General features: G+C 56.2%; 50 protein-coding genes and 1 tRNA gene (2 of these 51 cut by a window edge). 23 read left to right on the top strand and 28 right to left on the bottom strand.

The features are described from left to right. Together WNY37_RS11735 and WNY37_RS11730 are read right to left on the bottom strand one after the other, a co-directional pair. Positions 1–137: the 5' end (the start) of a thioesterase family protein gene (locus WNY37_RS11735; RefSeq protein ID WP_342973578.1), read on the bottom strand. 409 nt of this gene lie to the left of the window's left edge; the window shows 137 of its 546 coding nt (coding positions 1–137); the start codon lies at positions 135–137; the stop codon falls past the left edge of the window. A gap of 20 nt (positions 138–157) precedes the next feature. Then, positions 158–1411, bottom strand: a complete 1254-nt coding sequence (locus WNY37_RS11730; protein ID WP_342973577.1) for an FAD-dependent oxidoreductase — start codon at positions 1409–1411, stop codon at positions 158–160. Positions 1412–1578: 167 nt separating this feature from the next. Here WNY37_RS11730 and WNY37_RS11725 point away from each other — a divergent pair, with 167 nt between their 5' ends. Further along, the gene (locus WNY37_RS11725; protein ID WP_342973576.1) at positions 1579–3294 is read left to right on the top strand and encodes an ATP-binding protein; all 1716 of its coding nucleotides are present in this window, start codon (positions 1579–1581) and stop codon (positions 3292–3294) included. Here WNY37_RS11725 and rlmJ read toward each other — a convergent pair whose 3' ends face one another. The 3 genes from rlmJ to WNY37_RS11710 form a co-directional block, all read right to left on the bottom strand. Continuing rightward, on the bottom strand, positions 3295–4032 hold the full coding sequence (rlmJ, locus tag WNY37_RS11720) for a 23S rRNA (adenine(2030)-N(6))-methyltransferase RlmJ (RefSeq protein WP_342973575.1): 738 nt from the start codon (positions 4030–4032) through the stop codon (positions 3295–3297). 48 nt (positions 4033–4080) lie between these two features. Next, complete coding sequence (locus WNY37_RS11715) at positions 4081–5868, bottom strand: M28 family metallopeptidase (RefSeq protein ID WP_342973574.1); 1788 nt, start codon at positions 5866–5868, stop codon at positions 4081–4083. An 87-nt stretch (positions 5869–5955) separates the two neighbouring features. Then, positions 5956–6864, bottom strand: coding sequence for a pirin family protein (locus WNY37_RS11710; protein ID WP_342973573.1), 909 nt, complete (start codon positions 6862–6864; stop codon positions 5956–5958). A gap of 108 nt (positions 6865–6972) precedes the next feature. Between WNY37_RS11710 and WNY37_RS11705 the strand changes: the two genes are divergently transcribed. From WNY37_RS11705 to WNY37_RS11695, 3 genes are all read left to right on the top strand, one after another. Next, positions 6973–7497 (top strand): uracil-DNA glycosylase family protein, encoded by a 525-nt coding sequence (locus WNY37_RS11705; protein ID WP_342973572.1) that lies wholly within the window; start codon positions 6973–6975, stop codon positions 7495–7497. Positions 7498–7571: 74 nt separating this feature from the next. Beyond that, on the top strand, positions 7572–8480 hold the full coding sequence (locus WNY37_RS11700; RefSeq protein ID WP_342973571.1) for a lysophospholipase: 909 nt from the start codon (positions 7572–7574) through the stop codon (positions 8478–8480). A gap of 63 nt (positions 8481–8543) precedes the next feature. After that, on the top strand, positions 8544–9590 hold the full coding sequence (locus WNY37_RS11695; protein ID WP_342973570.1) for a Glu/Leu/Phe/Val dehydrogenase: 1047 nt from the start codon (positions 8544–8546) through the stop codon (positions 9588–9590). Positions 9591–9611: 21 nt separating this feature from the next. Here the strand turns inward: WNY37_RS11695 and WNY37_RS11690 are convergent, their stop codons facing one another. Next, positions 9612–12137 carry an Rne/Rng family ribonuclease gene (locus WNY37_RS11690; RefSeq protein WP_342973569.1) on the bottom strand — a complete coding sequence of 842 codons (2526 nt, stop codon included), beginning with the start codon at positions 12135–12137 and terminating at the stop codon, positions 9612–9614. A gap of 400 nt (positions 12138–12537) precedes the next feature. Between WNY37_RS11690 and WNY37_RS11685 the strand changes: the two genes are divergently transcribed. The 3 genes from WNY37_RS11685 to prfB all read left to right on the top strand — a co-directional run bounded on the left by WNY37_RS11685 (position 12538) and on the right by prfB (position 17580). Then, positions 12538–13728 carry an N-acetylmuramoyl-L-alanine amidase gene (locus tag WNY37_RS11685; protein WP_342973568.1) on the top strand — a complete coding sequence of 397 codons (1191 nt, stop codon included), beginning with the start codon at positions 12538–12540 and terminating at the stop codon, positions 13726–13728. Positions 13729–13827: 99 nt separating this feature from the next. Then, positions 13828–16404, top strand: a complete 2577-nt coding sequence (locus tag WNY37_RS11680) for a penicillin-binding protein 1A (protein WP_342973567.1) — start codon at positions 13828–13830, stop codon at positions 16402–16404. 62 nt (positions 16405–16466) lie between these two features. Then, a protein-coding gene (gene prfB, locus WNY37_RS11675; RefSeq protein ID WP_342973566.1) for a peptide chain release factor 2 occupies positions 16467–17580 on the top strand; the annotation gives its coding sequence in 2 pieces (ribosomal slippage) (positions 16467–16535 and positions 16537–17580; 1113 coding nt in all). Positions 17581–17648: 68 nt separating this feature from the next. Here prfB and WNY37_RS11670 read toward each other — a convergent pair. From WNY37_RS11670 to WNY37_RS11660, 3 genes are all read right to left on the bottom strand, one after another. After that, entirely contained in the window at positions 17649–18197 is a 549-nt protein-coding gene (locus WNY37_RS11670; protein ID WP_342973565.1) for a polymer-forming cytoskeletal protein, read from the bottom strand. Beyond that, a complete protein-coding gene (locus WNY37_RS11665) occupies positions 18181–19398 on the bottom strand; it encodes a M23 family metallopeptidase (protein ID WP_342973564.1) in 1218 nt (405 codons plus the stop codon). The genes WNY37_RS11670 and WNY37_RS11665 overlap by 17 nt, the downstream gene beginning before the upstream one ends. A 191-nt stretch (positions 19399–19589) precedes the next feature. Then, positions 19590–20045 (bottom strand): peroxiredoxin, encoded by a 456-nt coding sequence (locus WNY37_RS11660; RefSeq protein ID WP_342973563.1) that lies wholly within the window; start codon positions 20043–20045, stop codon positions 19590–19592. A gap of 76 nt (positions 20046–20121) precedes the next feature. Here WNY37_RS11660 and WNY37_RS11655 point away from each other — a divergent pair, with 76 nt between their 5' ends. Then, positions 20122–23544: a DUF3971 domain-containing protein gene (locus WNY37_RS11655; RefSeq protein WP_342973562.1), complete on the top strand. Its 3423-nt coding sequence runs from the start codon at positions 20122–20124 to the stop codon at positions 23542–23544. 26 nt (positions 23545–23570) lie between these two features. Here the strand turns inward: WNY37_RS11655 and mazG are convergent, their stop codons facing one another. The 7 genes from mazG to WNY37_RS11620 form a co-directional block, all read right to left on the bottom strand. After that, positions 23571–24368 (bottom strand): nucleoside triphosphate pyrophosphohydrolase, encoded by a 798-nt coding sequence (gene mazG / locus WNY37_RS11650; RefSeq protein ID WP_342973561.1) that lies wholly within the window; start codon positions 24366–24368, stop codon positions 23571–23573. 212 nt (positions 24369–24580) lie between these two features. Further along, a complete protein-coding gene (locus WNY37_RS11645; protein WP_342973560.1) occupies positions 24581–25393 on the bottom strand; it encodes an MBL fold metallo-hydrolase in 813 nt (270 codons plus the stop codon). After that, complete coding sequence (locus WNY37_RS11640) at positions 25390–26166, bottom strand: TatD family hydrolase (RefSeq protein WP_342973559.1); 777 nt, start codon at positions 26164–26166, stop codon at positions 25390–25392. The genes WNY37_RS11645 and WNY37_RS11640 overlap by 4 nt, the downstream gene beginning before the upstream one ends. Before the next feature lie 10 nt (positions 26167–26176). After that, complete coding sequence (locus WNY37_RS11635) at positions 26177–27121, bottom strand: hypothetical protein (RefSeq protein WP_342973558.1); 945 nt, start codon at positions 27119–27121, stop codon at positions 26177–26179. Continuing rightward, positions 27122–27748, bottom strand: a complete 627-nt coding sequence (tmk, locus tag WNY37_RS11630) for a dTMP kinase (protein WP_342973557.1) — start codon at positions 27746–27748, stop codon at positions 27122–27124. After that, positions 27745–28908: a D-alanyl-D-alanine carboxypeptidase family protein gene (locus tag WNY37_RS11625; RefSeq protein WP_342973556.1), complete on the bottom strand. Its 1164-nt coding sequence runs from the start codon at positions 28906–28908 to the stop codon at positions 27745–27747. Before WNY37_RS11625 ends, tmk begins: the two co-directional genes overlap by 4 nt. A gap of 96 nt (positions 28909–29004) precedes the next feature. Next, positions 29005–30060 carry a septal ring lytic transglycosylase RlpA family protein gene (locus WNY37_RS11620; protein WP_342973555.1) on the bottom strand — a complete coding sequence of 352 codons (1056 nt, stop codon included), beginning with the start codon at positions 30058–30060 and terminating at the stop codon, positions 29005–29007. Between the two features lie 512 nt (positions 30061–30572). Between WNY37_RS11620 and WNY37_RS11615 the strand changes: the two genes are divergently transcribed. Next, positions 30573–30662, top strand: a tRNA-Ser gene (locus WNY37_RS11615). 42 nt (positions 30663–30704) lie between these two features. On the opposite strand, the gene WNY37_RS11610 is transcribed toward WNY37_RS11615, so the two are convergent. The 3 genes from WNY37_RS11610 to WNY37_RS11600 form a co-directional block, all read right to left on the bottom strand. After that, positions 30705–31325 (bottom strand): response regulator, encoded by a 621-nt coding sequence (locus WNY37_RS11610; RefSeq protein WP_342973554.1) that lies wholly within the window; start codon positions 31323–31325, stop codon positions 30705–30707. Beyond that, positions 31312–32445: an ATP-binding protein gene (locus WNY37_RS11605; protein WP_342973553.1), complete on the bottom strand. Its 1134-nt coding sequence runs from the start codon at positions 32443–32445 to the stop codon at positions 31312–31314. The genes WNY37_RS11610 and WNY37_RS11605 overlap by 14 nt, the downstream gene beginning before the upstream one ends. Positions 32446–32559: 114 nt before the next feature. Further along, positions 32560–32817 (bottom strand): hypothetical protein, encoded by a 258-nt coding sequence (locus tag WNY37_RS11600; RefSeq protein ID WP_342973552.1) that lies wholly within the window; start codon positions 32815–32817, stop codon positions 32560–32562. A 181-nt stretch (positions 32818–32998) separates the two neighbouring features. Here WNY37_RS11600 and ccoN point away from each other — a divergent pair, with 181 nt between their 5' ends. The 8 genes from ccoN to ccoS are packed head-to-tail and all read left to right on the top strand — an operon-like array spanning position 32999 to position 40887. Then, complete coding sequence (gene ccoN, locus WNY37_RS11595; protein ID WP_342973551.1) at positions 32999–34678, top strand: cytochrome-c oxidase, cbb3-type subunit I; 1680 nt, start codon at positions 32999–33001, stop codon at positions 34676–34678. 14 nt (positions 34679–34692) lie between these two features. Next, the gene (gene ccoO, locus WNY37_RS11590; protein WP_342973550.1) at positions 34693–35460 is read left to right on the top strand and encodes a cytochrome-c oxidase, cbb3-type subunit II; all 768 of its coding nucleotides are present in this window, start codon (positions 34693–34695) and stop codon (positions 35458–35460) included. 12 nt (positions 35461–35472) lie between these two features. Beyond that, on the top strand, positions 35473–35634 hold the full coding sequence (locus tag WNY37_RS11585; RefSeq protein WP_342973549.1) for a cbb3-type cytochrome c oxidase subunit 3: 162 nt from the start codon (positions 35473–35475) through the stop codon (positions 35632–35634). Then, entirely contained in the window at positions 35627–36514 is an 888-nt protein-coding gene (gene ccoP / locus WNY37_RS11580) for a cytochrome-c oxidase, cbb3-type subunit III (protein WP_342973548.1), read from the top strand. The genes WNY37_RS11585 and ccoP overlap by 8 nt, the downstream gene beginning before the upstream one ends. 11 nt (positions 36515–36525) lie before the next feature. Next, positions 36526–37983 carry a cytochrome c oxidase accessory protein CcoG gene (gene ccoG / locus WNY37_RS11575; RefSeq protein ID WP_342973547.1) on the top strand — a complete coding sequence of 486 codons (1458 nt, stop codon included), beginning with the start codon at positions 36526–36528 and terminating at the stop codon, positions 37981–37983. 20 nt (positions 37984–38003) lie between these two features. Then, entirely contained in the window at positions 38004–38519 is a 516-nt protein-coding gene (locus WNY37_RS11570; RefSeq protein ID WP_342973546.1) for a FixH family protein, read from the top strand. Beyond that, on the top strand, positions 38516–40732 hold the full coding sequence (locus WNY37_RS11565; protein ID WP_342973545.1) for a heavy metal translocating P-type ATPase: 2217 nt from the start codon (positions 38516–38518) through the stop codon (positions 40730–40732). Before WNY37_RS11570 ends, WNY37_RS11565 begins: the two co-directional genes overlap by 4 nt. Before the next feature lie 2 nt (positions 40733–40734). Continuing rightward, positions 40735–40887 carry a cbb3-type cytochrome oxidase assembly protein CcoS gene (ccoS, locus tag WNY37_RS11560; protein ID WP_342973544.1) on the top strand — a complete coding sequence of 51 codons (153 nt, stop codon included), beginning with the start codon at positions 40735–40737 and terminating at the stop codon, positions 40885–40887. 18 nt (positions 40888–40905) lie between these two features. Here ccoS and WNY37_RS11555 read toward each other — a convergent pair whose 3' ends face one another. From WNY37_RS11555 to WNY37_RS11545, 3 genes are all read right to left on the bottom strand, one after another. Then, a complete protein-coding gene (locus tag WNY37_RS11555) occupies positions 40906–42054 on the bottom strand; it encodes an acyl-CoA dehydrogenase family protein (protein WP_342973543.1) in 1149 nt (382 codons plus the stop codon). 123 nt (positions 42055–42177) lie between these two features. Further along, a complete protein-coding gene (locus WNY37_RS11550) occupies positions 42178–42717 on the bottom strand; it encodes a GNAT family N-acetyltransferase (RefSeq protein ID WP_342973542.1) in 540 nt (179 codons plus the stop codon). A gap of 94 nt (positions 42718–42811) precedes the next feature. Then, the gene (locus WNY37_RS11545; RefSeq protein ID WP_342973541.1) at positions 42812–43381 is read right to left on the bottom strand and encodes a hypothetical protein; all 570 of its coding nucleotides are present in this window, start codon (positions 43379–43381) and stop codon (positions 42812–42814) included. A 128-nt stretch (positions 43382–43509) separates the two neighbouring features. On the opposite strand from WNY37_RS11545, the gene WNY37_RS11540 reads away from it, so the two are divergent. Further along, positions 43510–44478 carry a LysR family transcriptional regulator gene (locus WNY37_RS11540; protein ID WP_342973540.1) on the top strand — a complete coding sequence of 323 codons (969 nt, stop codon included), beginning with the start codon at positions 43510–43512 and terminating at the stop codon, positions 44476–44478. Positions 44479–44506: 28 nt separating this feature from the next. Here WNY37_RS11540 and WNY37_RS11535 read toward each other — a convergent pair whose 3' ends face one another. The 4 genes from WNY37_RS11535 to WNY37_RS11520 all read right to left on the bottom strand — a co-directional run bounded on the left by WNY37_RS11535 (position 44507) and on the right by WNY37_RS11520 (position 50174). Beyond that, positions 44507–44881: a helix-turn-helix transcriptional regulator gene (locus WNY37_RS11535; RefSeq protein WP_342973539.1), complete on the bottom strand. Its 375-nt coding sequence runs from the start codon at positions 44879–44881 to the stop codon at positions 44507–44509. A 341-nt stretch (positions 44882–45222) separates the two neighbouring features. Next, positions 45223–46317, bottom strand: coding sequence for a CaiB/BaiF CoA-transferase family protein (locus WNY37_RS11530; protein WP_342973538.1), 1095 nt, complete (start codon positions 46315–46317; stop codon positions 45223–45225). A gap of 98 nt (positions 46318–46415) precedes the next feature. Further along, entirely contained in the window at positions 46416–49868 is a 3453-nt protein-coding gene (gene mfd, locus WNY37_RS11525; RefSeq protein ID WP_342973537.1) for a transcription-repair coupling factor, read from the bottom strand. A gap of 48 nt (positions 49869–49916) precedes the next feature. Continuing rightward, positions 49917–50174 carry a succinate dehydrogenase assembly factor 2 gene (locus tag WNY37_RS11520; RefSeq protein ID WP_342973536.1) on the bottom strand — a complete coding sequence of 86 codons (258 nt, stop codon included), beginning with the start codon at positions 50172–50174 and terminating at the stop codon, positions 49917–49919. Between the two features lie 77 nt (positions 50175–50251). Here WNY37_RS11520 and recG point away from each other — a divergent pair, with 77 nt between their 5' ends. Further along, a complete protein-coding gene (recG, locus tag WNY37_RS11515; RefSeq protein WP_342973535.1) occupies positions 50252–52318 on the top strand; it encodes an ATP-dependent DNA helicase RecG in 2067 nt (688 codons plus the stop codon). Here the strand turns inward: recG and WNY37_RS11510 are convergent. Then, positions 52274–53014: a DUF502 domain-containing protein gene (locus WNY37_RS11510; protein ID WP_342973534.1), complete on the bottom strand. Its 741-nt coding sequence runs from the start codon at positions 53012–53014 to the stop codon at positions 52274–52276. The two genes, recG and WNY37_RS11510, sit on opposite strands and share 45 nt — an antisense overlap. 14 nt (positions 53015–53028) lie before the next feature. Between WNY37_RS11510 and WNY37_RS11505 the strand changes: the two genes are divergently transcribed. The 3 genes from WNY37_RS11505 to WNY37_RS11495 are packed head-to-tail and all read left to right on the top strand — an operon-like array spanning position 53029 to position 55366. After that, the gene (locus WNY37_RS11505) at positions 53029–54090 is read left to right on the top strand and encodes a phosphotransferase family protein (RefSeq protein ID WP_342973533.1); all 1062 of its coding nucleotides are present in this window, start codon (positions 53029–53031) and stop codon (positions 54088–54090) included. Then, positions 54090–54470, top strand: coding sequence for a DUF6285 domain-containing protein (locus tag WNY37_RS11500; RefSeq protein ID WP_342973532.1), 381 nt, complete (start codon positions 54090–54092; stop codon positions 54468–54470). The genes WNY37_RS11505 and WNY37_RS11500 overlap by 1 nt, the downstream gene beginning before the upstream one ends. Continuing rightward, a complete protein-coding gene (locus WNY37_RS11495; protein WP_342973531.1) occupies positions 54470–55366 on the top strand; it encodes a hypothetical protein in 897 nt (298 codons plus the stop codon). The genes WNY37_RS11500 and WNY37_RS11495 overlap by 1 nt, the downstream gene beginning before the upstream one ends. Here WNY37_RS11495 and rfaE2 read toward each other — a convergent pair. After that, positions 55363–56820: a D-glycero-beta-D-manno-heptose 1-phosphate adenylyltransferase gene (gene rfaE2, locus WNY37_RS11490; RefSeq protein ID WP_342973530.1), complete on the bottom strand. Its 1458-nt coding sequence runs from the start codon at positions 56818–56820 to the stop codon at positions 55363–55365. The two genes, WNY37_RS11495 and rfaE2, sit on opposite strands and share 4 nt — an antisense overlap. 149 nt (positions 56821–56969) lie before the next feature. On the opposite strand from rfaE2, the gene WNY37_RS11485 reads away from it, so the two are divergent. After that, on the top strand, positions 56970–57671 hold the start of the coding sequence (locus tag WNY37_RS11485) for a deoxyribodipyrimidine photo-lyase (RefSeq protein ID WP_342973529.1). 771 nt of this gene lie beyond the right edge of the window; only the first 702 of its 1473 coding nucleotides appear in the window; it begins with the start codon at positions 56970–56972; its stop codon lies beyond the right edge, outside the window.

The following is a 57671-nucleotide window of genomic DNA, read 5'->3' as shown; positions in this document are numbered from 1 at the left end:
TTCGTCATATGGGCGAACATGTCCTGATCGGTCAGCATGACGCGTGATCTAATCTCAGTCTCGTCCAGGTAATGGGTATCTTTTTTCGAGAAGTACGCTTTGAAGAAAACGCAGAGCAGGCGGAAAAACAGATTCATCGGCTGGCGTTCCTGAACGGCTAGGCTGTGGCCTGAATTTTTGCTGCGAGTCCAGCATTGAAGTTCACAATGTTGGAAACGGCTTCATGCGAGAATGCAGCTCCGGTGTACCAGGTGTTACGATGACCCTGCATCGTCTTTAGCGTCGTCAGCAAACCGTTGCGAATGGCATCGCTGTCATAACGCGCAAAATACTTCCACGTACGTTGAAGAATGAAACTGTCGACGGCCCCGCCATGATCTGCGATGTCGGCACGCAGCATTTCTTCCAGTTCTGCGTCGCTATACGAACCCGCCAGCTGTCCTGTGAGATAGAGGTGTCCGCCAAGATCCGGCTCGTATCCCTCATATCGCGCAGACATCAGGCGCCCATAGGGTGCACCGGGAACCACAGCACGGCTGTAGGCCTCAACGCGGCTGTCTGCGTACTTCTCCTTCATGCCGATCAACGTCGTCGTGTACGCATTCCATGTGATGGCAGAGGCTGCTTCAGCTTCCATCGGGGTGCTGTCTGTCAGGGCTACAAAATCGTCGATCGGCATGGCGCACACGACATGGTCCGCTTCAAACATTTCGCCATTCTCAAAATGGATTGTCGCGCTTTGGGACGTTCGTTCAATTCGAGACGCGCGGTGTCCCAATCGGACATCAAGATCGGCGCTCAGTCTGGTCCAGAAAGCCGACCAACCCTCAATAGGCATTTTCAGCTGCCGGAAGAGTCCGGTAAGGATAAGGTCGAGGTCATTCCAACGCATGGCCTGGACTGTCGGGGTCTCATCCACAAACCCGTAGCCCAGATTGGTCAGAGAGCGATACATGAAGCGTTCGATCTTGTGCAGATTGCGTGCGCGTAGCCACTCTGACACTGGCTGTGCCGCTTGTTCGAGTGCCCATTGCGGGATCGGATTCTGTTGTACGGCGCGCATAAGATGCCAGCGTCCAAGGAGGAAGCTGATTATCTGCGCCGGCAATGGCGGACCTGCACCCCGCCTGACATATTTGAGGAAATCCTCGCCATCAAAGGACTGTTCATTCATCCGGGCGAGGTGAATGTCAGCATCATTCATCCAGGTCGTTACAATGCGATGGGCCCGGGTCAGATAACATGTGCCCATCTCAACGATGGATTCCCCACGGACGACCGAGAAGGACTTGCCGCCTGGAGCGTTCTCAGATTCAAAGACGGTGACCTGAAACGCATCTTTATCAGCGAGCATTTTCGCCAGACTAATCCCGGCCGGCCCACCTCCAATGATTGCAACACGCTTCGGCATGGCGGTCCTGAATTTACCCTACTTCACTAGCCAACAGGCTCCCGCAGTTATTTTGCAAGAATTCTTCCACTTTGCGACGGCATAGAAACATTGCGAGCTGTGATTAGCGAATTTGCCAGAACTGATTTTGCGTAAAGTTAATAAAATTAGCCTACGCAGGTTCTAAGATGAGCGTAAAACCAGAAGCTGCGACGTGGATGATGATGCTGTTCCACAAGCTGCCGGTTCCCCAAAAGGGGACCGAGGAACGGGTATACGCAGAGATGCAGCGCCTGCTTCTCAAGCTCCTGGTTCCGATGGCGCTGATAAGCGCGTTTAACGGTCTGATATATTGCGCTGCATTTGTTCAATACGTTGAGCTCTGGAAGCTAGTTGTCTGGTATATTCCAGTCGCATTCTTCTCGGCCATGCAGATTTTTGCATCGGTGCGATTGAAAAAGCGAGCCAATCCGGCGCGCGCCTCGGTGCGATTGCTGAGAAAAGCTGAGTTTTCGACTGTGGTGGTTGGCGTCGTTTGGGGCCTGTCCGCGCTGCTCTTCCGTTCAGAAAATGAGCTGGCGAACCTTTTTATCTGTGTTGTTATTGCTGGGATGGGCGCGGGGACCATGTCGATCCTTGGCCCCGTCTCACGTATCGGCGGGCGGTTCCTGATCAGCAGTACGCTAGTGATGATGGCCGTCATCATTGCCATGGATTCACCGTTTGCTCTGCAAGTGTCATTGCTCGCACTTTCATTCATGGCGGCCTTGCTCATCGGTGGTCTCCGGAATTATCGCCATGTTTTTGAAATGATGGACCAGAGCATCCAGAGTGAAAGTGCGCGCGAGAAGCTAACGGACGCGATCGACTCCTCGAATGACGCATTTGCATTTTATGATGATGAAAACCAGCTGCTGCTCGCCAACAAGCGGCACAAGGACTGGTTCGGTGTTGAGCGCCCCGACTTTGCTTCCGGGGAAGAATCTGTCCCTGTCCTTCTGAAAAGCGGCCGCTGGCTGATGCGGTCGACGCGCGAAACCGGGCAGGGCGGTGTCGTTGTGGTTCACACTGACATTACCGCCCTGAAAACCCGCGAACGCGAACTGATTGAAGCGCAGCGCGAAGCTGTTGAGGCGGACGCGGCGAAAAGCCGTTTCCTCTCGACCATGAGCCACGAATTACGCACGCCGATGAACATTATTCTCGGATTCTCCAAACTGATGACGGGCGATTCCAAGCTTCGTTTGTCAAACGAGGAAATCCGTGAGTATGCCGACAATATTCACGCAAGCGGTACGCATCTGTTGCGCCTCATCAACGACATCATCGACTACTCCAAAGTCGGACTCGATCGCATTGCCATCAATCCGAAACGGATCGAAACCAAGGCATTGCTTTCTGAAGCCATTACGCTCGCCGCGGGCTTTGAGAACAAGTCGACCCTCGATTCATTCGATGTGGCCGTATCAGCCAAGCTGTCTGACCTGATGGTTGATGAGACAGCGATTAAGCGCATTCTTATCAATCTGATGACCAATGCGATCCGGTTTAACCGCTCCGACAAGAAAGTGGTTGTACGCGCTGGCCTCGATTCGTCGGGCATCCCATTCATTGCAATTCGGGATTTTGGGCGCGGTATTCCGGAGAACAAGATGGAGCGCGTGTTCGAAGCGTTTTATCAGGGGGACAATGATCTCGACCGTAGTCACGGCGGAACAGGGCTTGGCCTCACGCTGTGTCGCCACCTTGCACGTCTGATGGCAGGCGATGTGATCCTCAAATCTCGAGTGGGCGTCGGAACCACCGCCGTTTTGACCTTGCCGAAGTCGGTTTTGCTTGAAAGCGGTAATGACGATGCCGGCGCCATCACCGATGACGTCGCCGCCGAGCGTAACGTCGCCTGATCAGGCCCAGAGCGCTTCGAGCGCTTCACCGATCTGATAGGCCGGGCGAGCCATGGCCGGGGTTGTTCTCAAGCCGATGATGGCTGAACCCTCCAGAGCTGATTCCTTGGTCGAGAATTCTGTCCAGCGCGTACCAGCGACAAATCCGTAGTCCAGGCTGGCTACATACTGGCCGAACTCAAGTTCCCTCTCATCACGAAACAGGGGTAGCCAGACGAGAAACGTCGCCTTCGGCCAGCGTTTCATGGCGCGTGGGAGCCAATTGCCCAGCGCGTCCATATCTCGTTCAGTCTCATAGCTCGGATCCAGAAAGACCAGCATGTTTTCGCCGCGGCGCGGCTGCAAGGTCAAAGCGCCTTGATAGCCATCTTCTTCGAGCGCTCGTGTGCGATTATCGCTGGCCAATGCGGCCTGCAATTTCTTGTATTCTGCAGGGTGGCGTTCAAAGAAGATCATCCGATCCTGCGGTCTGAAACAGTGCTGAGCGATTGCCGGTGAACCAGGATATGCTTCTGGTCCGCGAGATTGTACGAATGCCAACCAGTCCACCATCTCGGGGCAGGGGGCTTCGTGGTCCAGCATCGGAAGCACGCCTTGCGCGGCCTCATTCGTCTTTAGCGACTGCTTTCCAGTCAGGTCGTACGTCCCGGTCGCGGCATGGGTTTCGAGGTATAGCCATTTCTCCTGCGACCGAGCCGCAATCTGCAGGACTGAAAACAGGACCGAGTGCTTGAACACATCAGCCCTGTTTCCGGCGTGAAATCCATGTTGGTAGGAAAGCAATGTTTACTCGTCGTCGCCAGCAAGGGAGGCCTTGCGGATGGATTCAAATTCATTGCCTTCGTACCAGGTTGGCCATTCGTCAGAATTGATGATTTCAAGCCCGACTTCGTAAAGCGCCGTAATGTCTTCGACCATTCCTGAGAGATCCCAGGTGTCGGAATACTCGTCCATCGGCTTGTGATAGCGCTGAGCGGTGTAGGCTTCTGCTGCGGCCATACCTGCCGCTTCACCGCCATCTCGCTTGTCGGAGCCGCCGTCTGCGTAAAGCATCGGCACGCCTTTCTTTGCTAGTGAGATGTGGTCAGAGCGGTAGAAATAGCCCGCTTCGGGCTTGGTATCCGGTTTTACCACACGGTCTTGCGCCGCCAGCTTCTCGGCCAGAATATCCTCAAGTTCCGAGGCGCCGTAGCCAACAACAACCATGTCCTTGGTGCGCCCGACGGGCAACATGCCATCCATGTTGATTCCGGCAACGACCTGATTGAGCGGAACGGATGGATTTTCGGCGTAGAAAGCCGAGCCAAGCAGTCCGGACTCTTCAAGTGTAACCGAAACAAAGAGGCCGGAGCGCGCATGCGGCTCAGCCGCCATTGCTTCTGCGATTTCAAGAAGGGCGGCGGAGCCAGTGGCATTGTCGACCGCACCGTTGAAGATGTCGTCGCGGTAAAAGTCTTCTGTGGGAGCCCCTGTCTTCTCACCCGTTTTTTTGCCGAGATGATCCCAATGCGCAGTGAAGAGCATGTACTCATCTGGTGCTTCAGTGCCGGGCAAGACACCGATAACGTTTTTCGACTCAGTGGTGGTGACGCTTTGTACAATCTTGCCGGACGCGGTGAGGTCGCCCATGTCCACTGCAGTAAAGCCCGGCTCTTGAGCAGCGGCTTTCAAGTCGTCGAAATCCAGATTGGCTTCGGCGAAAAGTTTGCGCGCAACGTCCTGTGTGATCCACGATTCATAGACCGTGCGATCGTCTCCGCCGTTCGGACGCACAAGATCGGCTTGCGCGCCGGACCATGAGTTCGAAACAACATCCCAGCCATAGGACGCAGGCGCCGTTTCGTGGATCACGATCGCGCCCGTAGCGCCCTGTCGGGCAGCTTCTTCGTACTTGTAGGTCCAGCGGCCGTAATAGGTCATCGACTTGCCGTTGAAGAGATCGTCGGTTCCGCGCGCAAAGCCTGGATCATTGACGAGCATAACGACGGTCTTGCCTTCGGCATCGACGCCCTCATAGTCGTTCCAGTCATATTCCGGTGCGACCACGCCGTAGCCGACGAAGACGAGTTCGGAATCGTCAAAGTCGAGTTCCTGTGCGTTCTGGCGTTTGGTCCAGAGGACGGCGTCGGTGGGCAACGACATCGGGTAGGCTTCGCCTGAGCGGCCTCCTTCAAAGGTCAGGCTTGATGCCGTCGAGTCGAGCGTTTGCTCAACCATGCCAACCGTCTGAAACCAGCTTCCATTGTCGCCGCCAGGTGTGAGGCCGATGCGCTCCATTTCAGCAGCAATCCATTCAGGCGCGTTCTCGCCGGCTTCACTTCCTGGGCCGCGCCCCTCAAAAGCGTCATCGGCGAGCGTCTCGATGCGGATTGCGAGGTCGTCTGCGGTAATGTCCGTGCTGGTGGCATCCGGAAGCGGGAGGAGGAGATCGTTCGTTGCCGTTTCCGTTTCGGTTGCTTCCGCTTCTACGGCGTCGCCAGAGTCCGGTTCAACTGGATCAGCTGTCTCGGCGGTCTCTGCTGAACAGGCGGCCAGAGCCACAAGGGAAATGGCGGGCCAGAGCATGCGCTTCATGAATCGTCTCCATAGATGTCTATTTGCTCACTTTGTTGCATAGGCAATCATTGCCCACAAGCAACGGGTTTTGCAGCGAATGGAAGGCTACCGGTCTTCGGGAAGTGGGATGTATTCATCTTCGCCGTCTGGGAGTGAAAACCGCGTACCAGTCCAGCCGCCTTTCGCCGAAGCGCGCCATCCTTCCCGAGCTTCATCGATGAGTGCAGCATCGGATGCGACGAGGTTCCAGTCCATCTTGCGCGTCCCATCCATCTTCTGTCCGCCAGCCAGAAGTATTTTGGTGTTCGGCCGCATTTCGACATTTACCGGACAATCGGGCCTCAGCACTGCCATATTGCCTTCAGAGAAGTTGCGCCCGGATATGGTCGCTGCGCCGGAAGCGACATAAATCGCACGCTCTTCAGCGGCGTCTGCTGGAATATCAAAGCGGGCAACCGCCGCGGCATCCACTGCGAGGTACCAGATGCCCCATGGGAACTCGACGGGAGAACGATGCCCCCAGGCTTCGCCAGCGAGAAGCCTTGCTGTTGCGCCGCCAAGTTCGAAGACTGGTAACGATTCTGACGGGTGGTGAGTGAATGACGGATCGCAAGTTTCATAGTCCTTCGGGAGTGCAACCCAAGTCTGGATACCGTGAATCGTCATCCCGGCTGCGCGTTCCTCAGGCGGAGTACGTTCAGAGTGCACGATGCCATTACCGGCCACCATCCAGTTGACCGCGCCGGGGCGGATAATGATGTCGGATCCGACCGTATCCTTGTGGGCAATAGCCCCATCGAAGAGGTAGGTGACGGTGGCAAGGCCGATATGGGGATGAGGGCGAACATCCATTCCCTCGCCCGGCGCAAATTGAGCGGGACCGAAGTGGTCGAAGAAAATGAATGGGCCGACCATCCGCCGCTTGTGATACGGCAGAATGCGACGAACATGAAATCCATCTCCGAGGTCCCTCCGCCGACTCTCGATGACCAGATCAATGCTGTCGTCACTCATGTCTAATATCCTTGAATTGGAGCCGGGTGTCATCAAGTTGCTTTGGTGACATGTGAACTTCAACCGTTTCTCGACAAGGTCCGCGCTTGCACCCTTTGCAAGGACGACATGCAACGGGCGCCCAACCCGATCCTTCGGGCTCATCAAAATGCGCGAATTCTGGTCGCCAGCCAGGCACCCGGCAACCTGGCGGACGTGAAGTCCAAACCTTTCGCTGACCCCTCCGGCGTCAGACTGCGTGAGTGGATGGATGTGAGTGACGAGGAGTTTTATGACGAGACGCGCATATCGATCGTCCCGATGGGCTTCTGTTTTCCCGGTTATGACAAAAATGGCGGTGACTTGCCGCCGATGCGAGTGTGCGCCCCCACATGGCGCCCGGCATTGCTCGAACGGCTTCCAAATTTGAAATTGGTTTTGGCGATTGGAGGCTATGCGCAGCGTTGGCACCTGGGACCCGCCGCCGAAAAGACTCTGACGGAAACGGTGAAAAACTGGCGGACGCACCTTCAGAGTGGGGTGTTGCCGACGCCGCACCCAAGTTGGCGAAACAATGGCTGGCTAAAACGCAATCCCTGGTTCGAAAGTGAAGTCTTGCCGGAACTTCGCAGGCGTATCAGAACTCTACTGTAATGAGATCGCTATTCGCCTTCATTCTTCTAGCGCTCGCAGCCTGCGCAACGCCCCAGATTCAGACGCCCTCAAATATGACAACTCAAACTGATCCGCAATTCTATCCGGCTACAGACCGGTTCGTCAGCTTCGATGGGGCTGAACTCGGTCTCACAGTGTGGAGTGCGGCGGACGCCGACCCGGACTATATCATTGTCGGACTTCACGGCATGAATGATTACGCCAATGCGTTTCACATGTTGGCGCCATGGCTCGCTGAGCGCGGCGTCACAACGTACGCTTACGACCAGCGTGGATTTGGGCGTTCAGAGAACCGTGGTTTGTGGCCAGATCAGGCGCTGATGCAGCAGGACCTGCGGACCGCAATTGAAGTGGCGAAGCAGCGGCATCCCAATACGCCGATTGGGGTGGTGGGCATATCCATGGGCGGCGCTGTCGCAATGACGGTGTTTGGCTCTGATAACCCTCCAGAAGGGGTTGATCGACTGATCCTTTCGGGCCCCGGCGTTCGCGGCTGGGGTGCGCTTAACTGGCTTTATCGTAGCAGCCTGTGGCTTTCGGCGCATGTGCGCCCCGGCTGGGTGGTGCGGCCACCGAAAGGCGTGAAGATTGAGCCGTCGGATAATATCGAGATGCTTCGCGAGATGTGGTTTGATCCTTTGACGCTAAAGGACAATCGCATTGATCAGGTCTATGGAGTGGTCTCGCTTATGGAGGCGGCGCACAAAGCAGCGCCGAATCTATCCCCATCCGTCCCGGTCTTATTGACCTATGGCGGCAAGGACATCGTAATCCCCCAATCGGCCATGAAGCGAACGGCCGGCACATTGCCGGCACATGTGCGTACAGCTTATTATCCCGCTGGATACCATATGTTGCTCAGAGACCTGCAATCAGAGGTCGTTTTTGCGGATATTCTCGCATTTCTGCACGATCATTCTGCGGTGCTGCCTTCGGGCGTGTCTGATGTGCCCCTACGATGAAGATGCGGGTTGACCGTACCGGCAGGCACGTTATGGCGCAGCCAAGACCAAGCGGAGTGCTCCATGTTCGACCATCCTTCTTACGATCACCACGAAGGCGTCCATTTTTTCGAAGATGAGGCTTCCGGCCTTAGAGCTATCATTGCCATTCATTCGACAGCGAGAGGACCTGCCGCCGGTGGGTGCCGCATGTGGAATTACGAAACCGGCGAACAAGCGCTACGCGACGCGCTTCGCCTGTCACAGGGAATGAGCTTCAAGAATGCGATGGCCGACCTGCCATTGGGGGGCGGCAAAGCTGTTATCTGGGGCAATTCAAAAACTGATAAGTCGAAGGCGCTTTTCGAAGCTTTTGGCCGCGCGATCGAGACGCTGAACGGCGCATACTACACGGCCGAAGATGTCGGGATCGATACCAGTGATATCGGCATTGTCGCCAGCCAGACCCAATACGTCGCGGGCCTCGATACCGGGGCCGCCGCTAGCGGTGATCCCTCGCCGACGACTGCACTTGGCATTTACCGCGGCATCAAGGCATGCGCGGCCCGAGCGTTTGGTTCAGACGAGCTGAAAGATCGCAGAATTGCGGTTCAGGGCGTTGGGTCCGTTGGTGGCTATCTGTGCGATCATCTCGCCGAGGAGGGCGCAAAGCTGATCATCGCCGATATCGACCAGGCTGAACTGGAAGCAGTGCGTTCGCGCACCGGCGCTGAAATCGTTGCGCCCGCGGATATTTACGACGTCGAGGCGGATATCTTTTCGCCTAACGCGCTTGGGGCAATCATAAATTCGGAGACGCTTCCGCGTTTGAAAACGAAAGTGATCGCTGGCGGGGCTAACAATCAGCTTGCGACGCCTGAGATGGGATACGCCGTCAAGGAACGAGGCATTCTGTACGCGCCCGACTATGTCATTAACGGGGGCGGGATCATCAATGTCGCCGCAGAGATTTCTGGCGAGTACTCCCGCGAATGGGTCATCGGCAAACTCGACACACTCATCGACACGCTAGGTCGCGTCCTCGACGAGGCGCTCGCAGGTGATGAGCCAACGCATCTGGTGGCCGACCGGATGGCACGCGACCGTATCGCCGCGGCCAAGCCGACTTAGTTCTTCATAGGTCAGTTCCAGCTATCGACCGCGAGACCACCAACCGCGTTTCTTTGGCTGGCTTTCTTTCTTTTCACCGTCGCCGGTTGTGAGCACAGGTTCGCTAGCAACAGGTTTGTCGGCTTCATAGACCTGTGCGGTCATTGGCGGCTTTTGCGACTCTTCAGGTGCAGACTCAGCAGGATCGGGTGACTTTTCGTCGTCTTTTGGAGCTTCAACCACGCTGTCTTCCGCCGGTTTTGGGCCAGTGCTGGACTTGGACGGCGCTTTCGCAGGCGTCTCTTCCGGTTCAGAAGGCGCCGGCGCTGGTGCATCCTGCGAAGTTTCGGATTTGGTATTTGTATCCGGCGTTTTCGCTTCGGCCTTGTTGCTTGAGCGACGGCGGCGCGGACGGCGCTTTTTCGGTGCTTCCGACTTGGGTTCCGTCTGACCGTCGCCATTTGTCGTCGTGTTTGGATCGTCTGCCTTTTCAGCCTCCAGCGCGACCGTCTTGGCCAGTTGCGGCTGTGACGCGGTCGACTGGTTCATCTGATCTGGATCGGGAAGGGCAGGGGGCTCATCATCCAGCATAGCAGGCGCGCTAACGGCCAGACCATCTAACAGAGCGCCGCCATCTGCAGGAACGATCGGCTTGGTTTCCCGACGCCGACGACGCCCACCGCGGCGACCACGACGGCGCCGTTTTTTTGACGAACCACTGTCACTGGATTGAGGCGATGTGTCTTCATTATCGCCGTCGTCGGCACTCTCTGCAGCGACATCTTCTTCTTCGTCATCCGTGTCATTCGGAAGCTTGTCATCATCTTCATCGCCAACGATGTGCTTGGCTCGCTCAGCGTTCTTCGACTTGCGACGAGACTTCTGGTTCGGATCTTTCTCCGCATCGATCTTGAAATCGCCAGGGAGGAGCTCGTCCGAAGAGCGCACGGAAATGGCAAATCCGGCTGTATCTTCGATGTCTGTAACGGCCTCTCGCTTGCTGTTCAGCAGGTAGAGAGCAACATCGGTTGGGGCGTGAACCGTGATGGAAGCGAGGCCGCCGCTCGCCGCGCGCGCTTCGAGCGCCCGGAGCAATTGAAGAGCCGCCGAGGGCACCGAACGTCTGCGTCCGGTGCCCTTGCAGGCATCACATGGATCAGACGTTGCCTGAAGCACACCCGCGCGTCGACGCTGACGTGAAATTTCCATCAGGCCAAATTGCGAGATTTTGCCCATCTGCACGCGAGCGCGATCTATCTTGAGACACTCTTTCAGCTTCTTCTCTACGGCCCGGTTGTTCTTGTTCTCCTCCATGTCGATGAAGTCGATAACAACAAGGCCAGCGAGATCGCGCAGTCGCATCTGGCGGCAGGCTTCCTCGGCCGCTTCCAGATTGGTTCGTAGCGCTGTCTGTTCGATATTACGTTCGCGGGTCGATTTGCCGGAGTTAACGTCGATCGCGACGAGCGCTTCGGTCTGGTTGATAACGAGATAGCCGCCCGACTTCATCTGAACAGTGGGCGAGAAAATTGAATCCAGCTGCTCTTCTACGCCTTCGGAAACAAAGAGTGGCGACGTGGACTTCCACTGTTTCACCTTCCGCGCCTGTGTGGGCATGATCATCTTCGAGAGGTCTTTCGCCTCGCGATAGGCGTGTTGTCCGTGGATGACGACTTCTTCGATGTCCTTGTCGAACATGTCCCGCATGGCTCGGTGCACCAGTCCACCTTCCTCGTGGATCAGGCAAGGTGCGATCGATTCAAGCGTTTTTGAGCGTATATTGTCCCAGAGCTTCTGGAGATACTCATAGTCGCGGCGGATATCAGTTTTCGTGCGTTTCGCGCCCGCTGTACGCACGATGAGGCCCATGCCGGTTGGCACATCCAGGCTGCTCATGATGTCCTTTAGACGCTTACGGTCCGCGCCATTCGAAATCTTGCGTGAGATACCTCCGCCACGCGGCGTGTTCGGCATCAAAACGCTGTAGCGACCGGCGAGGGACAGGAAGGTCGTCAGCGCTGCGCCTTTGTTGCCGCGCTCTTCCTTGACCACCTGAACCAGCATGACCTGCCGGCGGCGGATAACTTCCTGAATCTTGTATCGCTTCAGATTTGTGCGCGGCTTTCGCTTCGGCGCAGCATCTTCGCTATCATTATTATCGTCATCGGCGTCTTCGGATCCCTCCGCGTCGTCATCGTCGGCGTCCATGAGCGACTTCTTATTGTCGTCATCATCGTCCGGATCGTCCGCCTCAAGATCATCATCAGCGGCTTCAGCCGCCGCCCGAGCCGCATCGGCGAGAAGGGCCTCGCGGTCTTCCTGCGGAAGTTGGTAATAGTCAGGATGGATTTCGCTAAAAGCGAGGAAGCCGTGACGGTTTCCACCGTATTCTACGAAACAGGCCTGCAGGGAGGGCTCTACGCGGGTAACTTTAGCCAGGTAAATATTGCCGCGGAGTTGTTCCTTGCCGGTTGTCTCAAAATCGAAGTCGTCAACCCGGCCGTTCGAAACGAGCGCTACCCGGGTCTCTTCCGGGTGAACGGCATCGATCAGCATCAATTTGCTCATATGTAATCGCCTTGTGAACTGGCGGCGCGTTCCACCTCCCGTAGAGGATGGATGTGCGGCAAACGCCAGGAATGTTTTTCAGGGTGCTCGAGGACACAAGGCATCGCGCGCCGAAAGGCGCTACTCTGAATGCTGATTGTATGGGTCCGAGAGCCATTGTTTGGTATCCGTTTCCAACCTGGCAGCCTGCGAGGGACTAAGCTCGATCACGCGCCTGTCGGGGATTTTGTTCGCCCGAATATCCGGGTTGGCATGAACATGCCCAAAGCCGACACAGATGAAAAGAAGAAAATGTCATAAAAAAGAAAAAACACAGTCGCCGAGTGATCGGTAAATGTCGGATTAATCATCAATGTGGCATCACGCTGAAATGGGTGAGCGAATGGATTAAGGTGTGTAAGTGATTCCCGGAATTCGATATCTTGTCTCAGCTTTGTTTGCCGCGCTTGTCGTGATGAGCGCCCATGCCGGAGAGATAAGCGCGATACAGGTTTCAGGGGACACCGAGCACACGCGAATCACACTCACGACCTCAGAACCTATTGAGCATGGCTCCTTTCTGGCTCAACCAGGCGGTGTCGCTCAGGTTGAGGTATTGCTTCCGGGATCTGTCGTGCTGTCAAATGCAGCGACGCCGCCGCCTGGGGGAGCGGTTGAGTCTTATGAAATTAGAGATGACGAGGTGGTGTTCAGTCTGATGACACCAATGATGGTGTCGCGGACGTTGAATCTGTCTCCAACAACGCTTGAACGCAACTACCGCCTTGTCATTGACCTGGTGCGGGTTGCGCCCGTCCGATTTGAGCGGGCGGTTACCGCACAGGCCGGTGCAAAACAAACTTACAGAGCGCAAATGGCGTCATTGGCGAGGCGTGCACCTGAGCCAGCGATCGGCGCTTCGCGCCCCGACAAATACGTCATCGTTATTGACCCTGGACACGGGGGCAAAGATCCCGGCGCGTCCAGTCACAATCAGAAGCGTGAGAAGAATATCGTTCTTTCCACATCCCTGAAATTAAAGGAATTGCTTGAGCGTAACGCTCGGTATGAAGTGTATATGACACGCGAGACTGATGTGTATGTCGATCACGAGGTGCGTGTTTCCAAAGCCAGAAATTGGGGCGCCGACCTATTTATCTCTGTGCATGCGGACGCAGCCGGTAATTCGGCGGTCTCGGGCGCTACGGTCTACACCCTGTCATCACGTGGAGAGCGGCGAATTGATGGAACCGCCAAGACGAATGGATGGGATCTGCCGATTGAAGACGGAACCACTGTCGAAGTTTCTGGCATCCTTGCTGATCTGATCCGACGCGAAACCAAATCAAACTCTTCGGTTTTTGCGGAGATGCTCATTCCAGAACTCGCGAAGGCAGGTCCGGTCGTTCGCAATAGTCACCGTAGAGAAAACTTTTTCGTTCTGCTGGCGCCGGACGTTCCTGCGGTTCTGGTGGAAGTTGGATTTCTGACCAATCGCAGCGATGTGGCTCGACTTGGTTCCGAATCCGGACAGCGCAAATCAGCCGCTGCAATCGCCTCTGCCATCGATACCTATTTTGAACAGCGTGATCTGCTCTATGCAGCAAATTAGGCCATTTTGGCTTTCACCTGACAGGCGAGCGCCTTAGTCTGGCCAGACTGTGTTGCGACATAGCGCATTCAGCAGGGTTTAGCGCAGACTGGAATTCAAATGACTGACGAGACAGCGAAGAAGCGGTTTCTGACCTGGAAGCTTGCACGGCGTGTGGCGATCGGGATTTTTATCCTGGTAGCGCTCTGTTTTATAGCGTTGTTTCTGTGGGTGGCGTCGCTAGCCCGTGACCTGCCATCGCACCAGCGACTGGCATCCTACGAGCCACCGATCACGTCCCGCGTCCATGCCGGTGACGGCACACTCATCGCCGAATTCGCTGAAGAACATCGGGTCTTCGTGCCGATCGAATCAATTCCAGATCATGTCGTTCAGGCTTTTGTTGCCGCGGAGGACAAGAAGTTCTTCTCGCATAGCGGCCTGGACTATGTCGGCATCCTGCGGGGCGCGATCAACTCGGCGAAGATCAAGCTGACCGGTGGAGGAAATCTGCAAGGTGGTTCGACGATTACCCAGCAGGTCGCCAAGAACATGCTGCTAACCCGTGACCAGACGATTCAGCGCAAGGTCAAGGAAGCCATAATCGCGCGGCGAATGGAAAAGGCATTCACAAAAGACGAGATCATCGAACTTTACCTGAATGAGATCTATCTCGGTGCCCGCTCCTATGGTGTGGGTTCGGCCGCGTTGCTCTATTTCAACAAGTCACTGCCAGAACTGAATCTTTCCGAAGCCGCGATCCTGGCATCTCTTGCCAAAGCGCCATCTGCAGTGAACCCATATCGTCGACCAGAGAGATTGCTCGCGCGGCGCAATTATGTGCTCTCGCGGATGGTCGAAGATGGATACATTTCGAACGAAGAGGCCGAAGCTGCAAAAGAACGCCCGCTTGAAGTAACCGAACGCCTGCGGGGACCCGAGTACGCGGCCGCGACTTATTTCGTGCAGGAACTGCGGAAGCAGCTTATCGAGCAATACGGAGAAGAAGCGCTACAACGGGGCGGATTGTCAATTCGCACGACGATTGACACGACACTGCAGCTGGAAGCGCAAGAAGCCCTGCAAAACGGCCTGGAATCCTATGACCGCCGCCACGGGTATCGCGGCCCATTCGCAACAGTCGATCCAGACGGAAATGTTGCCGAGCAGCTGCGTGACCTGACCTTGCCACCCGGTTTCGGCACCTGGGAAGCCGGAATGATCACGCAAGTGTCGAACAGCGGCGCGACAGTTACACTGAATGATGCCCGGATGACATCCATCTCCAAGGAGGACGTGGAGTGGGCCAAAGGATTCAAGGACGCTGACACCGGACGCAGTGGCTTGAGCAAGGGCGATGTTGTCCTGGTCGAAGTCGAGCGTACCGAAGAACGTCGACCGGGAAGCGACGAAAGCGGCGCTGCCGACGACGACGCTGCGGAAGACGACTGGATATACGTCCCCGCCAAGACCGCTATTCTCAGGCAGGTTCCCGCAGTGGAAGGCGCGATCGTTGCGCTGGATCCGCATACAGGACGCGTTCTCGCAATGGTCGGTGGGTATTCCTTCTTCAAGAGCCCGTTCAATCGGGTTACTCAAGCCGTGCGTCAGCCAGGTTCATCCTTCAAGCCATTCGTCTACGGTGCCGCACTGGAGAATGGCTACACGCCATCGACGCGAATCCTCGACGCTCCTTTCGTCTACTATGACGAATTTACTGATGAGACCTGGAAGCCGGAAAACTATTCCGCCGGACGCTCCTACGGTGAAGTGACGATGCGCACGGCGCTGGAGCGGTCTTTCAACCAAGTCACTGCGCGCGTTGCGGTGGATATTGGTATGCCGGCTGTGTCCGAGTTTGCAGAGCGGTTCGGACTGTACGACGACTTGCCGCCATACCCAGCCATGTCTCTTGGTTCAGGGGAGACAACGCCGTGGCGTCTGGCAAAGGGTTATGCGGCATTCGTGAATGGCGGCAAGGAAGTAACCCCGACGCTTCTGGACCGCGTTCAGGATCGTCATGGCACCACGATGTACAAACATGACACACGTCCCTGCGAAGGATGCGCTGCGGAAGAGTGGGACGGTGAACTGCCCCCCGAACTCCCAGACAATAGAGAGCAACTTGTCGATCCGATCATTGCGTATCAGATCGTGCATATGCTTGAAGGTGTGGTCGAACGCGGGACGGCGCGACGAGCCGCCCGAATTGGCAAGCCTCTGGCTGCCAAGACAGGCACAACCAACGATTATGTCGACGCCCTGACCTTTGGATTTTCTCCTGACCTGGTTGTTGGCATCTGGGTTGGGTTCGATACACCTAAGACACTTGGAGAAGGCGAGGCCGGTGGCTCTGTTGCTGGTGTGATCTTCACTGAGTTTATGGAAAAGGCGCTTGCCGATGAACCGGCTTTGCCATTCCGTATTCCGCCCGGCGTGCGCCTGGTTTCCGTTGATCATGACACGGGCGGCCTGCCGACAGGCGGTTCTGGCGAAATTATCGTTGAAGCGTTCCGACCCGGCACCGAACCCGGGGCTGTCTTCGATGACCGCGGCGGTTTTTCAATATCCGGCAATCGCGGCGCGTCCGAGGGGAATGAGGGCGATACCAGTGATCCATTTTCGGAAGGGCTGCCGTTTGATCCGGAAGACACGCCAGACGATGTGGCTGACGAAAGCCTGAGCGACATTTATTGACGCCGTGCGCTGAATTGTGCATCGCCTGACGTTCAATTTTCGACTTTTAATCAAGGCTCATCATGTCCACCGAAATCAACTCCCTCCTTGAGGAAATCAAGCAGTCCAGCGAGCTGCTGAGGAGGCGTCTTTGACTGGGACGTCGCTGAAAAACGCCTGGATGAACTGAACGCGCTTTCTGAACAGCCTGAATTTTGGAATGACCCCGAAGAGGCCCGCAAGCTGATGGCTGAACGCCAGCGGCTCGATGATGGCATCAAGCTGGTTCTGGCGCTGGAGCGAGAAGTCGACGATGGCGCAGAGCTTCTCGAACTGGCAGACGGTGATGAGGCCATGGTCGATGAAGTCAGGGCGTCTCTGACTGCTACACGGGAAAAAGCGGCGAAGGCTGAACTGCAGGCACTCCTGTCCGGAGAGGTCGATGCGAACGACTGCTACATGCAGATTAATGCGGGCGCTGGCGGGACTGAAAGCCAGGACTGGGCATCAATGTTACGGCGCATGTATGTGCGGTGGGCAGAAAAAAATGGCTACAAGGTCGAAGAAGAAGACGCCCATGATGGGGACGAGGCGGGCATCAAGTCCGCTACGCTTCTGATCTCGGGGCACAATGCATATGGCTGGCTGAAATCGGAAACAGGCGTGCACCGCCTTGTCAGGATTTCTCCGTACGATTCGTCTGCACGCAGGCATACATCTTTCGCTTCGGTGACAGTGTCGCCGGTCATTGATGAGTCGATCGAAATCGACATCGACCCATCTGACGTGCGAACGGACACGTATCGCTCATCCGGGGCAGGGGGGCAGCACGTCAACAAGACCGATTCTGCGGTTCGTTTGACGCATGACCCCACCGGTATCGTTGTCGCGTGTCAGGCTGGACGATCGCAGCACCAGAACCGAGCGAAAGCGTGGGAAATGTTGCGGTCCAAACTCTACGAGCTGGAACTCCAGAAGCGCCGCGAGGCGGTACAGGACAGTCACGACTCCAAATCCGACATAGGTTGGGGGCATCAAATTCGCTCATATGTGCTGCAACCCTATCAACTCGTGAAAGACCTGCGCACCAATCACGAAACGTCTGATACTTCCGGCGTTCTGGATGGCAATCTGGATGATTTCCTGAGCGCAGCTCTTGCCCATTCAGTTGGTGTGGATGCAGGCGCAGACGAATAAAAAAAACGCCCTTCGCAAACTATGCGAAGGGCGCCTTCCTAAATTGAGGTCTCTGAAGCTTAAAGGCTTTAGGAAACAGCCGTCGACGATGAGCCACCGAACGGTCGGACCGTAGAACCGGCGCTCGTGCTACCCGACGGCGAAGACGAGCTAGACGTCGTCGACGACTTGTCAGAGTTTGCAGCTTTAGGCGCGGAGCTCTGAAGCGGATCCTGATCGTGCTTCACCTGGCCTTCAAACATGGCGTTTGGCTGAATGCTGAGGGACGAGTGAATAATGTCGCCGTGGACTTTGGCGCCGGTTTCCAGTTCAACCTTGCGCGCGCGGATCGAGCCGCGGACTTCACCTTTGACCTTTACAGCCTCAGCGCGCACTTCACCGACAACGCGTCCGCTTGCTCCGATTGTGATATCTGCCGCATTAACGTCACCGTCGACAGTGCCGTCGATCTGCAAAGCGCCTTCGGATGAAATCGAACCGTTGATTTCCATGTCGCCGCAAATGATCGAGGCGGCGGAGCGAGCCGTTGGCTTCGATGCCGCTCCACGAATTGCGTCCTGCGCAGGATTTCCACTTGGAGTGGCTGCGTCTGTATCTTTGTTAGTTTTGGTGAACATGCTTACCCGCCTTCAGAAATTCTACTGGATCGTAGGGTTTATCATTGAACCATACCTCATAATGGAGGTGTGGCCCAGTGCTTCGGCCAGTTGAGCCCATGGCACCTACGACATCGCCAATCGCAATCGGGTCACCTTTTTTCACATTGATGCGCTTGAGGTGAGCATAACGCGACTTGAAGCCGTGGCCGTGGTCGACCTCCACGAGGCGCCCGTAGCCGGAGCGCGTTCCCGCGAAGCTGACGACACCAGGGCCGGTCGCTGTAATGGGTGCATTCCAATAGGCGCCAATGTCGACACCATTGTGCCAGCCTGGACGCTTATTGAACGGGTCAACACGCAGACCGTAATTAGACGTGAGCCGCCAATTGACACCCACTGGGTCTGCGAGAGGAAGATTCGAAACGACTTCTTCGTAATAACGAGCTTCTTCCATTCGGGCCGCAACTTGTGCAACGCGCTCGGCAAAAGCGGCTTCTTCGGGCGTATTGAATTCGCCTTTGGCAAGGCTGGCAAATTCGACGACCGGACCGCCCATTTCCTGGTTGTTACCTATGCGGTTGCTGCCGACGGCGGTCAGGCGAAGCACGCCTCTTGCTTCTTCAGCGCGCTCGACGGCGATTTCCTCGACCTCGTCGAGAAACGCCTGTTGTTCTCTCTGAATTTCACCGATCTGACCACGAAGGCCAACATTCGTTGCGTCGCCTTCCTGAAAGCTGTCCGATGGACGTGACTGGCGACGGTCGGCTTCATCGATAGACGCGTTCACGAGAAGGGGGGCATCATTGCCGCGCAGGGCTGCTGCCTCGAGTTCGCCGCCATTTTTGAGGGTATTCAGAAGGGTTTCAAGTGTCTGATGCCGGCGCTCGAAATTAACGGTGGCGTCCTGGAAAGCTTCGGTACGTTCGACAAGTTGGGAGCGTGAAAGCGCGTCGCGTGCGCGAAGTTCCTGCACCCATCTTTCATATTTGTCGATTTCGTATTGGCCGCTGGCGACAACGCCTTGCTTTGGCATGAAGACCAGATTTGCAGTGGCGTAGAGGGACCAGCCGACAGCCGCTGCAACCGCAGCAGCAAGAATGGCCTGTTGGGAGGGAGAGATAGTAAAGTAGCGAACGGTGCCACCACTACGGTGATAGATTTGACGCTCGGGGAAGAGGCGACTGAAAAGTTCGCGAACCTTCATCGTCTTCTTTTTCATTTACGCGCCTGCCCTTCGTGTACTCTAATCTGTCGTAATCACTACGACCGCTCCCCAGCTGCAAACAGTAGTAACTCAATTCGCCCTGTTGCGAAAAGGGTACGATTCCACATTTCTTCCGACTTTTTTCACAGCGAGGTAAAACAGCGCTTAAGAAACGGGAAAAAGATGAGTCCCATCAATCGCTTTGCCTAAATTGTGGTCAGAACTGTTTTTGCATGTTCTTTGACTTTCACCTTGCGCCAGACACTCCGAATCACGCCGTCAGGACTGATGATGAAGGTTGAACGCTCGATTCCCATGTATTTGCGTCCGTACATGTTCTTTTCGACCCAGACTCCAAACGCTTCGCAAGCCGCGCCGTCTTCGTCGCTGGCCAAGCGTATCGTGAGTTCCTGTTTGGCGATAAACTTTTCATGTGATGCGAGGGAATCGCGCGATATGCCAACGACTTCATAGCCTTTCTCAGCGAAGTCAGCCTTCAAGGCACTAAAATCCTTGGCTTCATTCGTGCAGCCCGGAGTGTTGTCTTTCGGGTAAAAAAAGAGGACCAGACCACCATCAGTCGGAACTTTGAGGTTTGATTCGCCGGTCGCCGGGAGTTCGAGTTTCGGCGCTTTACCGCCTTCTGCCAGAGCTGCAGTCATGATTGGATTTGTCCTATTTCTGCTTCAATAAGGTCCTAGCGTATTTTGATGATCGAATTCGAGAGGAAAGGCTGATTTGGTTCGACAAACTGCCACAGTCGTAACGCTTGAGCTGATCGGCGGAATTCTTCTGCTGGCGGTCGCGGCAGTTGTTATCCTCGCCTTTTTGCTGGCAAGCGGTCCGGTTGAGCTCAATATTTTCAAGGCTGACGTTGAACGGGCGCTGGAAGAAGCCCGTGATGGGCGAGACGTTTCGATCGAACGCCTGACGCTTCAATGGTCGCCATCAGACCGTCAGATGATCGTCGCCGCCGACAATCTCAAACTTTCTGACCAGAGCGGGGAGACAGCCGGCGAAGCGGACCGCGCTATCATTACGCTCGATGCAGGATCACTTGTTTTCGGTAAAGCGGAAGTTCTTCAAACGGAGTTGGAAGGCGGCTGGGCCCGGGTGCAGCAGACGTCTCCGACGCAATGGACATTTGCTGGCGAGCCGCTTCCTGAGTTCGAGGCGAGAGGCCTTCCGGAAACCGCTGAACAATGGTTGAGTCTGAGTGATCGAGTGCTCGGTGATATTCTTGGGGGTTTGAAGGCCACCCGCGGAACGGGGTCACTGGAGCGCGCATCCATCGCAGATTTTGAGCTTCGCTTCGTTCAGGCCGATGGCGATGAGCTCGGGACAATGGCGTCCGCATCAGGGGCGCTGATCCGCGATGAAGGGGGCCTGCAGATAAGCCTGCAAGGAAGCGGGAGCGGCATTGGACTGCCGGGCGATCTTGATGCCGTCATGCGGGTACCGACAGATTATGACAGGCTCGGTCTGGATGTGGGAATCGTAAACTGGAGCCTTGGAGACCTTGCGTCCCGCCTGGGCGCGACGGAGGGAAGGGTTTCCGGCTTCCCGGCCGATATAACTTTTGTTTTCATGTTCGAGCCGGGCCAGGGCTTTACCCAATTTGGCTTAAAAGCTGAAGCGCAGGATGGTGAACTTCAGTTTGGTGGAAACTCGTTTGACATAGACGATCTGGTATTCGACGTGGCCTATGATCCAGCGGAGGACGAGATTCAGGTCAACTCCGCCACTTTATCGTCCGAACGAGTTGAGGCCACGTTCTCAGGCTTGATTCAGCACGCTGTTTCCAGCGATACACCAATCGAATTCGATCTGACGTCCGACGATGTATCTCTGGATTTTACGCCGTATTTCCCCAAAGCCTGGGACTTCCGAAACGTATCTCTCGACGGCGCTATAAGCACGGGCTTTGATCAGCTCACCTTGGACTCGTTCGATTATACGACCGCAGGCACAAAGTTTTCTGGCGAATTGACAGCGCGTTTGCCGAACGACGATGACGTTACAGGGTCATTTCCAGCCTTTCTTGATATTACCGGAGAAATCGACGGGGAGCTGTCGGTCCAGCAGACCCTCGACTTCTGGCCCGAAACCCTCGGAGAAGGCGCGCGACGCTTCACCGTTCGCAACATTACCAACGGCAAGGCCACAGCTGGCGATGTCCGGCTTAGCCTGAAACCGGATAGTTTCGCTGAAGGCTTTCTCCGCGACGAGGATCTGGAGGTCAGTTTTTTCGTCGAAGACGCAGAAGTGCGCTTCCTGGAAGATTTTCCACCGGTCAACGACGGTGTCGGTTCTGCTAAACTGACCGGAAATGGGTTCTCCGTTCAGCTGAATAGCGGGGAATATGGCGGTTGGCGGTTGAGCGAGGGGGCTGTCCAGTTCTCCAAGTTCAATCCAAAAGGCGAGTTGTTCAGGGTATTCGCTCGAGGGCAGGGCCCCGCAGTAGAAGCTATGCGCATCTTGTCCGACTCCCGTTTGCAGATCGAAGCCAAGTCGGGCTTCGACCCGGATCGCATTTCCGGCGATGCGGAAATGACTTTCGAAATGTTCCGGCCGGCTCTTGAGAATGTTCCGATGGAAGAGGTCGACATCACGGTTTCGGGCACAATCCAGGACGCTGGACTGAAAAACGTCGTGCCAGGCCTCGACCTCACCGCTGGTGAAGTAGAGCTGCAGTTCTCCGACAACAATCTTATTCTGACCGGTTTTGGCGATGTCGGGCCGGCGCCGGTTCAATTCACCTGGCGTGATGATCTCGACGATGACGGCCTGCCTGCCAACCTGTCTGCCAGCGCGTTTATCTCGCCAGATTTTCTCAACCGTTTCGGTTTCATCGGCAGAGCCTATGTCAGTGGTGACATTCCCGTGGAGCTGCAGGCGCTGGTATCTTCCGAAGGCGTAGACAGCGTGGAGGTCGGGTTTGAGCTTCAGCAAAGCCGGATCGATGTTTCTGAGGTTGGATGGATCAAGCCCGCTGGCCAGCCCGCTCAGGCAACGGTGTCTTACGACGCCAAGAGCGAAAGTTCGGCATCCACATTTGTTTTCAATAGCGAGCAAGCGAAGTTCGACGGTGACGTTGAGCTCGCCGACACCGGTCAACTGCAATCGCTGAATGTGCGTCATGCGTTTCTCAAGGACTTTCTCGATGTCAGCGGTACGATCAGTCGTACAGACGACGACACATTCGAAAGCACGCTCAGCGGCGCCTTTCTGGATGCGAGTGCATTCTTCGGAGACTTCAGCGCGGCTGGTGGTGCGGGAAGTATCGCATTTCCGTTGAAGCTGGATGCGCGTCTCGACACGCTTCGGTTGCGCAAGGGGTTAGACCTGACCGACGCCAGTCTCGCCTTTGAAAGTAGCAAATCAGGTGTGCGCCAGGTTTTCGCGAACGGCCTTATCGGCAATGGTGGCGGCAGCATTCAGGCAGTTTACAAAGGGCCAACAATCGATGACGCCGCTTATGTCGAGCTGAAGAGCGATGATGCGGGGTTCTTCATGACCGGCATGCTGGGTCAGGACTTTCTGTCCGGTGGATCACTTGAATTGTCGGGCACGCTATCGCGTGGCAACGAGCCAGCGCGCCTGCGCTTGTCTCTCGACAATGTTCGCATGCAGGAAGCCCCGTTTCTTACGCAGGTTTTGTCTCTCGCGTCACTTCGCGGCCTCGCCGACACGCTCAGCGGGGAAGGGGTATTATTCACCAATATCGATGTTCCAGTCACAATCGCGGGCGAGCGGTTTATCGTTGAAGGTGCCCGTGCCAACGGGCCAGCACTTGGGCTGACCATGAATGGTTGGTTTGATCAATCATCGAACGAAATTCGCATCAGCGGCGTTCTCGTGCCGAGCTTTGGCGTCAACTCGATGCTGGGTGGAGTGCCAATTATTGGCGACCTGTTCGTCGGCCGCGATGGCGAGGGCATTTTCTCGCTGACCTATTCGGTTCGTGGTTCGCCGGATAAGGCGCAAGTGGCAATCAATCCGCTTTCGGCCGTGACGCCCGGAATTTTGAGACGAATCTTCGAAAACCCAGCAGACACATCAATTCCAGATAGTTTGCCAACCGATCCGAACCTGACGCCGCCCGCACCGCCAATGCCGGATGCTGAGTTCATTCCGTCCGCGCCAGGCGCAGACCAGTAAAAATGGTCGCTGTCCGCGGCCAGCCATCATTCAGTTTGTTTGACGCGTTTCCAGAGTTTGTCTTGCTCGTCCAGAGACAGAGATGCAAAGTCCTGATTGTCTTGTATGGCCAGCAGTTCCATCTTCTTGAACCGGCGTTCGAACTTTGCGGTAGCTTTTCTCAGCGCAATTTCCGGGTCGAGCTTGAAGCGCCGCGCCAAATTGGCGACGACAAACAACAGATCGCCGATCTCGTCCTCGATATTTTCTAAATTACCGCTGGCAATTGCGTCACTTACTTCGTCTGTTTCCTCAGCAACTTTGTCGAGAATATCTTCGGGATTGGTCCAGTCGAATCCGGTGCGCGCCGCGCGCTTCTGAAGCTTTTCTGCGCGCATCAGCGCTGGGAGGGCGTTCGCCACACCATCGAGTGCGGACACATCGCCGGTCTTTTTAGAGCGCTCACTGGCTTTTATTTCCTCCCAGGCGAACGTTTGCTCCTCAGCTGTGTGATACGCCGCATCAGAAAAGACATGAGGGTGACGCCGGATCATCTTGTCATTGATGGATCGCGCAACGTCTTCGACCGTGAACAGACCAGCCTCACTCGCCATCTGACTGTGAAAAACGACCTGTAAGAGCAAATCACCGAGTTCGTCACGCAGGTCATCAAAATCTGCTCGTTCGATCGCATCAGCGACCTCATACGCTTCTTCGATTGTATAAGGCGCAATTGTCTCGAATGTCTGCTCAACATCCCACGGGCAACCGGAGTCTGGATCACGCAGCTTCGCCATAATGGTTTTCAACCGGTCAAATTCGGTGGGCGGGGGAGGAGGGGACATGGCGGTCGCCTTATTCAGTTCGATCTGCTCGAAACGTTAATAGCTGATTCATGAAGGTCTACAGCGGGATCAACCTGTAAATCGAACCTGGTCGTTCACGGAAGAGCATGAGTCAGTTGCACGACTGACCACAGCGCTGACGCCTAAATCTATCGAACCAAGCTTATGCCGAAGATTGCATAATCTATATTATGGGAAATGCGGGATCTGGATTAGGCTGTGAAATCAATGCAAAGGCCGTCATAGGCGGGGCGCACATGGTCAGGCAGTTCTCTACACAGTGTCTGATAGTCCATATCGATATGCAGGTTCGTGAGAAACGCTTTCTGAGGCTGAATGCGCTCAATCCAGTCTAACGCGCGCTCAAGATGAGCATGGCTTGGGTGTGGCTTATAACGTAGTGCATCGACGATCAGCACGTTCGTTCCGGAAAGCTGATCGAAGCTCTCGTCTGGCAGATCGTGAAGATCGTTGCAGTAAGCCAGTTCTCCGACGCGGAACCCAAGACTGATGATGCGCCCGTGATATTGTTTGACTGGAAGTAATTTGAGAGCCCCGCCTTCGCCGGTCACGGAAAACGGCTGTTCGGGCTCGATGAGCGGATTGAGGTCCAGTATCGGAGGATAGCCCCCCTTCCCCTGGAAGCAGTACTCGAATCTCGACGTTAAGGTCGAAGCCGTCGCTGCATCCATATAGGTTGGTATCTGTCTTCCCATTCTGAGAGCCAGAGCGCGCACGTCATCTATGCCGTGGCTCTGATCCGCGTGATCATGCGAATAAACCAGACCATCCAAATGCGACACACGCGCATCCAGCAGCTGTTCGCGAAGATCAGGCGCGGAATCGATCAAGACACGCGTACAAGTGTCAGGGGCCGCGAGGTTGCCTAGATCGATCAAAACGCTGCAACGTCGACGGCGATTGCGATGCTCGCTGGGATCACAGACTCCCCAGTCGTTTCCCACGCGCGGTACGCCGCCCGAAGATCCTGTGCCAAGAAACGTCAGCCGTGCCGTGTTGCTCATGTGCGCGCAACTTTTTTGAATAAATTTAATGCATTATTCTGGCAAATTGATGCAATTTCTTCACGAGTGTGGCCTTTCAACTCGGACAGTGCGTCCGCGACGTGAGGCAGATATGACGGCTCATTTCGGCGTCCGCGATATGGAACTGGTGCAAGATATGGGCAGTCAGTTTCGAGGATGATCTTGTCCAAGGGAACCGTGCTGATGACCGCTCTGACGTCTTTCGCGCTTTTGAACGACAAGATGCCAGACACAGACACGTAGGCACCCAGCTGAAGGCCTCGGTCGGCCAGGTCCTGACCTCCCGTGTAGCAATGCAACAGGATCTGGAACCCGCCTTTGGCATGTTCTTCTTCGAGTATATCGCCCGTCAACTCATCGGCTTCTCGCGTGTGAACAACCAATGGCAGCCCTGTTTCGCGTGCTGCAGTGATATGCCGGCGGAAGTGGGCGACCTGATCGGCCTCATTCGAATATCCGTAATGAAAATCGAGCCCGGTCTCACCAATGGCGACAGTTTTCGGGTCGTTGGCGGCATCAATGAGGGCCTTGACCGGAAGGTCTGTAAAGTCCTTGGCATGGTGAGGATGGACGCCGACTGTGTTCCAAATGTCTGGATTGGCTGCCGAGATGGCTTTGACGCGCTCGTAATTGTCATATCGGTCGCAGATGGCGAGAAAGCGCGTGACTCCGGCAGCTCTGGCGCGCGCCAAAACGTCTTCCAGGTCATCACTGAAAGCATCCGCGTGCAGGTTTACATGGGTATCAAACATGTCGGCGGTTCTACCGACCATGAAAGGCAGATTGAAGACAGCCTACCAGTTTAGATGCAGCCTGAATGGCCGGCATGTGCAAATTTCGCTGCGAGGATACAATTCTCTGGCTCTCGAACCATGTTGAGGCCCAGCCTGCATCGCTCTGCGTTCGAGCTTCAAGCCAATCCAGGACTTCTGAAGCAAAAACTCGGAAAGCTGTGTCGTCCTCAGCCGCTGAAGCGATCGCCTGAGATAATACAGCCTCATTCGGTCGTGGCATGGCCTTTAGCAAACTTTGGGCTGCATTCGCGGCCGCCAGAACCTTGGCACCCATCAGTTCTTCGGCTCGCCCAGGACGTCCCTTAACAAGTGACACTACGGCATCCGTACTTTCGGTGCCGGATTCACTCAAAACTGAACGGGTTTGACCCTCATTCAATGCCTGCAGCCTCAGAGTTTGGCAACGCGAACGGATCGTTGGAAGGATCGGCGTTGTCATATGCGAAATCAGGAAAATAAGCGCCTTCGGTGGAGGTTCTTCGAGCGTTTTCAGCACCGCGTTGAGACCGCTGACATTCATCTCATCCAATGAGTCCAGTATTCCGATGCGCCATCCTCCTAGCGCCGGCTTCAGCGAAAAGAATGCGTTCAAGTCCCGGATCTGATCGACGGCAATGTCTTGTTTGAGCGCGCCCTTGTCATTCAGTTGCCGTTGGACATGCTTCAGATCTGGATGGCCCGACGATATGACCTTCTGCATGACAGGGTCGTCATCTGGAGCGCCGGCTGGATCTGCATCCGACGGTTTTGCGCCCAGAATAACGGATGCTAGCCGGGTTACGAAGCGAGCCTTGCCGATCCCGGATGGGCCTTCAATGATCCAAGCATGGTGAAGCCTGCCGCTGGCAAGCGCCGAAAGGAACTCCGCCTGCTGCGCGTCATGCCCATAAAGTGGAAGCGCTACTTTGGTCATCTATGAAGGCACTCTTTGGTCAATGACGTTCATCGCTGCGCGCAGGACCTCTTCGGGCGCCTGCATTGCGTCAAGCACGGCACATCGATCTGGCTCTGCCGTTGCGATGGCCAGAAACCTGTCTCGAACTTTACGGTGAAAATCCAATGGCCGTCGTTCGAAAACATCGCTTGTCCCACGTGCGTCTCGACGATTTATGAGCTTCTCCACCGGACCATCCATTACCAGCGTGATGTCCGGTGATGCGAGCTGCGTGACCTCCACCTGCATGAGGCGCAGCACCTCGTCTCCAACGCCCCCGATGCCCTGATAGACCCGAGTTGAATCTGCAAACCGATCACAGATCACCCATCGTCCACCCTCCAGTGCGGGAGCGATCTTCTTTTCGACATGGTCTGCGCGCGCGGCGTTCATCAGCAAGGCTTCTGCGATCGGGCTCCAATCGGACGCATCTGGTGGGTTGAGCACGAGATTGCGGATTTGTTCGGCCAGGACGGTGCCACCTGGCTCACGTGTCGTAACAATCTCAAGCCCGCGCGCAGAAAGTTCACGCTCCAGACCGCTGATCAAGGTCGACTTACCCGCACCCTCGCCGCCTTCTATCGTTATGAAGCAGCCACGGCTCATGACTCCGCAGCATCATTCCCCGAAAGCTTCAGGCTCAAGCCCTCAACCGCGCGACCGATGAAGCCGAGTTTCGCGACATTGTCGGTTGCCACGAGCGGAGCCGAAATCGGCTCGCTTTTGCCCTCAAGCGTGATCAACAGGGACCCGACCACATCGCCAGCAGTTATCGGGGCGACCAGCGGGCCGTCGTAAACAACTTCCATCTTCGCATCACCGAATGCACGTTTGTGGGCCGCGACCCGTACCGGCGCCTGCAATTTGACGCCAACTGTGCGCGTTTCACCGTTCCAGACCGGAAGCGTTGCGAGGGGCTCATCTGACGGCTCGATTGTTTTTGTGTCGAATGCGGTAAACGCCAAACGCATAAGGCGTTCCGCTTCGTCAGCGCGGGCCTGGGAGCTATCCAGACCGTTGATCACCAGGATGCGGCGCTTTCCGTCGCGGACGGCTGATGCGGTCAGGCCGTAACCCGAAATTTCGAGATGTCCTGTCTTGAGACCGTCGGCCCCATCCATCGAGTAGAGGAGAGGGTTTCGGTTGCCTTGCGTGATACCGTTCCAGGTCATCTCCTTTTCGGAGTAAAACCGGTAATATTGAGGGAATTTGTCGATTTCCATACGCGCAAGCCTGGCGAGATCGGCCGCCGAAATCACATGGCCCTCAGCGTAAAGACCGCTGGCATTCTTAAAGCTGGCCGAGTCGAGTCCCATATCTTGCGCAAGATCGGTCATGCGGTCTGCGAACGCTGATTCTGAACCGGCGAGGCCCTCGGCAAGCACGATACAGGCATCGTTGCCGGACAGGATAATGACACCCCGCAGAAGATTTTCCACGGTTGGCGTTTCATCTATCTTGAGGCCCATGGTGGAGCCGCCCGTAGCCCAGCCGCCTTCACGCCATGCGCGTTCGCTGACCGGTAGCGTGTCATCTAGCGCGATTTCGCCATCCTCAATCGCCTCATAAACAACGTGGGCCGTCATGATCTTCGTCATGGACGCCGGTATCATCGGCGCGTCGCCATTCTTGGAGAACAGGATATCCTGCGTCTCATAGTCCATGATGACCGCGAATTCGGCCTCGGTATCTATGAGTTGTGCGGACGCCGGCCACGCAGCGAGCGCGGCAACAGCGAGTGAGGTGCAAAGTCTGGTGAAATTCATGCTGCCTTTCTCCAGGTCGGGAGCGGTTGGGTGCCGCTTTCAGTCATGACCTAGAAAAAGGGCCGCTTTGAGACGGGCGTCAATGCCTGCCTGCAATTATCTCAGCACGACGAAGCCATCTTTGATGCCGCGTTGGCTCAGCTGGTATTTTGCCATATCTGCGGCGCTGCGGGTTGGGAATGGTCCAACAAGTACCCGGAAATAGTCGGCGCCCTGGACCCGAACCGATTCTATATCGACCGGAAACTGGCGACCGACCTGTGCATCCATGCCTTGCGCATTGCTGATATCGGCAAACGAGCCAACTTGTACAAAGATCTTCGGCTGGAATTTGGGCGCCGACGATGAATTATTCGGCGTTGCCGAGACCTGCAGCCGTTGTGGCGTAGGCAGTGCAGCCTCACGCACGGGGGCTGGCGTCAAATCCAGATCAGGTTTCGATGCCGGCGGTGTCGCGATCGCGATGCGAGCGGGCGTTGCGACTGCCTGACCGGGATCTGGAATACCCAGTGACGGCTCCATACCGCCCATCAGGATATCGCCGTAAAGGTCGGTACGCGGTTTCGCTTCAGCGTCGACGGGTACGATCGGCGGCAGCGCCTGAGTGGTGGGCGATGTTGCCTCAGCCACCATCACCGGCGACCTTTCGACAGCTGGGGCAGGACCCAGGTAGCGAACCGTGACCTCAGCTTCGCCTTGATCGATAATATCAAGGGCGGAAGCCGCTTTCATCGAGAGATCGATGATCCGGTCGTCGATAAACGGACCGCGATCATTCACGCGAACCACGATTTCCTTGCCGTTTTCCTCATTGATCACCTGCACGAGGCTCGGCAGTGGCAATGTGCGATGCGCTGCGGTCATGGCGTACATGTCAAAAGTTTCGCCATTGGCAGTCTGGTTGCCGTGGAACGCCTCACCATACCACGACGCAAGACCTGTTTCTTCCGAAGTCGCTTGAAGGAAGTCTGGCGTCACAGGCTCAGGGCGTTGAGCAGACAAAGTGTTGGATGCCTTGGCCCCCAGCACGAGGGAGCGCGGCGCGCCTGCAGTTTGCAAGGCAGGCTGGCGGGTCGTCGAGGCATCAGGCCAGGCCGGTGAAGATGTTCGGGCAGGCTGAGTGGCGCGCGGAGTCGATTCGATGCTCGCCATCTGAGCAGACGGGCGCTGAGCATTCTGTCCTGGGGTTCCAGGATATGAAAAATTCACCTTCGCACGTTGTTGTGGCGGCGCGGACGAATTCGTGCGCGTTACAGGTCCACGCCATGCGTCGTGAGTGGCTGAAGAATTGGCCTGAGGCACACTGCCCTGCCCCATATATTGAATTGGCGCGCCCGATCGGCGATCAGCAAAGGCATGGGGCGTGACGGAAACGCTGGCTGCGAGGGCCAATAATAGCGGATGGCTCAGGAGCTTCAGACTGGACATTCGAACCTCGTTCTGTGGTCGGTATTTAGCGTGCCTCAACTTCTGCAGAGCGCACGAATCAACTTCTGTCGATGATCCTGTTTACCATGGTGAGATGGATACAGGGTGAACATACGACGCAAATTTGGTTCGGGCCTGAAACGTCCTGTTAATAATTCGATGAATTGAGGCGAAAATGAGGTTCAGCGGCCCTATTGCATTTCATCGCACTTTGACCGAAACAGACGCCCGGCCACGGAGGAGTGGCAGAGTGGTTGAATGCGGCGGTCTTGAAAACCGTTGAGCGTGCGAACGTTCCGGGGGTTCGAATCCCTCCTCCTCCGCCACGGCCCATTTGTCCGATCTAATGATAAAGGCTTGAACGGATTTCAGTCGCCGAGACCGGCCGCGAAGGCAATGTGCAAGGCGGCCGACAAGCTCTTCACATCGAGCTTTTCCATCAAGTTGGAACGATGAATTTCGACGGTCCGTGGCGATATGTCGAGATCATTGGCAATGGCTTTGTTTGTTAAGCCATCAACAAGTCCATTCAACACGTCCCGCTCGCGTGGCGAGAGCTTCATGAGACGTTTTTCGGCATCGGCTTTCTGAAGGTTGCTTTTGGCTTTGCTGTCGAGGCGGTCAAAGGCCTCGTCGAGCGCCTGGAGCAGTACCTGTTTTTCGTACGGTTTCTCGACGAAATTCACTGCACCAGCCTTCATGGCCTGAACGGCAACTGACACATCACCGTGACCGGTCAGGACCACCACGGGCATCTCACAACCGCGTTCATTGAGCTCCTTTTGCACCTCGAGCCCATTTAGCTTTGGCATTTGCACATCAAGCAAAATGCAGCCTTTTTCGACACCACTCAGCGCTTCTAGAAAAGACACCCCATCCTTGTGCGTCTGAACACGATAACCTGCCAGGCGAAGCATGAAGCTTGCCGAATGGCGGATCGCTTCATCATCATCGACAAGATGCACCAGAGGTTTTTCAGTCTCGGTCATGGGTGCCCTCCGCTCTTTCCAGGGTGAATACGAATCGCGTGCCTCCCCCTGCGGCAGACACGGCCTCGATCGTGCCCCCGTGAGCTTCGACGATCGTTTTGCAGATTGAAAGTCCAAGCCCCATGCCTGTCGATTTCGTACTCGCCTGTGGCTTGAAGAGCTGGTCGGCTACATCTCGGTCGATACCGGGTCCGTTATCTTCGATCGATATCATGACCATGTCCTCCCCGACGACACTGGCTGAAAGCTTTATGCCGCAATCATCTGTGTCTTTCATCGCTTCAATCGCGTTTCGAACAATGTTGATCACAACTTGCTGAATCTGGATCGGGTCGACCAGTACATCAGGAATGTCTTCGGCGATGGAGATAGAGATACGGCAGACACCTTCTCCCATTTCTGTCTGCACGAGCTCAATCGCGTCGCTTATAAGCGGAACAAGTTCAGTTGGGCGCTTGTCGACTTCGCCGCGAGAGACGTAGTCGCGCAGTTTTCTAACAATCTGCCCGGCTCGGACCGATTGCTTTGCAGCTTCATTCAACGCTTCCTGAATCATCTTCATGGCTTCCTCATCCGGCGCATCGAGAAGGTCGCGAGCGGCTTCAAGGTAGTTCGTCACGACGGTAAGCGGCTGATTGAGCTCGTGTGCCAGCGCTGAAGCCATCGTGCCCACTGAGCTGAGGCGTGAAAAATGGACGAGTTCCGCCTGGAGGGCCTTCATGCGCGTCTCATTGCGACGCTGTTCTGTCAGGTCACGCATGAACGCTGTAAAAAGGTAGTGCTCGCCGATCTTGGCTTCACCGATCTTGAGATCGATGGGGAACAGGGTGCCATCCTTTCTGCGGGCTGTGACAGTGCGGCCGATTCCTATAATCTTGCGAATGCCCGTTTGCAGGTACCGAGAGATATAGGTGTCGTGGTTGGCCCTGTCTTTGCCCGCCATTAGCAGGCTGACATTCTGCCCTAAGACTTCATCTTCCGAATAACCGAACAGGGTCGATGAGGTATTACTGAATGCGGTAATGGCGCCCGTCTCATTAATGACAACCATGGCATCCGGGACCGACGCCATGATCGACCGGAAGTGTTGATGGAGCGCGTCAACGTCCATCTCCGCCATATTCACGATCTGCTGCTGATGCGTCAGCGCCCTCTCCCTTGGAAGTCCGAGAAAGGGCATGCGCCAAGCATGGGGTTGCGGTCAATATGTTGATGTGTCCTGGCCGCACGGCTTCTAGGACTGGGTTCTCATGAAACGGAAACGCTGGAACAGCTCAGTCATCGGTGCGAGAACCATAGCTGCCGCTCCAATGAGGAATGTCGGGCAGGCAATGCAGTGCATTTGAAACAACGAATTCGCCGGTGCGCCCTGCCCTGACGACGAGCACCACGCCAACTGCATCAGCTCTGCTCGGGCATGATGGGCAAGGACTTGCGGCAAACTGATCGCGACGATGGCCGCCCCGACGACAAAGACGAAGATTTTGAGCATGACGTGATCTCCTGCATATTGCCTGCGCCCTTGTAAAGCCACAGTGCGACAGGCTGGCCCATACGTAAGACCCCGTATTCAGGCTAAACGTGCACTCAAATATCCCTGCCGCGGTAGCTAAAGTGCTCTCATCCGCATCGCTTATTGTGGTTAGGGTGAAGCCTGCGGAAGGGGAAACAAATTGAACTCTGCCACTGTACAACATCGCGGCCTTGATACGAGCACCCTTGGGGTTGCTGCGTTTCTGGGCCTATTCGCCATTCTGGCAATTTTCATCGGCGCCAATGCCGCAGACCGCCTTATGGGCGTTCATGCGATGATGTTTCTGTCGGCGGTCCTCGCCTGGCTGGTTGGCATCGGATTGTGGGCGGGCAAACTTGGTGATCGCAACCCCTTCGATGAGACGAAGTATGAAGACACCATCGTCAAGTTCGGCGTGTTCGCGGCGATGTTCTGGGGTATCGCAGGCTTTCTGGTTGGTATCATCATCGCGTGTCAGCTGACCTGGCCGAACCTGTTCTACTTTGAGGAATGGGGTTTCACCAACTTCGGACGCCTTCGCCCGCTGCATACTTCTGCGGTGATTTTCGCGTTTGGCGGCAATGTCTTGATCGCAACCAGCTTCTACGTTGTCCAAAGGACGACTCGGGCCCGTCTGTTCGGCGGAATGCTGCCCTGGTTCGTTTACTGGGGTTATCAGCTTTTCATTCTGATTGCCGGTACCGGGTACCTGATGGGTATCACTCAATCGAAAGAATATGCCGAACCTGAGTGGTATGCTGACCTCTGGCTGACACTCGTCTGGGTCGCCTATTTGCTCGTCTTCCTCGGCACGCTCTGGAAGCGGAAAGAACCTCACATCTACGTCGCCAACTGGTTCTATCTGTCTTTCATTGTGACGATCGCGATGCTGCACATCGTCAACAATTTGTCGCTTCCGGTCGATCTCGCCGGCTCTAAAAGCTATCAGCTCTTCGCGGGTGTTCAGGATGCACTGACACAGTGGTGGTATGGCCACAACGCCGTCGGCTTTTTCCTGACGACCGGGTTCCTGGCGATTATGTACTACTTCATTCCGAAGCGCGTGAACCGTCCGGTCTATTCCTACCGGCTGTCCATCGTTCACTTCTGGTCGCTGATCTTCATCTACATCTGGGCCGGTCCGCACCACCTTCACTACACGGCGCTTCCGCAATGGGCGCAGACGCTCGGCATGACCTTCTCGATCATGCTGTGGATGCCAAGCTGGGGCGGTATGATCAACGGCGTCATGACGCTGGCTGGCGCCTGGGACAAGCTGCGCACGGACCCGGTTGTCCGGATGATGGTCGTGTCTCTCGCCTTCTACGGCATGTCGACCTTCGAGGGTCCACTCATGTCGGTGCGGGCCGTGAACTCGCTCAGCCACTACACCGAATGGGGTATCGGACACGTCCACTCTGGCGCACTTGGCTGGGTTGGGTTCATATCCTTCGGCGCGCTCTACTGCCTGGCTCAGTGGCTCTGGAAACGCAAAAGCCTGTACTCGCTCGCGCTGGTTGAATGGCACTTCTGGCTCGCAACGATCGGCATCCTGTTCTACATGATTTCCATGTGGTTCGCAGGGATCACCGAAGGCCTCATGTGGCGTGCCTACAACGAGTTCGGCTTCCTCGAATACAGCTTCGTCGAAACCGTGGAGGCAAAGCATATCAGCTACATCATCCGTATGCTTGGCGGTCTGCTCTACTTCAGCGGCGCTGTGATCATGGTCTACAATCTGGTCCGTACCGCCATGGGCAATGAGCGGATCAATCAGCCCGCCAACGCACCTGCATACAGCAATCCACCTGCGGCCGCCGGCCTGCAGCCTGCCGAATAGGAGCTCGTGAACTCATGGGAATTATCAACAATCACGGTGTTCTAGAGCGTCATTCGCTCCTGCTCACCATCGGTATCCTTATCACGGTCTCGATTGGCGGGATCATCCAGATGGTACCTCTCTTCTACATGGAGAATACGATCGAGAAGGTGGAGGGCATGCGGCCCTACACGCCACTCGAAGTGGCTGGCCGCAACATCTACCTGCGCGAAGGCTGCTATGTGTGTCACTCGCAGATGGTTCGTCCTCTGCGCGACGAGGTTGAGCGTTACGGGCACTACTCTCTGGCTGCGGAGTCGATGTATGATCACCCATTCCAGTGGGGTTCGAAACGGACAGGGCCGGATCTGGCCCGGGTCGGTAACAAATACTCCGACGAATGGCATGTCGATCACCTTATCGATCCGCGCTCTCTTGTGCCGGAATCGATTATGCCTCCGTACGCCTTCCTGGCAGAGAAGAAGCTCGACTACCGCAATATCGAAGCGGACCTGAAAGCGCTGAAATGGGTCGGTGTCGATTACACCGATGAGATGATCGAGAACGCGAAGATCGATCTCCAGGCTCAGGCTGATCCGGACATCTACTTCGACGAACAAGACGCCCTCGTTGCTCGCTACACTGAGGCAGCAGGTCGTGAAGGGACGGTCCAAATCCGCGACTTTGATCGCGATCCAGACCGCATCACCGAAATGGATGCACTGGTCGCTTATCTTCAAATGACCGGCACGCTTGTGGATTTCTCCACATACGAAGCCGAAGACCTGATGAACCGGCGCTAGGGAGGAACAGCCATGTACGAAATGCTCTCAAGTTTCGCGCAGACCGGAGGACTGATCTACTTCGTCATCCTGTTTGCTGGCGTCCTCGCCTATGCCCTTTGGCCTCGCAACCAGAAACGGTTCGACGACGCCGCAGCACTTCCACTTTCAGACCGGGAGCCCGGAGATGAGTGAACAAGAAAAAGAAATCGACCAGCACACCGGCGTTGAGACGACGGGTCATGCCTGGGACGGTATCAAGGAATTGAACAATCCCCTGCCCCGCTGGTGGCTGTACATCTGGTACGCGACCATCGCGTTCTCGATCGTCTACATGGTCATCATGCCAGCCATTCCCGCGCTTCCTGGGCTCGGCACGAACACACGGGGCATTGGAGACCACTCCGATCGCGTGAGTGTCGCTGAGCAGATCGACGCAATGCGGACCGAGAGGATGCAGGCCGGCCAGGCACTTGTCGCCGCAAGTCTTGAAGAGATTGAAACCGACCGGTCTCTCCAGCAATTCGCAATGGCCGCTGGTGAAAGTGCATTTGGCGATAACTGCGCGACCTGCCATGGCGCTGGTGGTACTGGTGCGAAGGGATATCCGCGTCTCGCAGACGATGTCTGGCTCTGGTCTGGTACCCTTGACGGTATTGAGTACACGCTTCGCCACGGCATCCGGCATGACGAAGATCCCGACACGCGCTTCTCGCAGATGCCTGCCTTTGGCCGCGACCGCCTTCTTTCGTCGCAACAGATCGATGATGTCGTGAACCATGTTTTGCTGATTTCTGGTCAAGATGTGCACGACGTACGCAGTGCACAGCGCGGTGCCGACCTGTTCGCTGCTCAATGCGCCACCTGTCATGGAGAAGATGGAACAGGCGACCGCTCCGTCGGCGCACCGAACCTGACCGATCGCGATTGGTTGTTTGGTGGCTCTGAGGAAGAAATCTACACGACCGTTTACAATGCCCGCAACGCACATATGCCTGCTTGGGAGGGTCGTCTGGATGACGCGACAATCAAGGCTCTCGCCGTTTATGTGCACTCTCTAGGCGTGGGCGAATAGAAAGCCACCCGATGTCACGCGTAACGCTCATAACTCCTAAATCGCCGCCGCCGGCACCGCCGCCGCAGGACCTGTATTCCAAGAGGAAACAGATCTATCCGAAGCTAGCCCATGGCAAGTTTCGAACCCTGAAATGGGCGGCCATGGCGGTGATGCTCGGCGTCTATTATCTGGTGCCCTGGCTTCGCTGGCCACGCGGCGCAGGGGTTCCAGACCAGGCAGTACTGGCCGATTTCGCCGGTGAGCGGTTCTTCTTTTTCGGGATCGAGATATGGCCGCAGGAGGCGTACTACCTTGCCGGCCTGATGATCCTGGCCGCCTTGGGCCTGTTTCTGGTGACATCGCTCTTCGGTCGGGTCTGGTGCGGATACGCGTGCCCACAAACCGTTTGGACAGATCTCTATATCTGGGTGGAGCGCGCCTTCGAAGGTGACCGTGCGGCTCGGATCCGCCTGGACAAGAAACCTTGGAGCTTTGACAAAGCCTGGAGGAAGATCGGCAAGCACATTGTGTGGCTGTTGATCGCCTTCCTGACAGGCGGCGCATTCATTCTCTATTTTCATGATGCGCGGATGATAGCTGAAACCTTCTTCATAGGTGAGGCGCCGCTGTCGGCCTATTGGTTCGCAGGCATTCTGACATTCACGACTTATGCGCTCGCCGGCACGATGCGCGAGCAGGTCTGCACCTATCTGTGTCCATGGCCACGGATACAAGGCGCGCTCACCGACGAACACGCGTTGAACGTGACCTATCGCTATGACCGCGGTGAACCTCGTGGCCCGCATCGTAAAGGTGAGAGCTGGGACGGGCGTGGTGATTGCATCGATTGCAAGCAGTGCGTACAGGTCTGCCCAATGGGTATCGACATTCGGGACGGCGCTCAGCTCGAATGCATCCACTGCGCACTGTGTATTGATGCCTGCGATGACATCATGAAGAAGATCGATCGGCCGACCGGGCTGATCGCATACGACACCGATACAGCCGTTGCATGCCGGGCGTCGGGTCAGAAACCGAAATACAGGCTTATACGCCCAAGAACGATCCTTTACTTCGTCGTCATGGTGATGATCGCATCGGTGATGGCGTTCGGTCTCCTCAATCGGGGAACGTTTGAAGTGAACGTGCTCAAAGATCGCTCGCCGCCATACATTCAATTGTCGGACGGCGACATCCGCAATGGCTACACGCTGAAACTGGTCAACAAATCCGGCGATGCCCGTAGCATGAGTCTCGAAGCCCACGGCATGAACGGCCTCGTCCTCGATGTCACCGGACTGGAACCCAATGACGAAGGCATCATTATGCTGCCGGTGGCGGCGCACGGTGTCGACCGGTATCGCCTGTCGGTCAGTATTCCAGAAGAAAGCGTAGACGGCCGGAGGCACTTTTTCCTCCTTCTAACAGACGTTAATACCGGAGAAGTGCACACCAACCGTACAAGCTTCATGGCTCCAGCGAACTAAAGCCGAGAAAGGTCTGCAATATGAGTGTGGCGCAACAATACCGCCAAGGGCCGGATGCCAAGCTGAAAGGCTGGCATGTCCTCCTGATCATGATGGCATTCTTCGGCCTCATGTTCGCAGTGAACGGTGTCTTTCTTTACTCTGCCATCACCAGCTTTCCAGGGGAGGACGTGGAGAAGTCATACCTGCAAGGGCTTAATTACAACGACACCCTTGAGGCAAAACGTGAGCAAGCCGAGTTAGGCTGGACGATGCGCGCCGGGCTAGCGGACCGCTCGAATGAGACATTGCGCGTCGAAGTAAACAATAAAGACGGCCTGCCAGTGTCACGTCTGTCGGTTTTGGCTCAATTCCGCCGGAACGCGACGACGTCTGGAGATACAACGTTGCCGATGGAGGCCGTAGCTGATGAGCCAGGCGTATACGAAGTGGCTTTGCCATCACTGGAGCGCGGCGACTGGTCCATTATCGTAACTGCAATGTCTGATGTTAACGATGACAGGTTTGTGGCTGAGAAAGAGATACGCTTGAAATGAGCGATGCCACCATCACGGTCGATCGGGGTTGCCCGAGCGGGCTTTCGCCGGCCGAATCCTCCAATAATGGAGACGTGTCCGCTTTTGTTTCGGAGCGCGGCGACAAGAGAGTCCTGAACCTCGCCGTTCGCGGCGCGAAATGCGCAGGCTGCCTTTCAAAAATCGAATCCGCCCTGACCGCCCTTCCCGGCGTGGTGTCAGCGCGCCTCAATCTCTCGAACGGGCGCCTTGCCGTAACATGGACTGGTGAGCTCAACCCAAACGTGGTGGTGAGCACAGTCTCAGCACTTGGTTATGGCGTCAGCCCATTCGATAATGATCAGTCTCAGCGACAGGCAGAAAACGAAGAGCGTAGCTTGCTAATCGCCATGGGCGTTGCAGCTTTCGCCGCAGCGAATGTGATGCTGCTGTCGATTTCAATCTGGGCCGGTCATGGCGAAATGGGAGAGCAGACCCGCCGCGTCATGCACGCAATTTCCGGTGCAATCGCGATCCCGACGGCGCTCTTTTCCGGGCGGGTGTTTTTTGCATCTGCATGGAAAGTTCTGCGCAGCGGCCACGCGAACATGGACGTGCCGATATCGCTCGCCATTACACTCGCACTCGGCATCAGCGTCGTGGAAACCATACGCGGAGGCGAGCACGCCTATTTTGACGCCTCGGTCATGCTCATTTTCTTCCTCCTCATAGGACGGTTTCTCGATGCTCGTTTACGGCGACGTACCCATGCTGCGGCTCACCAGCTGGCAGCCCTCCAGGCACAATCCGCTACGCGCCTACAGCCAGACGGCGCTGCCAAATCAGTGCGGGCAGGAGAGATTGCATCGGGAGATACTTTGCTCGTCGCGCCGGGCGAGCGTCTGCTCGTGGACATGGAAATTATTGATGGAGAGAGTGAGGCCGATGAGAGCCTTGTGTCGGGTGAAAGCCTGCCACGGATGGCGGTGCCTGGCGTGAAATTGTATGCGGGCACGGTAAACCTCACGCAGTCATTGCGTGGGCGTGCACTCGCCGCTGCAGATGATTCTCTGCTGTCCGAGATATCGAGGATGCTCGAGGCTGGAGAGCAAAGACGGTCGGCCTATCGACGTATCGCTGACAAAGCGGTCTCGCTCTATGTTCCGTTGGTGCACACCACAGCGGCCCTTACTTTCATCGGATGGATGCTGGCCGGTGCCGGAATACGGGAAGCTTTGATGATCGCTGTTTCGACGTTGATCATCACATGTCCCTGCGCCTTGGCGCTCGCCGCGCCCGTCGTTCAGGTCGTGGCATCCGAGCGCCTGTTTTCGAAAGGAATCTATCTTAAATCCGGCGACGCCCTGGAGCGTATCGCAGAGTGCGATCATGTGGTGTTTGACAAAACCGGTACGCTTACCGTCGGCGAGCCAGTCCTGGTCGATAAAGATGCGGCGAGTCCTTCTCTCGAGCGCGCGGCCCGACTGGCACGCGCGTCCAGGCATCCGCTGTCTCGAGCGCTCGTAAAGGCTGCTGGCCCGGGTCGGGTGGCGCCCCATGTCAAGGAACACGCCGGGCTTGGTCTCACTGCTGAACTCGACGGCATTGAATGTCGGCTCGGTTCGGCTGAGTGGGTCGGCAAGGAAATACCCGCAATGTCAAGTCGCTTGCAGCTCTGGTACGCGGAAGGCGATGACGCCCCGATTCTTTTTGAATTCGAAGACGCCCTTCGCTCTGGCGCTCTTCAAATTGCTGAAGCCTTGCGTCGCCGTGGCGCCAGCATCGAAATCCTGTCTGGAGATCGCGAAGACGCGGTCCGAGCGGTTGCTGACAAGCTTGGCGTTTCGGAGTGGCGGGCGGGCGCTCGCCCGTCGGACAAGGTCGAACGCCTGGAAGCATTGAGAGCCGAGGGCCGAAAAGTCCTGATGGTAGGCGACGGTCTGAATGATGCCGGTTCGCTGTCTTTGGCGCATGCATCTCTCGCCCCTGGCGGCGCCATGGATGTGAGTCAGTCAGCGAGCGATGCCGTGTACACAGGCGGTGGTCTGGAGGCGATAGTCAGCATGATTGACGCTGCTCGCGGCGCTCGGTCCCGAATGCTCCAGAACTTTTCACTGGCCGCGGGGTATAATTTGATTGCTGTTCCCGTCGCAGTGGCCGGGTTCGCAACGCCGCTGGTCGCAGCGATTGCGATGTCTGCATCGTCCGTTATCGTGACGCTGAATGCCCTACGTCCCAGCGCACGAGGTTCCTGACTATGGAAATGCTCGCTTTCCTCATCCCGATCGCTCTCTTTCTGGGCTTGATCGGACTGGTGGCATTTATCTGGGCCGCAAAAACGGGCCAGTTCGATGATCCCGAAGGCGATGCCGCGCGCATCCTGATAGATGACGATCACCCCCTGCCCTGATCAACGCAGAAACGTCTTTCATGGACAGCCGATCGCCCAAGCAATTGTATTGCGGTGAATTTCACTCGTCCCCGAGTAAATCGTCGCGGCCCGTGTCGCGAAATATTTCGACTGAGCCAGCCGATTATGAGGCGCGGCTTGGATCGCAAGTTCGGTGATTGCCTGGTGGAGTTCGGTCGCGGTGAGCTTCATTAAAGACGATGTCGCCTTCCGTCCGCAAGACGGCGGCCGCGTTTCGACTTTCAGCTGCAGCGCTTCAAATTCTTCAATCCGGCAAGCAAGGTCGTTGAGTTGCCGGAGGATGGTCATCTCGCCTGGCGCTACCTCCTTTACATGGCGTGCTGCCGCCCGCCATGCCCGCCGAAGAGTTCCAGTGGTGGTATTGTTGGATCGGGCAATTTGCATGAGTGTTCGAGCCACGGTCCAACCGTCATCTATATCGCCTATCCTGTCGGCGGCTGGCGTCCGGACATTATCAAAGAAGACTTCGCTGACTTCATGCGTGCCGTCTAGGCAGCGAATTGGACGCACCGAGATTCCGGGCAAGTCCATTTCAACAAGTAAAAATACCAACCCGTCACGGCCGCTCGATTGCGCGTCGCTTCGGGCCAGGAGATACATATGCGATGCTTGGTGCGCAAAGCTCGTCCAGAGCTTGCTGCCATTCAAAACGAATACGTTTCCGTCTCTCTCGGCTTTCAGCCCAAGCGCAGGCAAATCAGACCCTGCTTGCGGCTCGGAAAACCCCTGACACCATTCGTGTTCACCACGTAGGATCGGCGGAAGATAGCGAGCCTGCTGCTCTGTTGAGCCAGCCTGCATGATAAGCGGTCCGATTGTGCGAATGCCGGACGACATCAGAACTGGCGCATCGTTCTCTGCGCATGCATTTTCGAAATAGAGCTGCTGCTCTGCGGACCAGCCCGGCCCCCCATATGCTTTCGGCCAAGCGGGCGCTAACCAACCTTTTTCATACAGGATCGCTCGCCATTTCGAGCACGCCACCGGATCTGATTTCAGGCCAGTCGTATCCCGTCCGGCTTGTCTTAAATCCTCCGTGAGGCGCTCATGAAGAAAATGATCGACTTCGCGGCGAAATCCGATCGAAACCCTTTCGCGACTTCCCCCGGCACTCATTCGCGTCGAGATGTCAGTAAAGGCGTTCATCTTGGATTCCTGGCGCATAGTGCTGCGGGCACTAAAAAGGACGAGGTAGGCCTCGCTCAATGCGTAAAGATACGGAGGCTGGTGAGCCGTGGGACGTCGCCGAATCGCCGTCAGGCAACCGGCTCAAGCTGCATTTGCCGTGGCCCGTAGAACCGACGCTTCAAGAACACCTTTTTCATCCCAATTGCCTTCCGGTCGAATAAGAAGGTACGGGTCGCTGAGCGGCGTAAGCGCGTGTGGATGAGGCGGCAGCTGAATATCGACCTCCAGATATTCATAGTCTGAAAACGAGAAAGATGGCCGGTTTTCACGCAAGATGCAGTAAACGGTTCTTTTCCACAGGGGCCACAGCCGCGCCTGAATTTGACCCGTCATGAGTCGATAACCTTTACGAGCAGCAAGCTCAAAGGCGTGGGCGAGCATTATCCGCTCAAGCTGCTGACCACGGGCATGTGGAAGAACGCAGACGCGTTCGACTTTTCCAAAGCTCGCAAACCAGCGCAGGCGAAGCGTCGCAACCGGCTCTCCATCGATCGCGCATAATAGGTGACACGCCGAGAGGTCATTGCCGTCAAATTCTTCCCGGTAAGGGCACGATTGTTCGGCCATAAAGACTGCGGCGCGGATCGAGAAAACTTGCTGCAACTCTTCCAACGAATTCACGAGGGAGACGGGTGCATCACACAGAGCGCTGTCCGAAGGGCCCCTTCGCATGACGAGCAGACCGACGTGTGGATGAGCTAGTCTCACCGCCATTTTATTGAATTGGGTCGAAAACGAATAAATCCGAAAGACCGCCAGGTAACCGCCGGAAGCCCAGCTTCAGCATGGACCTCCGACCGTCTTCTGTTGCGCCTCGAGCATAACAGGGTACCGGAGAGAATTGCGAGACTCGTACATAGGCAGAAGCCGCCATGATGCTCCGCCTGGTCTCTTTTGTTTCACCGGCATAGACACCCACATAAAGCCCAAAGACGGGTGTGTTGGCTGGTGCGACGTGACGAAGGGCCGGATCGCCGGGATTGAGTTCACCAGATTCGACGGCGTCCCTGCCCTCTTCCGTCAGCGGCACGGTAATGTAGATGCCGCTCATCGGCTCACCAATCGTCCACAAGGTCATCTGTGTAATGGCGTCGAGCGTTGCAATCACCTCTTCGCGGGCGAGTTGTCCACCAAGCAATCGCTCGCCAAGCGCCAGCGCCTCAGCGGTCCTTCCCATCGGACATCGAACCAGTCCGAAGCGCCCCATATCTGCCGCCATGCTCTCCGGCGTGACAAAGCAGTAAGGGCGAGATGTATTGGATACAACCTGGTGGTGAATTGTCATAAGAAGTGTCTCCTTGGTGGAGAAACTGATAAAAACACGTAAAAGTTGTCAACTATAAAATTTACAATCTAGCATTTTCGCGGCAGGAAGGGTTTCAGGACTGAAATACGTACACCAGTGGTGGCAGAATGCGCTCTAACAAACTGGACTGGGACAACCTTCGGGTTTTCGCTGCGGTCGCCGATTTAGGAAGCATGACCGCTGCTGCGAAACATGTGGGTGAGTCGACCCCGACGGTCAGCCGCAAGATCGAAGAGCTCGAACGCAGTCTGAATTGCCAGCTCTTCATCCGAAGCACGCGCGGAGTAGAGCTGACAGAAGCGGGAAAACAGGTGCTTCGGCGCACCACGACGATCGCGAACGAAGCGAATACGATCCTGTCTGAAATGTCGGATGTTGATCAGGAGGCCGCTGGAGATCTCAGAATAGCCTCGACTGACGGCGTTTTGTCTCACTGGCTTACCCGCACAATGCCGCAATATCTGGCCAAGAACAGCGAGCTTGAGCTTTACATCAGCATTCTGGAAAAGGATGCAAACCTCCTGAACAACGAAGCTGACATGAGCTTTGTGTTCACCAAACCTCAGCACCGAGACTTGCACTCAACCCGGCTCGGCGTCCTGCACTACATGTTCTTCGCGTCTGAATCATATCTTGAGACGTACGGACGCCCCGAAAGCCTGTTTGACCTTCAGGGGCACCGTTGCCTCTTGCATGAAGCTTACGTCAATCAGATTGACCGTTGGGCCACAAAAGCGTCCGACCTCAAAAAGATGTTGAAGTTCAGCATCATTACGAATTCGGGAACGGTCCTTCGGGAGGTCTGCGCCAATGGTGGCGGCATCACGCTGGCACCCTCCTACGCGTGCATCGTCGACGAGCGACTGATTCCCTTGGAACTGCCAGAACTCGTGCCGATTGAATTCTGGTTGTCATACACCCACCGCGTTCAGCGGCTGTCGAGAGGACGCAAATTCATCGACTGGCTGACGACGCAATTCGACCCCGAAGCCAATCCCTGGTTTGCGGAAACGTTTGTGCACCCCAAGCACTGGAACGCGCATAAAGAAAAACACCCAGCTCGGGAAGCGAGCTGAGTGTTGAACTGAACTTAAAGAGAATTTCCTAGACGGTCTTCAGGATCGTGATGATCGCTTCGAGTTTCTTGGGATCGTCAATCGTTCTGACAATCCGGCTGACTTCGCTTCTGTACTTATCAACTTCGCTGTCTTCATCACTGCTATCGCCGAGCAGCACGTCCTCAGGAAAGAGGTGCTCGACGGGAACCGCCAGAATATTTGCAATTGCGGCAAGGGTGCCTGCGCTGATGCGGTTTGTTCCGTTCTCGTATTTGTGGACTTGCTGATAGGACAGGCCCAATTTCTTTGCGAGATCATCAAGCGTCATACCAATGCGACGACGCGCCTGGCGAACCAGTTGACCAATCCCGCGATCTGCGTCGCTGACTTTGCGCGGCGAAGCCGACATCACTGTTGCCATATCCTATACTCAGCCTATTACTTCTGTAAGTGCACTATTGCTTCGTCTGATTTCCACCTAAGATCGCGTTACAGCAAGGGGTGTAGTCCTCAAGATTCTGCAACAGTCGTCCCAGGCACTTCCCTCTTAAGACCCAAAAAAGTGGCCACCTCATGAGATGGCCAAAGTTTAGCAAGAAGGACATCAGACAAAGAACCTAACGATATTCGTCGCGGCTCTTCACTGATGAGTGTGTTTTAGCAGCCTGTATATGAACCCGTACGGTCGGCCCTGTTGTTTTCGGTTCACGTCGCCCATTCAGACGTAAGAATTCCCAATACCACCTTGTTATAATTGGGTTTCTAAATCTTCCAGTCTGCGATAATTTCTTCATTGTGGGTGCCTGGCGTCGCCGGCGGGCGTTGAACCTCGCCAGGTGTCTTGGAGAAGCGGGGCGCCGGAGCCGGTTGTACAACACCGCCAATCTCGATGAACGTTTCTCTGGCAACATTATGAGGATGCGAAGGGGCTTCGGCCAAAGACAGCACAGGCGCGAAACAGACATCGGTGCCTTCCATTATGTCGCACCACTCATCCCTCGACTTCGTTTTGATCACCTCTGCGAGCTTCTCAGACAATGTAGGCCACTTCGAGCGGTCCATCTGAGACTGAAACTCCGAATCGGTAAGCCCCGCCTTTTCCAGCAGCAAAGCGTAGAACTGAGGTTCGATGGACCCAATGGAGACGTACTTTCCGTCGCTTGTTTCGTAGCAGTCGTAGAAATGCGCGCCGCCATCGAGCAAATTGTCCTCGCGCTCATCCGTCCAGACGCCCATGGCCCTCATGCCGTAGAACATGGATGCGAGTGATGCTGCACCATCCGTCATCGCCACATCGACCACTTGTCCCTCGCCGCCTGAGCGGGCGTGGAGGATCGCTGCTAGAAGGCCGAAAGCTAGATAGAGCGCGCCGCCCCCATAATCCCCGATGAGGTTGAGCGGCGGATATGGTTTCTCGCCTTTGCGCCCCATTGCACCAAGGGCGCCCGTCAAAGCTATATAGTTAAGGTCATGACCTGCCGCTTGAGACAGCGGACCGAACTGCCCCCAACCCGTCATCCGACCGTAAGCAAGCTTCGGATTTCGGTCCAAGGCAATGTCGGGGCCCAGTCCGAGGCGTTCCATGACGCCTGGCCGGAAACCTTCAATTAGCCCATCGGCTTTTTCGATCAGCTTTAATGCCGTTTCAACATCGGCCGGGTCTTTCAAGTTCAGCGCAATTGAGCGACGTCCTCTCGACTCCACATTCGCAGGAGACGCCGGCCGCCCGCCTGAGCCGGCGCGATCGATGCGCACAACGTCTGCACCGAGGTCCGATAATAGCATCCCGCAGAACGGGCCGGGGCCGATGCCCTGGAATTCAACAATTTTGGTACCTGTAAGCGGTCCGCTGGCCATGGTCTGTCTCCCTGAATGTCTCGTTCGAAGGTGACAATAAGAAAACGCGAGCACGTTCCAAGCCGTGCCCCAACGGATACTTTGATGAAAAACGGCAGCTAGGTTTTTGTGCTGAGCGCTAGCAGTTCGCGCAACAGGGACCGTATCATCACGATCTGCTTTTCCTTCGACTCGGGAACCTTCGTGATCACAAGCTTCGAGTCGGGACGCAGTTTCAGCTGGTTGGGCCTGGACCGAACAATGCTCATGAGCTGCATCGGATCTACGGATGTGTCGTCACGAAATGCCATGACGACGCCCTTCGGTCCGGCGTCGAGTTTCGAAATGCCCATGGATTTGCACGCCGCCTTGATCGCGGTGACTTCAAGCAATTGCCGGGTCTCTTCCGGTAGTGGACCGAACCGGTCGATGAGTTCAGCAGCGAACCCTTCGCGACCTTCCTCCGTATCGATCTCTGCCAGGCGACGATAGAGGCCAAGGCGCACGCCGAGATCCTCGACATAGGTATCAGGGATCAGCACAGCGACACCAAGATTGATCTGCGGTGACCAGTCGTCGGCGATTTCCTCGTCCATGTCGGAAACGCCAGCTTTCAGAGCATTGACGGCATCTTCGAGCATCGACTGGTAGAGTTCGACACCGACTTCGCGAACATGCCCGGACTGTTGATCGCCCAGCAGGTTTCCGGATCCGCGCATATCAAGGTCGTGGCTTGCCAGCTGAAAGCCTGCGCCGAGCGAATCCAGGGATTGCAGGATGCGGAGACGGCGTTCGGCGCCCGGCGTCATTACCTGCTCGGTCGGCGTTGTGAAATACGCATAGGCGCGAACTTTGGACCGGCCAACACGGCCGCGAAGCTGATAAAGCTGCGCCAGACCAAAACGGTCAGAGCGGTAGATCACCAAGGTGTTGGCGCGCGGAATATCCAGACCGCTTTCGACGATGGTGGTCGACAGCAGCACGTCATACTGCCCTTCGTAGAAGGCCGTCATGATGTCTTCCAGCTCTGTGGGTGGCATCTGGCCGTGAGCCACAACGAAGCTGACTTCCGGAATATTGTCGCGCAGGAACGTCTCAAGTCCATCGAGATCCTGAATCCGGGGCGCGACAAAGAAAGCCTGACCGCCGCGATATTTTTCCCGAAGCAAAGCCTCGCGAATCGTTACCGTGTCGAATTCCGTGACGTAGGTCCGCACAGACAGGCGGTCGACCGGCGGCGTTGCAATAATTGACAAATCCCGAATGCCGGTGAGCGCCATCTGCAGCGTGCGAGGGATGGGCGTCGCCGACAGCGTCAGGACATGCACATCTGCCTTTAGCTCTTTCAGGCGCTCCTTGTGCTTCACACCAAAACGCTGCTCTTCATCCACGATAACGAGGCCCAGGCGTTTGAAGTTCACAGTCTCAGAAAGCAGGGCATGAGTGCCGACCACAATATCGACTGTGCCGTCGTCAAGGCCGGTCTTGGTCGCGGTGGCGTCCTTCTGGCTGACCATTCGAGACAGGTGCCGAACTTTGACCGGCCAATTGGCAAACCGCTCCGCAAAGGAATTGTAATGCTGGCGAGCCAGAAGCGTGGTGGGCGCGACGACCGCGACCTGCATCCCGCTCATGGCTGCAACGAACGCTGCTCGCAACGCCACTTCAGTCTTGCCGAAGCCGACATCGCCGCAGACGAGACGGTCCATAGGTTTGCCACTTGCGAGGTCAGCCAGCGTGTCCTCAATCGCATTGAGCTGGTCATCGGTCTCTTCATAGGGGAAGCGGGCCGCAAATTCCTCGTAAAGGCCCTGCCCTGTTGTGGTCGGCTCTGCTTGCCTAAGCTGCCGGGCCGCAGCGATATCGAGAAGCTCCGCCGCCATCTCGAGAATACGTTTCTTGGCGCGCGCTTTGCGTGTCTGCCAACCCGTCCCACCGAGGCGGTCGATTGCACTTTCGGCATCTTCGCTGCCATAACGGCTGATAAGGTCGACGTTCTCAACAGGCAGATAGATCCGGTCGCCGCCAGCATATGATAATTCCAGGCAATCATGGGGCGCGCCCGTCAGTTCGAGGGTCTTAAGCCCTTCATATCGCCCTACCCCGTGATCGACGTGGACAACCAGATCGCCGGTATTCAGCGAAGCCGCTTCGGAAATAAAGTTCGCAGACTTGCGCTTTCGCCTCGGTGCCGCCAACCGGTCCCCGAGCACATCAGGTTCTGAGATGATCGCGAAATCTTCGGCGACATATCCTTGTTCAAGAGGCAGTTCGACGATGGATAGCTTGGCCTGCTGGGCCGCTTCAAGCGAATAAACTCGCGGCAATGCACCAAGACCGTGGTCTTCCATGACGCCGACAAGACGCTCGGCGGACCCGGCGGTCCACGCGCCAAGAATCACAGTCTTGCCTTGCTCGCGAAGCTTTCGAGCATGAGCGGCCGCTTCTTCAAACACATTCAGATCAGGGCGCGCTCGCTCGGGACCAAAATCACGTCCAGGCGAACCACCAAGGTCAATACCGCCATCGGAGCTTAGAGGTGAAAACCGGGCGACCGGCTGCACAGAGAGTTTATCCTGCAGCTCTGCAGGCTCCAGATACAGGCTTGAAGGAGGCAGTACTTTTGCTGGTCGATCATCCGTTGCGGCTTCCAGCCGTGCGGTATGGTAATCCACGACCTGAGCCTGGCGCTCGGCAACCGCTTCACCGGAAAGATAACCGAATCCGATGAGCGCATCAGTGCCGACATAATCAAACAGCGTATCAAGATGCGGGTGAAACAGTGGCAGCCAGTTCTCAAGCCCTTGTCGGCGGATCTGTGCGCGAGCCGCTTCGTACATCATGTCCCCCGCCGGGGCGCCCATGGCGGCGAGGTACTTTTCACGAAACAGACTCAGCGTTTCGGCCGAATAGAGAATTTCGGACACCGGAGCCAAGACGGCCGACTTCAAAGTGCGAGTGGAAACCTGGGTTTCCGGGTCGAATGCTTTCAGCTGATCGAGCGTTGAACCGAAGAGGTCCAGACGAATAGGTTCGATGCTTGTGGGCGGATAGACATCGATGATGCCGCCGCGGACTGAAAATTCGCCCCGGTCGCTGACGGTGCTGGACCGTATGTAGCCATTGATGGCGAGATAGTCTGTCAGAGCCTTTTCATCGACGTCCTGCCCTACAGACAAAGTGAAGCTCGCCGCTTTCATGGTTTCACGCGGTGGAACCCGTTGCATCAATGACGACGAAGTCGTGATGACTAGCAATGCGCTGTTCGACGTGTCGTGCTGGGCAATTCTGGCGAGGGCGGCACATCGTTGTGACGCAACCGACGGGCTCGGGCTCACCCTGTCATAGGGCAGAATATCCCAGCCAGGCAGCAAGACCCTGTCCAGGGCTGGCATGTTAAACTCTGCGAGCTTTAGCGCGGCATTGGCCGTCTTGTCATCGCGGGCGACATACAGACCAATCCGTGAAGAGCCCTGCAGAGCGCGCTGCATGACAAGCAGGTCCAGCCCGAAAGGCGCGCCGGCAATATTGGTAGGCGCCGAAAGCTGCGCCAATGAAGAGACTTGGGGCATATTCGAAATCTGGGCTCGCCGGACAGGTGTTTCGGGATGCGGACTGCGCTAACCGAGGGGGTCGTACTCGAACGCGAGCAGACGGTCCATGACCGGTCCTGCATAATTTGGCGGGACGCTTTTGTTGCCTACGATCCAAGCGTAAACTTCCCAGTCCGGCGTGGCGAGCAAGCGTTCGAATTCCTGGAGTTCAGTCTCGCTCATGCCAGCGATGTGACGGTCCGCAAACTGCCCCATAATCAGGTCCATCTCTCGAAACCCTCGTCTCGAAGCACGGAACTTCAATTTTCGTTTTCGTTCATCCATGACTCAATGTCCTCTACCCGTTCCGCCGATAAGTGCAATTGCAGGTGAGCCACCTTCGACTATTGTCAACACCACCTATGCGCGACGAACGACTTTTCCCCCTCTTTCAGTCCTTGGACAGGCTGCCCGGAATCGGCCCCAAGCTGAAACCTGTTTTCGAACACCTGATTGGTGGCGAACATGTATGGGACCTCTTGTTGCACCTGCCGGATCGCTGGCTGGACAGGAGAGTGAAGGCGTCGTTCGAAGAGCTGATCCCAGGTGAGGTCGCAACAGTCCGTGGCGAAGTTCACGCCTATAAAGCGCCTTACAATGATCGCGCGCCTCACCGTATCCAGATGTATGATGGTACGGGGTTTTTGACCCTCATCTTTTTTCGGGCAGAGCCTCGATGGTTGCAGGGCCAGTTTCCTATTGGAAAAGAGCGGATTGTTTCCGGCGCGGTCGGCGAATTTCAAGGCGAACGCCAGATGACGCATCCCGATTATATTATCGACCCTGCGCGCGGGGAAATGCCGCCTCAGGTCGAGCCGATCTATTCGCTTACCGCAGGATTGACCAACAAGAAGGTCCATAGTGCAGCTGAGGCTGCGCTTGATTGCATCACTGACGAACTGCCGGAATGGATATCGGCAGACCTGATGGACAAGCATGACTGGCCTGCCTTCAAAGCCGCGTTGACGGGCCTCCATGCGCCGACTGAATATGACGAAACCGCTTTTGAAACGTGTCGAGAGAGGCTGGCGTATGACGAGGCCCTGGCTCGAGAGCTCGTATTCGCCAAAGCCCGACAGGCGCGCACGCAGCGGGCCGCGCCAAACCTCAAGTCGAGCAATGACGACATGAACGCGGTTGCAGCCTCCCTCCCCTATAAGCTGACAAACGCCCAGATTCGGGCCGTGAAGGAAATCACAGTAGATATCGCTGAACCGCACCCGATGCGCAGAATGCTTCAGGGCGATGTCGGCGCTGGCAAAACGCTGGTCGCATTGCTTGCCGCTGTGAAAGCGGTGAGCAGCGGTTTTCAGGCAGCGTTTATGGCGCCAACAGAGGTTTTGGCACGCCAACAGTACGAGACTGTGTCCGGCCTGCTCTCGCCGCTTGGCTATGAAGTCGCCGCGCTCACCGGGCGAGACCGAGGCGCAGCACGCGAAGGGACCCTGATCGGCCTTGCCGATGGATCGATCCAGATTGCTGTCGGCACTCAGGCTCTGTTCCAGGAGGCGGTCAGGTTCCAAAACCTGGGTCTTGTGATCGTGGACGAGCAACACAGGTTTGGCGTTGCCGACCGCATGAAACTCGCCAGCAAAGCACAAGCCCCGCACATGCTCGTCATGAGCGCCACGCCGATACCAAGGACGCTCGCGCAGGCTGTTCACGGTGATCTCGACATATCCGTTCTCGATGAAAAGCCGGAGGGCCGGCAACCAATTGAAACACGCGCCATCCCCGATACGCGTATTGAAGAAGTTGTTCAGGGCGTCGCCCGCGCAATCGACCGAGGTGAACGGGTTTTCTGGGTCTGTCCTCGCGTCGACGCTGACGAAGATGATAGTTCAGCGGTGTATCGCTCTGCAGCTCTCAAGGAAGCACTGGGCGTGCCGGTGGGACTGGTGCATGGCCGCCTGAAGGGCGAAGCGAAAGATACGGCACTGGAAGACTTTCGAACTGGTAAAACGAAAGTGCTCGTTGCGACCACAGTGATCGAAGTCGGTGTCGACGTTCCAGATGCGACCATCATGGTGATCGAACGCGCTGAGGGATTCGGACTGGCTCAACTGCATCAGCTGCGCGGACGCGTGGGCCGCGGAACCAAGAAGTCTTTCTGCTTGCTCCTGTATCGTCCGCCTCTTGGAGACGTGGCGCGCGAACGACTGGAGACTCTTCGTGCAACAGAAGATGGATTTGAGATCGCCGAAGCCGACTTTCGCTTGCGCGGTCCGGGTGATCTGCTTGGCTTGCGCCAGTCTGGTGCCGTCGATTACCGGATCATCGACCTCACCAAGGATGCAGACCTAGTGCCCGTCGCAAGACAGGATGCCCGCTTCCTGGTGGAGCGCGGCGGCGAGACCAATGCGAAGCGGGCTGAGGCTCTTGGCCTATTGAGGGAGCTGCTCAGCCCGCTCAGCAGGGACAGCAGTTGAGGGCGTCGTTTCCGACGCCGGCGCAAGCTTCTCAGGCACGATGAGACCGGCGGACAGGATCATCTTCGCGCCCTCCTCGATCGACATGTCGAGATCGATACACTCGGCTCGATTGACGTACATAAGAAAGCCAGACGTCGGGTTTGGTGTTGTCGGCACAAACACCCCAATGAATTCAGGCCCGAGGTGATGTTTGATTTCGCCCTTTGCATCCGACGCGACAAAACCAATGCACCATGAGCCGGCCTTCGGGTATTCCACCATGACCACCCGGTCATAGGATGCCTGCTGATTGCTCGCGAGCACTTCTGTAAGCTGTTTGAAAGCGGCATAGACGTTTCTGACAAGCGGAATGCGCGATAGAATCCGATCCGTCGCACTGATCACTGATCGACCGATCAGATTCGTGGCGATCGCGCCCAGTATTGTCAGGACGATGATCATGACCAGCACGCCAAAGCCTGGGATGGCGTAGTTCGTGTAGGTCTCCGGCTGAATGACCGGTGGCAGCAGCGGCTTCACGCGATTGTCGATGAAATTTATCAGAAACTGCAGGACAAATATCGTAATCGCGATCGGCGCCGCGATCACCATACCGGCGAGAAAACGTCCGCGGAGCCATGCCCAGACGCTCAGACGTTTTGGCTTGGGCTCAATGCCCATCAAACCTTTGTCTTTCTTGCGTCTTTTCGACATTTAGGCGCTCCTGCGTGCGTCTGGTTGACGTTGAGTATGGCTTGGAAGTGTTCTTCTTTCCGTTAATTGTGGCGAAGATGAGTGACGCACAAGATTTTGAACGCAGGCTTTCCGCTGTCGTTGCAAAGATTTACGACGGAAAAGCTGAATTGAATTCGGCCGAGCAATTGTCAGGCGGCGCTAGCCAGGAAACCTGGTTGCTGAAGCTTGCAGGATCATTGGTCCCTGATTCTATTATCTTACGCCGAGCCCCCGAAGGGGCGACGGCCACGTCGGAATTAAATCCGATCGGACTTGCCCGGGAAGCGGAGGTCATTGCGTTGGCATCTGACGCTGATGTGCCCGTCCCAAAGGTACTCAGGGTGCTGACGCCCACAGATGGCCTCGGTGAGGGTTTCTTCATGAGCCGTATCACCGGAGAAACCATTGCGCGACGCATTCTGCGAGACGATCAATATGCTACCGCCCGCGCTGTGCTGCCGGAGCAATGCGGTATGGCGCTCGCGCGAATTCACTCTGTCAAAGGTGCAAGCGATTGCGGTCTGGAAGAGAGCAGCGGCCTGGATCAACTTCGCAGATACGATGAAACCTACAGGTCCACCGGGATATGTCGACCGATATTCGATTTGGCTGTTGCATGGCTAGAGGACCATGCCCCTTCGCCGCTCAAGCCTGCTCTCGTTCACGGTGACTTCCGCCTCGGAAACATCATGGTCGACGAACAGGGTTTGGCGTCGGTTCTCGACTGGGAACTCTCGCACATTGGGGATCCGAGAGAAGACATTGCGTGGCTATGCGTAAATTCGTGGCGCTTCGGACAATCTGAAAATCGGGTCGGCGGCTTCGGGCAATTGGAGGACTTGCTTGACGCTTACGAGCAAGCTGGCGGCCAAGCCTTTCAACCGACGGATATTGACTGGTGGGAAATTCTAGGCAGCCTCAAATGGGGCATCATGTGCATGATGATGTACGAATCCTTTCGGTCCGGCGCTGATCCGAGTGTCGAACGCGCGGCGATCGGCCGACGTGTTTCGGAAACAGAAATAGACCTGATAAACCTGCTGGAGAGGCAATAATGTACGACCAGCCAACGATCAAAGAGCTTGTTGAAGCGGTGAAGAATTTTGTCGATCACACCGCGATGCCTGAACTCAGTGGTCGGGCTGCCTTCCACGCAAGGGTTGCCTCCAATGTGCTTGCGACGATTGCGCGAGATTTGGAGGCCCGCAAACAAAACGATGCTGAAGAAAGATCGAGCCTGCAGGCTCTGCTCGGCACCTCGAATGAGAATGATTTGAGAGCCTTGAATTGCGAACTTAGCGAGCGCCTGAGGAACCGCACGCTGGATAGCAGCTCAACTGAGCTCATGTTGCACCTAAAAAAGACCGCAATTGCACAGCTAAAGGTGGATCAGCCGTCCTATTCAGGACTGAAAGAGGCAATGAAGGAAGAGTAATGCGCCGCGGGCTAATCGCAGTTGTTGTCATTCTTGTTGGCTGGTTCGCTTTCAAGAACCTCATCTACACATCAATGATCGGGCGAACAGAAGGCACACCTCCAGCGCCCGATTATTTCTATGATGAGGCATGGCTGGAAAGGCCTGCGGAACTCCCTCCAGGTGGCTGGGCAACACCATGGGGGGTCGATTTCTTTGTGATTGCCCCGCCGCCGACAACACCTGCGCCAGCGGGCATCATTCGCGCTGACGACGACGTCATACATCAAAGTTATGATGCATTCGTCTCAGAGGTTGGCCTGGATACGTCAGACCTCGAAATATACGCGCCTTCTTACAGATCCCCCTCGCCCGCTCTGGCGGCGAAATCCCGATCCGAAGCGATGAAACTGGCTGAAACCGACGTCATCGACGGTATGGCGCGGTACCTTTCAACCGACAATCGCAAGCGCGGACTCATCATTCTCGCCGCGCCTGGCACTGAGTCGCTTCTTACCGCTGCGCTGGGCACCCTTCCCGACGACGAGGATTTTGGCCAGCGTTTTGGCGGCGTCGTTATGAGTTCAGACGCCGATACGGGTGCTTTTATGCCCGCTCTTGGCAATTGTAGTCCGGCTGTCGACCCCTGTGCAGTCAGCGCTGACCTCGTTGCAAATGCGTCTGCCATGAGGTTTGTCCTGCCAAGCCTGCCAAGCCCACAGATGACCTATTCCTCTTCAGAAGATTTGAGTTCCACATTGCACAAGCGCGCAGAAACGCTTGCAGAATGGCTTGATGCAAACGCTGTAAAGCCAGCTGAACCCTTCGATACCTGGGCCGCAGATGAAGTGGTGGATGTTGCGCCAATTCGTCGACCGAACCAGGATGAAGACATCTCCGGAGACCGCGGAGACTAGGTCTTTGATCGTTCGATGATGTTTGTGGTCGAGTGTCCCGCTTCAAGTTCGACGATGTGCACCTCGCCGCCGTTCTTGAGAACAGTGTCGGCACCGACAATCGTCTCGATCGAATAATCGCCGCCCTTCACCAGAAGGTCCGGTACGATGAGCTCGATCAAGGCCTCTGGCGTGTCTTCTTCGAAGATGGTGACGGCATCTACGGCATTGATACCAGACATAATTGTCGCTCGATCATGCTCGGAGTTAATCGGCCGATTATCCCCTTTCAGCCGCTTGACTGAAGTGTCGGAGTTAATGGCAACAACCAGCCTGTCACACATGGATCGGGCACTTTCGAGGAGCTTCATATGCCCCGGATGAAGGATATCGAAGCACCCGTTCGTGAAGCCGACCCTCAGCCCATCGGACTTCCACTGTTCAGTTTTTGTTTGCAGTAAACCGCGCTCCAGAACCGGAGCACGCAGCAGATGGTGTCTTGGCTCGATCGCCATTCGAATCTCGCTCGCGGACACTGTAGCGGTGCCTGTCTTTCCAACGGCGATGCCTGATGCCGTGACGGCGAGCGCAACGGCCTCTTCCAATGCGGCGTCTGCTGCATAACCAAGCGCCATAGCTGCCATGCTGGTATCGCCGGCGCCAGAAACGTCATAAACCTCACGCGCTTCACCATGACGGTGATGAACCTTCCCGTCAGTGATCCACGACATGCCTTTTTCAGCGCGCGTAACAACAAAATTCGTTTCGGGTAGGTTGGACTTTAGCACCACCAGGGCTGCTTCGACATCTTTGTCATCGGCACACGAAAGGCCAGTCGCCGCAGCAAGCTCGTTTGCATTGGGCTTGATAAGCGTAGCCCCGCGGTACACCGCAAGATCATTAGATTTGGGATCGACAAGAACTGGAATGCCGACGCCAGAAGCAATGTCGAGACACGCTCTGAATATGTCTGGCGTGACACTCCCCTTGGCGTAGTCGGAAACGACAATGGCGCTACAGGTCTTCGCGCGCACTGCATCTCCAATCGCCGAAATGATCACGTCCGCCGTTAACCCGATGTCCGGCACCCTGGCTTCGGTGTCCACCCGCAGCAATTGCTGGTTGCTGGCCACGAAACGGGTTTTGACGATTGTCTGAAATGACGATGAACGCGCCAGTCGTGAATCGATTCCCGGCTCGCTATCCATAACGGAGGCGAGGCGTTCGCCGTCCTCGTCTTCGCCAACGCAACCGATAAGAATGACGTTGAGCCCCATCGACGCCATGTTTCTGGCGACATTGCCAGCACCCCCGGGCATCTCCGACACGCTGCTTTTTTGAAGCACGGGTACTGGCGACTCTGGCGAAATACGGTTCACCGAACCATAGACAAACCGGTCCAGCATCAAGTCGCCCACACATAGGACCGTCTTGCCGCGGCCACGCTCAATCAAGCTGGCAAGCCTCTGCTTCATGTGACCTCTCCTGTGTGCGTTTGTGGCTCGAAACTGCGCCTAGATTCGCCTTTTAGATACTGGGACTGGATTGTGCCAGCGTTCGGCACAAATGCATTGCGACTCATCCAGTTAGCGGTTTGCTGCGTATCTAAAACAATGCGCGTTTTTTGGAGGCGATTCTGCCAGATCATTCGGGAAGAAAACTCATTGTCTGGCTTAGACGCGATCTGCGCTTGAAAGATAATGCAGCCCTCGCAGCTGCTGTGGAAACAGGCGCTGATGTGGTCTGTGTCTACATATTGGAGAAGCATGACAAGCTGCGCTCCCTCGGCGGCGCGTCACTCTGGTGGCTCGATAAATCGCTTAAGTCATTGCGATCGGATATCTCAAATCTTGGCGGCAAACTCATTTGCCGGTCAGGTGACCCTGAACAGATTATTCCGGCGCTCGCGAAAGACCTCAATGCCGTCGGTGTCTACTGGGGCCGTCGATACGGTAAAGGTGAGCGCGACCTGGATGCTTCCATAAAGTCCGAGCTCAAAGACAGCGGTGTCGAGGCGCAGAGCTTTAATACCATGCTGCTCACGGAGCCGTGGACGATCAAGACCGGTGCCGGCGGCTACTACAAGGTGTTCACCCCTTACTGGCGAGCCATGAAAGACTGCTACGAAGCCCCGGACGCCCTACCCGCCCCTGGTTCGCTCAGCGGACAAGGAATTGAGAGCGATCGTATCGAAGATTGGGGGCTTCACCCATCAAGTCCGGATTGGTCAACGGGCTTCGAAGACGAATGGGAACCGGGCGAGTCGGGCGCAGCCAATCGGCTCTCGGAATTTCTGGACGACGGCCTTCGCGACTACAAATCAGCC

Source organism: Henriciella sp. AS95, from assembly GCF_038900055.1.
Taxonomy (GTDB): domain Bacteria; phylum Pseudomonadota; class Alphaproteobacteria; order Caulobacterales; family Hyphomonadaceae; genus Henriciella.
This window is presented reverse-complemented; position numbering and strand designations above follow the sequence as displayed.

What these genes read in the sequence shown, in the direction of transcription:
- WNY37_RS11730 (WP_342973577.1), bottom strand. Translation starts at nt 1,411, where the DNA reads ATGCCGAAGCGTGTTGCAATCATTGGAGGTGGGCCGGCCGGGATTAGT.
- WNY37_RS11725 (WP_342973576.1), top strand. Translation starts at nt 1,579, where the DNA reads ATGAGCGTAAAACCAGAAGCTGCGACGTGGATGATGATGCTGTTCCAC.
- WNY37_RS11715 (WP_342973574.1), bottom strand. Translation starts at nt 5,868, where the DNA reads ATGAAGCGCATGCTCTGGCCCGCCATTTCCCTTGTGGCTCTGGCCGCC.
- WNY37_RS11710 (WP_342973573.1), bottom strand. Translation starts at nt 6,864, where the DNA reads ATGAGTGACGACAGCATTGATCTGGTCATCGAGAGTCGGCGGAGGGAC.
- WNY37_RS11705 (WP_342973572.1), top strand. Translation starts at nt 6,973, where the DNA reads ATGCAACGGGCGCCCAACCCGATCCTTCGGGCTCATCAAAATGCGCGA.
- WNY37_RS11700 (WP_342973571.1), top strand. Translation starts at nt 7,572, where the DNA reads ATGACAACTCAAACTGATCCGCAATTCTATCCGGCTACAGACCGGTTC.
- WNY37_RS11695 (WP_342973570.1), top strand. Translation starts at nt 8,544, where the DNA reads ATGTTCGACCATCCTTCTTACGATCACCACGAAGGCGTCCATTTTTTC.
- WNY37_RS11690 (WP_342973569.1), bottom strand. Translation starts at nt 12,137, where the DNA reads ATGAGCAAATTGATGCTGATCGATGCCGTTCACCCGGAAGAGACCCGG.
- WNY37_RS11680 (WP_342973567.1), top strand. Translation starts at nt 13,828, where the DNA reads ATGACTGACGAGACAGCGAAGAAGCGGTTTCTGACCTGGAAGCTTGCA.
- WNY37_RS11670 (WP_342973565.1), bottom strand. Translation starts at nt 18,197, where the DNA reads ATGTTCACCAAAACTAACAAAGATACAGACGCAGCCACTCCAAGTGGA.
- WNY37_RS11665 (WP_342973564.1), bottom strand. Translation starts at nt 19,398, where the DNA reads ATGAAAAAGAAGACGATGAAGGTTCGCGAACTTTTCAGTCGCCTCTTC.
- WNY37_RS11660 (WP_342973563.1), bottom strand. Translation starts at nt 20,045, where the DNA reads ATGACTGCAGCTCTGGCAGAAGGCGGTAAAGCGCCGAAACTCGAACTC.
- mazG (WP_342973561.1), bottom strand. Translation starts at nt 24,368, where the DNA reads ATGTCCCCTCCTCCCCCGCCCACCGAATTTGACCGGTTGAAAACCATT.
- WNY37_RS11645 (WP_342973560.1), bottom strand. Translation starts at nt 25,393, where the DNA reads ATGAGCAACACGGCACGGCTGACGTTTCTTGGCACAGGATCTTCGGGC.
- WNY37_RS11640 (WP_342973559.1), bottom strand. Translation starts at nt 26,166, where the DNA reads ATGTTTGATACCCATGTAAACCTGCACGCGGATGCTTTCAGTGATGAC.
- WNY37_RS11635 (WP_342973558.1), bottom strand. Translation starts at nt 27,121, where the DNA reads ATGACCAAAGTAGCGCTTCCACTTTATGGGCATGACGCGCAGCAGGCG.
- tmk (WP_342973557.1), bottom strand. Translation starts at nt 27,748, where the DNA reads ATGAGCCGTGGCTGCTTCATAACGATAGAAGGCGGCGAGGGTGCGGGT.
- WNY37_RS11625 (WP_342973556.1), bottom strand. Translation starts at nt 28,908, where the DNA reads ATGAATTTCACCAGACTTTGCACCTCACTCGCTGTTGCCGCGCTCGCT.
- WNY37_RS11620 (WP_342973555.1), bottom strand. Translation starts at nt 30,060, where the DNA reads ATGGCGAGCATCGAATCGACTCCGCGCGCCACTCAGCCTGCCCGAACA.
- WNY37_RS11610 (WP_342973554.1), bottom strand. Translation starts at nt 31,325, where the DNA reads ATGACCGAGACTGAAAAACCTCTGGTGCATCTTGTCGATGATGATGAA.
- WNY37_RS11605 (WP_342973553.1), bottom strand. Translation starts at nt 32,445, where the DNA reads ATGGCGGAGATGGACGTTGACGCGCTCCATCAACACTTCCGGTCGATC.
- WNY37_RS11600 (WP_342973552.1), bottom strand. Translation starts at nt 32,817, where the DNA reads ATGCTCAAAATCTTCGTCTTTGTCGTCGGGGCGGCCATCGTCGCGATC.
- ccoO (WP_342973550.1), top strand. Translation starts at nt 34,693, where the DNA reads ATGGGAATTATCAACAATCACGGTGTTCTAGAGCGTCATTCGCTCCTG.
- WNY37_RS11585 (WP_342973549.1), top strand. Translation starts at nt 35,473, where the DNA reads ATGTACGAAATGCTCTCAAGTTTCGCGCAGACCGGAGGACTGATCTAC.
- ccoP (WP_342973548.1), top strand. Translation starts at nt 35,627, where the DNA reads ATGAGTGAACAAGAAAAAGAAATCGACCAGCACACCGGCGTTGAGACG.
- ccoG (WP_342973547.1), top strand. Translation starts at nt 36,526, where the DNA reads ATGTCACGCGTAACGCTCATAACTCCTAAATCGCCGCCGCCGGCACCG.
- WNY37_RS11570 (WP_342973546.1), top strand. Translation starts at nt 38,004, where the DNA reads ATGAGTGTGGCGCAACAATACCGCCAAGGGCCGGATGCCAAGCTGAAA.
- WNY37_RS11565 (WP_342973545.1), top strand. Translation starts at nt 38,516, where the DNA reads ATGAGCGATGCCACCATCACGGTCGATCGGGGTTGCCCGAGCGGGCTT.
- ccoS (WP_342973544.1), top strand. Translation starts at nt 40,735, where the DNA reads ATGGAAATGCTCGCTTTCCTCATCCCGATCGCTCTCTTTCTGGGCTTG.
- WNY37_RS11555 (WP_342973543.1), bottom strand. Translation starts at nt 42,054, where the DNA reads ATGAACGCCTTTACTGACATCTCGACGCGAATGAGTGCCGGGGGAAGT.
- WNY37_RS11545 (WP_342973541.1), bottom strand. Translation starts at nt 43,381, where the DNA reads ATGACAATTCACCACCAGGTTGTATCCAATACATCTCGCCCTTACTGC.
- WNY37_RS11540 (WP_342973540.1), top strand. Translation starts at nt 43,510, where the DNA reads ATGCGCTCTAACAAACTGGACTGGGACAACCTTCGGGTTTTCGCTGCG.
- WNY37_RS11535 (WP_342973539.1), bottom strand. Translation starts at nt 44,881, where the DNA reads ATGGCAACAGTGATGTCGGCTTCGCCGCGCAAAGTCAGCGACGCAGAT.
- WNY37_RS11530 (WP_342973538.1), bottom strand. Translation starts at nt 46,317, where the DNA reads ATGGCCAGCGGACCGCTTACAGGTACCAAAATTGTTGAATTCCAGGGC.
- mfd (WP_342973537.1), bottom strand. Translation starts at nt 49,868, where the DNA reads ATGCCCCAAGTCTCTTCATTGGCGCAGCTTTCGGCGCCTACCAATATT.
- WNY37_RS11520 (WP_342973536.1), bottom strand. Translation starts at nt 50,174, where the DNA reads ATGGATGAACGAAAACGAAAATTGAAGTTCCGTGCTTCGAGACGAGGG.
- recG (WP_342973535.1), top strand. Translation starts at nt 50,252, where the DNA reads ATGCGCGACGAACGACTTTTCCCCCTCTTTCAGTCCTTGGACAGGCTG.
- WNY37_RS11510 (WP_342973534.1), bottom strand. Translation starts at nt 53,014, where the DNA reads ATGTCGAAAAGACGCAAGAAAGACAAAGGTTTGATGGGCATTGAGCCC.
- WNY37_RS11500 (WP_342973532.1), top strand. Translation starts at nt 54,090, where the DNA reads ATGTACGACCAGCCAACGATCAAAGAGCTTGTTGAAGCGGTGAAGAAT.
- WNY37_RS11495 (WP_342973531.1), top strand. Translation starts at nt 54,470, where the DNA reads ATGCGCCGCGGGCTAATCGCAGTTGTTGTCATTCTTGTTGGCTGGTTC.
- rfaE2 (WP_342973530.1), bottom strand. Translation starts at nt 56,820, where the DNA reads ATGAAGCAGAGGCTTGCCAGCTTGATTGAGCGTGGCCGCGGCAAGACG.